Annotated in this window: 56 protein-coding genes and 1 pseudogene (2 of these 57 only partly in view); 34 read left to right on the plus strand and 23 right to left on the minus strand. The window is 60.4% G+C overall.

Annotation, left to right across the window (positions count from 1 at the left end; all coding sequences use genetic code 11):
- A protein-coding gene (locus FHT87_RS26410) for an esterase-like activity of phytase family protein (protein WP_183730524.1) crosses the window boundary here: on the plus strand, positions 1 to 447 show its final stretch. The gene continues 912 nt to the left of window position 1, outside the view; 447 of the gene's 1,359 nt are visible here — the last part of the coding sequence; its start codon lies off the left edge, out of view; it ends in the stop codon at positions 445 to 447.
- Between the two features lie 81 nt (positions 448 to 528).
- On the opposite strand, the gene ppx is transcribed toward FHT87_RS26410, so the two are convergent.
- The 4 genes from ppx to FHT87_RS26430 form a co-directional block, all read right to left on the minus strand.
- Positions 529 to 2,049: an exopolyphosphatase gene (gene ppx, locus FHT87_RS26415; RefSeq protein WP_183805737.1), complete on the minus strand. Its 1,521-nt coding sequence runs from the start codon at positions 2,047 to 2,049 to the stop codon at positions 529 to 531.
- 10 nt (positions 2,050 to 2,059) lie between these two features.
- Positions 2,060 to 4,264 carry an RNA degradosome polyphosphate kinase gene (locus FHT87_RS26420; protein ID WP_183805739.1) on the minus strand — a complete coding sequence of 735 codons (2,205 nt, stop codon included), beginning with the start codon at positions 4,262 to 4,264 and terminating at the stop codon, positions 2,060 to 2,062.
- A 65-nt stretch (positions 4,265 to 4,329) separates the two neighbouring features.
- Positions 4,330 to 5,043: a DnaA regulatory inactivator HdaA gene (gene hdaA, locus FHT87_RS26425; RefSeq protein ID WP_183805741.1), complete on the minus strand. Its 714-nt coding sequence runs from the start codon at positions 5,041 to 5,043 to the stop codon at positions 4,330 to 4,332.
- The gene (locus FHT87_RS26430) at positions 5,036 to 6,160 is read right to left on the minus strand and encodes an AI-2E family transporter (protein WP_183805743.1); all 1,125 of its coding nucleotides are present in this window, start codon (positions 6,158 to 6,160) and stop codon (positions 5,036 to 5,038) included. Before FHT87_RS26430 ends, hdaA begins: the two co-directional genes overlap by 8 nt.
- A 224-nt stretch (positions 6,161 to 6,384) precedes the next feature.
- On the opposite strand from FHT87_RS26430, the gene purM reads away from it, so the two are divergent.
- Together purM and purN are read left to right on the plus strand one after the other, a co-directional pair.
- Positions 6,385 to 7,458, plus strand: a complete 1,074-nt coding sequence (gene purM / locus FHT87_RS26435; RefSeq protein WP_183805744.1) for a phosphoribosylformylglycinamidine cyclo-ligase — start codon at positions 6,385 to 6,387, stop codon at positions 7,456 to 7,458.
- On the plus strand, positions 7,455 to 8,120 hold the full coding sequence (gene purN, locus FHT87_RS26440; RefSeq protein ID WP_183805746.1) for a phosphoribosylglycinamide formyltransferase: 666 nt from the start codon (positions 7,455 to 7,457) through the stop codon (positions 8,118 to 8,120). The genes purM and purN overlap by 4 nt, the downstream gene beginning before the upstream one ends.
- 111 nt (positions 8,121 to 8,231) lie before the next feature.
- Here the strand turns inward: purN and FHT87_RS26445 are convergent, their stop codons facing one another.
- Positions 8,232 to 9,401, minus strand: a complete 1,170-nt coding sequence (locus tag FHT87_RS26445) for an alpha-D-ribose 1-methylphosphonate 5-triphosphate diphosphatase (RefSeq protein WP_183805748.1) — start codon at positions 9,399 to 9,401, stop codon at positions 8,232 to 8,234.
- A gap of 184 nt (positions 9,402 to 9,585) precedes the next feature.
- On the opposite strand from FHT87_RS26445, the gene FHT87_RS26450 reads away from it, so the two are divergent.
- Both FHT87_RS26450 and FHT87_RS26455 read left to right on the plus strand, forming a co-directional pair.
- Positions 9,586 to 9,825 (plus strand): type II toxin-antitoxin system prevent-host-death family antitoxin, encoded by a 240-nt coding sequence (locus FHT87_RS26450; RefSeq protein ID WP_183730550.1) that lies wholly within the window; start codon positions 9,586 to 9,588, stop codon positions 9,823 to 9,825.
- Positions 9,825 to 10,229, plus strand: coding sequence for a type II toxin-antitoxin system VapC family toxin (locus FHT87_RS26455; RefSeq protein WP_183805750.1), 405 nt, complete (start codon positions 9,825 to 9,827; stop codon positions 10,227 to 10,229). The genes FHT87_RS26450 and FHT87_RS26455 overlap by 1 nt, the downstream gene beginning before the upstream one ends.
- Here FHT87_RS26455 and FHT87_RS26460 read toward each other — a convergent pair.
- Positions 10,226 to 10,816, minus strand: a complete 591-nt coding sequence (locus FHT87_RS26460) for an NUDIX domain-containing protein (protein ID WP_183805752.1) — start codon at positions 10,814 to 10,816, stop codon at positions 10,226 to 10,228. The genes FHT87_RS26455 and FHT87_RS26460 overlap by 4 nt on opposite strands.
- Positions 10,813 to 12,936 (minus strand): molybdopterin oxidoreductase family protein, encoded by a 2,124-nt coding sequence (locus tag FHT87_RS26465; RefSeq protein WP_183805754.1) that lies wholly within the window; start codon positions 12,934 to 12,936, stop codon positions 10,813 to 10,815. The genes FHT87_RS26460 and FHT87_RS26465 overlap by 4 nt, the downstream gene beginning before the upstream one ends.
- Before the next feature lie 83 nt (positions 12,937 to 13,019).
- Between FHT87_RS26465 and FHT87_RS26470 the strand changes: the two genes are divergently transcribed.
- Both FHT87_RS26470 and FHT87_RS26475 read left to right on the plus strand, forming a co-directional pair.
- Positions 13,020 to 13,889, plus strand: coding sequence for a 23S rRNA (adenine(2030)-N(6))-methyltransferase RlmJ (locus FHT87_RS26470; protein ID WP_183730561.1), 870 nt, complete (start codon positions 13,020 to 13,022; stop codon positions 13,887 to 13,889).
- Positions 13,890 to 13,946: 57 nt separating this feature from the next.
- Positions 13,947 to 14,543, plus strand: coding sequence for a glutathione S-transferase (locus tag FHT87_RS26475; protein ID WP_183730564.1), 597 nt, complete (start codon positions 13,947 to 13,949; stop codon positions 14,541 to 14,543).
- A gap of 110 nt (positions 14,544 to 14,653) precedes the next feature.
- On the opposite strand, the gene FHT87_RS26480 is transcribed toward FHT87_RS26475, so the two are convergent.
- Positions 14,654 to 15,286, minus strand: a complete 633-nt coding sequence (locus FHT87_RS26480) for an outer membrane protein (protein WP_183730567.1) — start codon at positions 15,284 to 15,286, stop codon at positions 14,654 to 14,656.
- Between the two features lie 363 nt (positions 15,287 to 15,649).
- On the opposite strand from FHT87_RS26480, the gene FHT87_RS26485 reads away from it, so the two are divergent.
- The 5 genes from FHT87_RS26485 to FHT87_RS26505 all read left to right on the plus strand — a co-directional run bounded on the left by FHT87_RS26485 (position 15,650) and on the right by FHT87_RS26505 (position 20,167).
- Positions 15,650 to 16,417: an SDR family oxidoreductase gene (locus FHT87_RS26485; RefSeq protein WP_183805756.1), complete on the plus strand. Its 768-nt coding sequence runs from the start codon at positions 15,650 to 15,652 to the stop codon at positions 16,415 to 16,417.
- Positions 16,414 to 18,456 carry an excinuclease ABC subunit UvrC gene (gene uvrC, locus FHT87_RS26490; RefSeq protein ID WP_183730573.1) on the plus strand — a complete coding sequence of 681 codons (2,043 nt, stop codon included), beginning with the start codon at positions 16,414 to 16,416 and terminating at the stop codon, positions 18,454 to 18,456. The genes FHT87_RS26485 and uvrC overlap by 4 nt, the downstream gene beginning before the upstream one ends.
- Before the next feature lie 110 nt (positions 18,457 to 18,566).
- Positions 18,567 to 19,157 carry a CDP-diacylglycerol--glycerol-3-phosphate 3-phosphatidyltransferase gene (gene pgsA, locus FHT87_RS26495; protein ID WP_183730576.1) on the plus strand — a complete coding sequence of 197 codons (591 nt, stop codon included), beginning with the start codon at positions 18,567 to 18,569 and terminating at the stop codon, positions 19,155 to 19,157.
- A complete protein-coding gene (gene moaD / locus FHT87_RS26500) occupies positions 19,154 to 19,408 on the plus strand; it encodes a molybdopterin converting factor subunit 1 (protein ID WP_113427482.1) in 255 nt (84 codons plus the stop codon). Before pgsA ends, moaD begins: the two co-directional genes overlap by 4 nt.
- A 297-nt stretch (positions 19,409 to 19,705) precedes the next feature.
- Positions 19,706 to 20,167 carry a molybdenum cofactor biosynthesis protein MoaE gene (locus tag FHT87_RS26505; RefSeq protein WP_183805889.1) on the plus strand — a complete coding sequence of 154 codons (462 nt, stop codon included), beginning with the start codon at positions 19,706 to 19,708 and terminating at the stop codon, positions 20,165 to 20,167.
- On the opposite strand, the gene FHT87_RS26510 is transcribed toward FHT87_RS26505, so the two are convergent.
- Positions 20,168 to 21,064: a branched-chain amino acid ABC transporter permease gene (locus tag FHT87_RS26510; RefSeq protein ID WP_183805758.1), complete on the minus strand. Its 897-nt coding sequence runs from the start codon at positions 21,062 to 21,064 to the stop codon at positions 20,168 to 20,170.
- Between the two features lie 67 nt (positions 21,065 to 21,131).
- Between FHT87_RS26510 and FHT87_RS26515 the strand changes: the two genes are divergently transcribed.
- Together FHT87_RS26515 and FHT87_RS26520 are read left to right on the plus strand one after the other, a co-directional pair.
- Complete coding sequence (locus FHT87_RS26515) at positions 21,132 to 21,680, plus strand: CGNR zinc finger domain-containing protein (protein WP_183805760.1); 549 nt, start codon at positions 21,132 to 21,134, stop codon at positions 21,678 to 21,680.
- A complete protein-coding gene (locus FHT87_RS26520) occupies positions 21,677 to 22,183 on the plus strand; it encodes a hypothetical protein (RefSeq protein WP_183730589.1) in 507 nt (168 codons plus the stop codon). The genes FHT87_RS26515 and FHT87_RS26520 overlap by 4 nt, the downstream gene beginning before the upstream one ends.
- A gap of 72 nt (positions 22,184 to 22,255) precedes the next feature.
- On the opposite strand, the gene ndk is transcribed toward FHT87_RS26520, so the two are convergent.
- Both ndk and FHT87_RS26530 read right to left on the minus strand, forming a co-directional pair.
- Positions 22,256 to 22,678: a nucleoside-diphosphate kinase gene (gene ndk / locus FHT87_RS26525; protein ID WP_183730591.1), complete on the minus strand. Its 423-nt coding sequence runs from the start codon at positions 22,676 to 22,678 to the stop codon at positions 22,256 to 22,258.
- An 80-nt stretch (positions 22,679 to 22,758) separates the two neighbouring features.
- Entirely contained in the window at positions 22,759 to 23,448 is a 690-nt protein-coding gene (locus FHT87_RS26530) for a glutathione S-transferase family protein (RefSeq protein ID WP_183805762.1), read from the minus strand.
- A gap of 264 nt (positions 23,449 to 23,712) precedes the next feature.
- On the opposite strand from FHT87_RS26530, the gene FHT87_RS26535 reads away from it, so the two are divergent.
- The 5 genes and pseudogenes from FHT87_RS26535 (at position 23,713) to FHT87_RS26555 (ending at position 28,590) form a co-directional block, all read left to right on the plus strand.
- Positions 23,713 to 24,765 (plus strand): GGDEF domain-containing protein, encoded by a 1,053-nt coding sequence (locus FHT87_RS26535; RefSeq protein ID WP_183805764.1) that lies wholly within the window; start codon positions 23,713 to 23,715, stop codon positions 24,763 to 24,765.
- Positions 24,766 to 24,858: 93 nt separating this feature from the next.
- Positions 24,859 to 26,745, plus strand: coding sequence for a ribosomal protection-like ABC-F family protein (gene abc-f / locus FHT87_RS26540; RefSeq protein ID WP_183805766.1), 1,887 nt, complete (start codon positions 24,859 to 24,861; stop codon positions 26,743 to 26,745).
- A 71-nt stretch (positions 26,746 to 26,816) separates the two neighbouring features.
- Positions 26,817 to 26,948 (plus strand): annotated as a pseudogene (locus tag FHT87_RS26545) (polysaccharide deacetylase family protein); the annotation flags it as partial.
- An 89-nt stretch (positions 26,949 to 27,037) separates the two neighbouring features.
- Positions 27,038 to 27,964 carry a Gfo/Idh/MocA family oxidoreductase gene (locus FHT87_RS26550; protein WP_183730602.1) on the plus strand — a complete coding sequence of 309 codons (927 nt, stop codon included), beginning with the start codon at positions 27,038 to 27,040 and terminating at the stop codon, positions 27,962 to 27,964.
- 74 nt (positions 27,965 to 28,038) lie between these two features.
- Complete coding sequence (locus FHT87_RS26555) at positions 28,039 to 28,590, plus strand: GrpB family protein (RefSeq protein ID WP_183805768.1); 552 nt, start codon at positions 28,039 to 28,041, stop codon at positions 28,588 to 28,590.
- Between the two features lie 8 nt (positions 28,591 to 28,598).
- Here the strand turns inward: FHT87_RS26555 and FHT87_RS26560 are convergent, their stop codons facing one another.
- Positions 28,599 to 29,048, minus strand: a complete 450-nt coding sequence (locus tag FHT87_RS26560) for a DNA polymerase III subunit chi (protein ID WP_183805770.1) — start codon at positions 29,046 to 29,048, stop codon at positions 28,599 to 28,601.
- Complete coding sequence (locus FHT87_RS26565) at positions 29,045 to 30,538, minus strand: leucyl aminopeptidase (protein ID WP_183730611.1); 1,494 nt, start codon at positions 30,536 to 30,538, stop codon at positions 29,045 to 29,047. The genes FHT87_RS26560 and FHT87_RS26565 overlap by 4 nt, the downstream gene beginning before the upstream one ends.
- Positions 30,539 to 30,679: 141 nt before the next feature.
- Here FHT87_RS26565 and FHT87_RS26570 point away from each other — a divergent pair, with 141 nt between their 5' ends.
- The 7 genes from FHT87_RS26570 (at position 30,680) to rsmA (ending at position 39,162) form a co-directional block, all read left to right on the plus strand.
- A complete protein-coding gene (locus FHT87_RS26570; RefSeq protein WP_183805772.1) occupies positions 30,680 to 31,453 on the plus strand; it encodes a phosphatase PAP2 family protein in 774 nt (257 codons plus the stop codon).
- A gap of 99 nt (positions 31,454 to 31,552) precedes the next feature.
- Positions 31,553 to 32,734, plus strand: a complete 1,182-nt coding sequence (locus tag FHT87_RS26575; protein ID WP_183730617.1) for an LptF/LptG family permease — start codon at positions 31,553 to 31,555, stop codon at positions 32,732 to 32,734.
- On the plus strand, positions 32,731 to 33,819 hold the full coding sequence (gene lptG, locus FHT87_RS26580; RefSeq protein WP_183805774.1) for an LPS export ABC transporter permease LptG: 1,089 nt from the start codon (positions 32,731 to 32,733) through the stop codon (positions 33,817 to 33,819). The genes FHT87_RS26575 and lptG overlap by 4 nt, the downstream gene beginning before the upstream one ends.
- Positions 33,819 to 36,170, plus strand: a complete 2,352-nt coding sequence (locus FHT87_RS26585) for an LPS-assembly protein LptD (protein ID WP_183730623.1) — start codon at positions 33,819 to 33,821, stop codon at positions 36,168 to 36,170. Before lptG ends, FHT87_RS26585 begins: the two co-directional genes overlap by 1 nt.
- A 187-nt stretch (positions 36,171 to 36,357) precedes the next feature.
- On the plus strand, positions 36,358 to 37,299 hold the full coding sequence (locus tag FHT87_RS26590) for a peptidylprolyl isomerase (protein ID WP_183805775.1): 942 nt from the start codon (positions 36,358 to 36,360) through the stop codon (positions 37,297 to 37,299).
- A 7-nt stretch (positions 37,300 to 37,306) separates the two neighbouring features.
- Positions 37,307 to 38,335 carry a 4-hydroxythreonine-4-phosphate dehydrogenase PdxA gene (gene pdxA, locus FHT87_RS26595; RefSeq protein ID WP_183805777.1) on the plus strand — a complete coding sequence of 343 codons (1,029 nt, stop codon included), beginning with the start codon at positions 37,307 to 37,309 and terminating at the stop codon, positions 38,333 to 38,335.
- Positions 38,335 to 39,162: a 16S rRNA (adenine(1518)-N(6)/adenine(1519)-N(6))-dimethyltransferase RsmA gene (gene rsmA, locus FHT87_RS26600; protein WP_183805779.1), complete on the plus strand. Its 828-nt coding sequence runs from the start codon at positions 38,335 to 38,337 to the stop codon at positions 39,160 to 39,162. Before pdxA ends, rsmA begins: the two co-directional genes overlap by 1 nt.
- Positions 39,163 to 39,451: 289 nt before the next feature.
- Here the strand turns inward: rsmA and gmk are convergent, their stop codons facing one another.
- From gmk to fabD, 7 genes are all read right to left on the minus strand, one after another.
- Complete coding sequence (gene gmk / locus FHT87_RS26605; protein WP_183730635.1) at positions 39,452 to 40,114, minus strand: guanylate kinase; 663 nt, start codon at positions 40,112 to 40,114, stop codon at positions 39,452 to 39,454.
- A gap of 3 nt (positions 40,115 to 40,117) precedes the next feature.
- Positions 40,118 to 41,005 (minus strand): YicC/YloC family endoribonuclease, encoded by an 888-nt coding sequence (locus FHT87_RS26610; RefSeq protein ID WP_183805781.1) that lies wholly within the window; start codon positions 41,003 to 41,005, stop codon positions 40,118 to 40,120.
- A 16-nt stretch (positions 41,006 to 41,021) separates the two neighbouring features.
- A complete protein-coding gene (mltG, locus tag FHT87_RS26615; RefSeq protein WP_183730641.1) occupies positions 41,022 to 42,242 on the minus strand; it encodes an endolytic transglycosylase MltG in 1,221 nt (406 codons plus the stop codon).
- Positions 42,243 to 42,360: 118 nt separating this feature from the next.
- Positions 42,361 to 43,623, minus strand: a complete 1,263-nt coding sequence (fabF, locus tag FHT87_RS26620) for a beta-ketoacyl-ACP synthase II (RefSeq protein WP_183730644.1) — start codon at positions 43,621 to 43,623, stop codon at positions 42,361 to 42,363.
- A gap of 93 nt (positions 43,624 to 43,716) precedes the next feature.
- Positions 43,717 to 43,953: an acyl carrier protein gene (locus FHT87_RS26625; protein ID WP_003547058.1), complete on the minus strand. Its 237-nt coding sequence runs from the start codon at positions 43,951 to 43,953 to the stop codon at positions 43,717 to 43,719.
- A gap of 286 nt (positions 43,954 to 44,239) precedes the next feature.
- A complete protein-coding gene (gene fabG / locus FHT87_RS26630) occupies positions 44,240 to 44,977 on the minus strand; it encodes a 3-oxoacyl-[acyl-carrier-protein] reductase (RefSeq protein ID WP_183730647.1) in 738 nt (245 codons plus the stop codon).
- Positions 44,978 to 45,006: 29 nt separating this feature from the next.
- Positions 45,007 to 45,951, minus strand: coding sequence for an ACP S-malonyltransferase (gene fabD / locus FHT87_RS26635; RefSeq protein WP_183730650.1), 945 nt, complete (start codon positions 45,949 to 45,951; stop codon positions 45,007 to 45,009).
- A gap of 206 nt (positions 45,952 to 46,157) precedes the next feature.
- On the opposite strand from fabD, the gene FHT87_RS26640 reads away from it, so the two are divergent.
- The 7 genes from FHT87_RS26640 (at position 46,158) to FHT87_RS26670 (ending at position 53,227) form a co-directional block, all read left to right on the plus strand.
- On the plus strand, positions 46,158 to 47,201 hold the full coding sequence (locus tag FHT87_RS26640; RefSeq protein ID WP_183805782.1) for an aldo/keto reductase: 1,044 nt from the start codon (positions 46,158 to 46,160) through the stop codon (positions 47,199 to 47,201).
- Positions 47,202 to 47,429: 228 nt separating this feature from the next.
- Complete coding sequence (locus tag FHT87_RS26645; protein ID WP_183730656.1) at positions 47,430 to 48,650, plus strand: hypothetical protein; 1,221 nt, start codon at positions 47,430 to 47,432, stop codon at positions 48,648 to 48,650.
- Positions 48,651 to 48,921: 271 nt separating this feature from the next.
- Complete coding sequence (gene rpsF, locus FHT87_RS26650) at positions 48,922 to 49,380, plus strand: 30S ribosomal protein S6 (protein WP_132651046.1); 459 nt, start codon at positions 48,922 to 48,924, stop codon at positions 49,378 to 49,380.
- A gap of 12 nt (positions 49,381 to 49,392) precedes the next feature.
- On the plus strand, positions 49,393 to 49,641 hold the full coding sequence (rpsR, locus tag FHT87_RS26655; protein ID WP_007531286.1) for a 30S ribosomal protein S18: 249 nt from the start codon (positions 49,393 to 49,395) through the stop codon (positions 49,639 to 49,641).
- 144 nt (positions 49,642 to 49,785) lie between these two features.
- Complete coding sequence (locus FHT87_RS26660) at positions 49,786 to 50,766, plus strand: DUF2232 domain-containing protein (RefSeq protein ID WP_183805784.1); 981 nt, start codon at positions 49,786 to 49,788, stop codon at positions 50,764 to 50,766.
- A 21-nt stretch (positions 50,767 to 50,787) separates the two neighbouring features.
- Positions 50,788 to 51,366, plus strand: a complete 579-nt coding sequence (gene rplI / locus FHT87_RS26665) for a 50S ribosomal protein L9 (RefSeq protein WP_183730661.1) — start codon at positions 50,788 to 50,790, stop codon at positions 51,364 to 51,366.
- Between the two features lie 364 nt (positions 51,367 to 51,730).
- Positions 51,731 to 53,227, plus strand: coding sequence for a replicative DNA helicase (locus FHT87_RS26670; protein ID WP_183731022.1), 1,497 nt, complete (start codon positions 51,731 to 51,733; stop codon positions 53,225 to 53,227).
- Between the two features lie 25 nt (positions 53,228 to 53,252).
- Here the strand turns inward: FHT87_RS26670 and FHT87_RS26675 are convergent, their stop codons facing one another.
- The 3 genes from FHT87_RS26675 to FHT87_RS26685 all read right to left on the minus strand — a co-directional run bounded on the left by FHT87_RS26675 (position 53,253) and on the right by FHT87_RS26685 (position 55,146).
- Positions 53,253 to 53,555, minus strand: coding sequence for an AzlD domain-containing protein (locus tag FHT87_RS26675; RefSeq protein ID WP_183730664.1), 303 nt, complete (start codon positions 53,553 to 53,555; stop codon positions 53,253 to 53,255).
- A complete protein-coding gene (locus FHT87_RS26680) occupies positions 53,552 to 54,256 on the minus strand; it encodes an AzlC family ABC transporter permease (protein ID WP_183730667.1) in 705 nt (234 codons plus the stop codon). Before FHT87_RS26680 ends, FHT87_RS26675 begins: the two co-directional genes overlap by 4 nt.
- 68 nt (positions 54,257 to 54,324) lie before the next feature.
- Entirely contained in the window at positions 54,325 to 55,146 is an 822-nt protein-coding gene (locus tag FHT87_RS26685; RefSeq protein WP_183731024.1) for an AraC family transcriptional regulator, read from the minus strand.
- A gap of 187 nt (positions 55,147 to 55,333) precedes the next feature.
- On the opposite strand from FHT87_RS26685, the gene alr reads away from it, so the two are divergent.
- Positions 55,334 to 56,181, plus strand: partial view of an alanine racemase gene (gene alr, locus FHT87_RS26690; protein ID WP_183805786.1) — the 5' portion only. 319 nt of this gene lie beyond the right edge of the window; only the first 848 of its 1,167 coding nucleotides appear in the window; it begins with the start codon at positions 55,334 to 55,336; its stop codon lies beyond the right edge, outside the window.

The raw sequence follows: 56,181 nt of genomic DNA on the forward strand, positions 1-56,181 counted from the left end.
GACAAGGGCGCCTCGATCGGCGACTTCAACATGCTCGACGAGTCCACCGCTCTCGTTATCGAACGCGACAATGGCGCCGGCACGAAGGACAAGGCCTGCGCCGATCCCAAGCAGCCGAAGCCGGATTGCTTCGAAGCTCCGGCGGAGCTGAAGCGCGTCTACAAGATCGAGTTCAATGACGCCAACGCCGGCAAGGCCGTTCGCAAGATCGGCTATATCGACCTGCTGAACATCCAGGATCCGGACAACAAGAAGAAGGCCGGAGACATCGCCGGCGTCTACAACATGCCGTTCGTGACGATCGAAAACGTCGACCGGGTCGACGCCACGCACATCATCATCGGCAACGACAACAACCTGCCCTTCTCGGCCGGCCGCGCCGTCGACAAGGCTGACAACAACGAGTTCAGCATCCTCGAAGTTGGCGAGTTCCTGAACGCGAAGTAATTCGTGTTTGAAGTGATTGAGAGGGCGGCGCGAAAGTGCCGCCCTTTTTTTTGGCCGCAAGGCAGCCCTGGTCGGATCGGCCTATTCGAACCGGAATGCCAGCCGCTTGTTCGTCAGCCGCGACAATTGCTGCAGGCGGCCATCCAACCGCTCTCCGGCGAAATCGCGATATTCGTGCGGGACCACAAACTCCAGATCGAGATCGGGGGACGCGGACTTGCGGAAGGTCAGGTCGCGTACGATGCCCGGCATGGAGGCCGAGAAGAGGTAGACGACGCGCAGCATGCCGCCGAGCAGCTTGGCGCGCTCGATGAATTGCGGGCCGGCGATAGAGGCGAGCGGCGCCGTCGAGCCGTCGTCGTGAAGACCTTCGAAGCGATAATAATTCGTCAGCGCGATAAAGGCGCGGCCGGGATGGCTGATGCCGACGAAGGACGAGTGGGCGATGACGTTCAGCGCCTGGGCACCGCGATAATCCGGGTGAGCACGCCAGCTGATATCGGCAAGCAGGCAGGCGGCCTGGCGATAACGGCTTTCCTCTTCCGTTTCCTGCACGCCGAAGAAAGGCATCATGCGACCGGTCCAATCGGCAAGCTCGCGGGCATGTTCCGGCGAACGGGCACGCAGGATGGCAAGCTCGCCGGCAGCGGCAAGCAGCGGGTCCGACCGGCGCTCGGATTCTGACAGCAGCGAGTAGAGATAACCTTCGCGCACACCCTGCGCGGAAAAGGAAATCACCGAAGGCTTCATGGCGTTCAGCACTTCCTTCATGGCGATGGCGCCGAAGGGCAGCAGCGAACGGCGATGCTTGGAAACCGCCTGAAGTGCAGGCTCCTTGGAATCCTTGGCGGTGACGACCTGATCCAGGAACTGCGTCATGCCTTCGAGGGAAACCTCGTAGCCCTGCATCATGTGCAGCGGATAGCGGGTGATCTCCATGTGCAGCTTGGCGATGTTTCGCCAGGTACCGCCGACGGCGTAGAAAGTGCGCCCCTCCCCCTTGGAGAGAAGCCTGGCGGTCTTGACCTGCTTGCGGGCAAAAGCGCGCGCTTTAGAAAGCGAGCCGCCGGCATATTCGGACAGACGCAGACCGCCGAGCGGCAGGGTAATACCGCCGCTGACATCCTTTCCCCTGATATCGATCAGTTCCAGAGAGCCGCCGCCGAGATCGCCGGCTATGCCATCGGGATTGTAAAAGCCGCTAATGATGCCGAGCGACGCAAAGCGCGCCTCTTCCTCACCTGAGAGTATACGGACGTGCCGCTGCAGGATCGTCTCTGCCTGATGGATGAAATCGGGGCCGTTGCTCGCCTCACGCGCCGCAGCCGTCGCCAGCACATACATGGTGGCGGCGCGCGCCTGATCGGAGAGGGCCTTGAAGCGATGAAGGGCCTGAAGCGCCCGTGCAACGCTTTCTTCATCCATCTTGCCGGTGAGAGCTATGCCCTTGCCGAGGCCACAAAGGACCTTTTCGTTGAAGAGGATGGTGGGCGAACGCGACAGACCTTCGTAGACGACCAGACGGATGGAGTTCGATCCGATATCGACAACGGAGACCGGGGCGATACCCGGAAGTCGCCCCTGGGCTTCAGATTCAACCATTAGGTCCAGTTTACTTGTTGTTTCGGCCTTCGAGCAGACCGGCGATCAGCTTCGGCGCACTCGATTTCAGAGCTTCACCGCGGCCGGACAGGCTGGGATTGGTCATGAAATATTGCTGCGCGTTAAACGGTTCTTCGCCCTTGCGCACTTCCATGCGCCGTGACGTACCGTCGGGCAATATCTCGTAGCTTTGTTGGTTGTCAATCACGTTGCCGAGCATAATCTGTGACAAAACCTGCTCGTGAACGGTCGGATTTGTCAGCGGAACGAGGGTTTCGACACGACGATCGAGGTTTCTCGGCATCATGTCGGCCGAGCCGATATAGACCAGAGCCTTGTCGGACGGCAGGCCGTATCCATTGCCGAAGCAGAAGATGCGGCTGTGCTCTAGGAAGCGGCCGACGATCGATTTGACGCGGATCTTATCGGAGAGGCCCGGCACCTGCGGACGCAGGCAGCAGATGCCGCGAACGACGAGATCGATCTCAACGCCGGCACGGCTCGCCGTATAGAGCGCGTCGATGATGTCAGGGTCAACAAGCGAATTCATCTTCATCCAGATGGCTGCCGGACGACCGTTGCGGGCGTGCTCGATCTCTTCGTTGATGTGGCGAAGGATGCGCGGGCGCAGCGTGTAGGGCGAAACGGCAAGCTTCATCCCTTCTTCCGGCTCACCGTAACCGGTGATGAAGTTGAAGATGTTGGCCATATCGTGGGCGATCACAGGATTGCACGTGAAGAAGGACAGGTCGGTATAGATCTTCGCGGTGATCGGATGATAGTTGCCGGTGCCGAGATGGCAGTAGGTGCGCAGCTTGCCCTCTTCGCGGCGCACGACCAGCGACATCTTGGCGTGGGTCTTGAGCTCGATGAAACCGAAGACGACCTGCACGCCGGCGCGCTCCAGGTCGCGCGCCCAGCGGATATTGGCTTCTTCGTCGAAGCGGGCCTTGAGCTCCACCAGCGCCGTCACCGACTTGCCGGCCTCGGCGGCGTCGACGAGAGCGCGCACGATCGGGCTGTCATTGGAGGTACGGTAGAGCGTCTGCTTTATCGCCAGAACGTCAGGATCGCGCGCAGCCTGGAGAAGGAACTGGACCACCACGTCGAAAGACTCGTAGGGATGATGGACCACCATGTCCTTTTCGCGGATAGCGGCAAAGCAATCACCGGCGTGTTCACGGACACGTTCTGGAAATCGCGCATTGTAGGGCGGAAAGCGCAGGTCGTCGCGCGGCGCCTTGGTGATTTCCGAGAGTGTGTTCAGCGCCAGAAGGCCGGGCAAAACGGCAACGCGGTTATCCGGAATGCTGAGTGCCTGGACCACGAACTGGCGCAGCGAAGCCGGCATCTCGGAATCCGTCTCGATACGGATGACCTTGCCGCGGCGGCGGCGCTTCAGCGCGGTCTCGAAGAAGCGGACGAGATCTTCGGCCTCTTCCTCGACCTCGATATCGCTGTCTCTGATGACGCGGAACGTACCCGAGCCCTGCACCTCGTAACCCGGATAAAGCCGGTGGATGAAGATGTTGGCGACATCTTCGAGCGTGATGTAGCGGATCGTGCTGCGGTCATCAGGCAGGCGGATGAAACGGTCGAGTGCCGGCGGCAGACGCAGCAGCGCCGTCATCGGCTCGCGGCCATTGCGGCTGACAAGCTGCAGGCCGATCGAGAAGCCGAGGTTCGGAATGAATGGGAACGGATGAGCAGGATCGATGGACAGCGGCGTCAGCACCGGGAAGATCGACTGCTCGAACTCGTTTGCCAGCCACTGACGGTCGGAATCGCTCAGCGCGCCGGGGCGTACGATCAGGATGTCTTCCTTGGCGAGATATTGCTGCAGGACGGCAAGCGAGGCCTGCTGTTCCATCTGCAGATGATCGATCTCGCTGAGGATCGAGTCCAGCTGCTCGGCGGGCGTGCGGCCATCCGGACTCTTGATCACGATGCTCTGGCGCACCTGGCCTTCGAGGCCGGCAACGCGCACCATGAAGAATTCGTCGAGGTTGGCAGCCGAGATCGACAGGAAACGCACGCGCTCAAGCAGCGGATGCTCGGTGTTCAGCGTCTCTTCGAGGACGCGGCGGTTGAACTGCAGCCAGGAGAATTCGCGGTTGATGAAGCGCTCGGGGCTGGAGAGAAGCTGGTCCAGCGGCGGCAGGTCTGTGCTGTTATCCGGGGCGAGTTCCTGATGTTCCTGGTATGCGCTGTCCATGGTCCACTCACCCCGCTTTCAATCGCTTTGGCGAATATATCAGTTTCACGACGGAACTGTGACAGTCAATCGCCCGAGCCGGAATTGCCCAATTCATTCAATACTTCGGCAGCGAGAGTGCGAGTAATTCCCGTGCCCCTGGAAAGCGCCAGCCGATCCAGCCTTTCGACAATCGTCTGGGCGGCGTTGAGCGACCGCTCCATGCGATTGACGATATAAAGGACGAGTTTGTCATCTATATAAAGCTGCCGGTCGGCAAAGAGCTTGACGATGACCTGCGACAACAATTCCTCATCGGGCTCGCCGATCTCGACGACAGTCGCAGCCTTCAGGCGCGAGCGCAGATCGGGCAACGTGACCGGCCAGGACATGGGCCAGAGGCGGCTCGTCATCAGGAGACTGGTGCCGTTTTCCCGCACGCTGTTGATGACGTGGAAGAGCGTGGCGTCATCGAAACCCGCGCGGTCGACATCCTCGAAAAGGACGGGGCCGTTTGCGGCCACGACCGCGGCATCGGAACCAGCCTGAGGATGGATGATTTCCGCCCCGCTCAATTCCTTCCAGATGCCGGCGAGATGCGATTTGCCGGAGCCGACAGGACCGGCAAGGATGACGACTGGCGATGGCCAGTTCGGCCAGGCATCGACGATCGAAACCGCGGCAGCGAGACGTTCCGACACCAGGAGGTCGTCGCGGCCGGTTGCAGCGTCATGCGAAAAGGCCAAAGGAAGCTGTTCTCCGGCCCTGCGCTTCGGATCAGCGTTCTTCACGTCATTCATCGGAAACAGATTTCGTCTTCCCGGCCTGGCCGCTTGGCAACCTGCCATAGTAGAGATCGCTTTGAAGGTAGCGCGAAAGCGCGAAGCGGACAAGGACGCCGACAGCAGCAGCGGCCGGCACCGCGATCAGCAGGCCGACGAAACCGAAGAGCGCACCGAAGGCAAAGAGCGCAAACATCAGCCAGACGGGGTGCAGGCCGACGCTGGAGCCGACGAGCTTTGGCTGCAGGATGTTACCTTCGAGAAACTGGCCGCTGAAGAAGACGGCGAGAACAGCGACGATCCAGATATAATCGGGCCAGAACTGGACGATCGCCACGCCGATTGCGAGCACAAGCCCGACCATCGAGCCGACATAGGGGATGAAGCTGATCATGCCGGCGAACAGCCCGATGAGCAGGCCGAAATTCAGGCCTACGATCGAGAGGCCAACAGCATAATAAATGCCGAGGATGAGGCAAAGCGAACCCTGCCCTCTGATAAAGCCGGCAATCGCCTGATCCATCTCCCTGGCAATCTGGCGCACGTCGTTCACGTAATCGCGCGGCACCCACTGATCGACCTTGGCGACCATACGATCCCAATCGAGCAGGATATAGAAGGCGACAACCGGCGTGATGACGAGCAGCGAGATGACGTCGACGATCGCCTTGCCGGAATTCCAGATCTGGGCAAAGAGCCCCGTCAGGAAACCCATGCCTTCCGACAGGATGGTGGAGAAATTATTCTTGATCGTGCCGAGCTGGCTTTTGATCCAGCCGGGCAGCACGGAATCCTGGTAATCGGTGATGAATTGCTGCAGCAGGGTGATATAGCCCGGCAGGCGCTGGGCGAAATCGTTGAACTGGGTGATGAGTACGGGAATGAGGATCATCAGCGCCAGCGCAAAGACGATGACGAAGGCCACCAGAATGACGATGGTCGCCATCAGGCGGCTCAAACCCAGCCGCTCCAGCCTGTCGGCCACCGGATCGAGAAAATAAGCGATCGTCATGCCGGCAATGAAGGGCAGCAGAATCGAGCTGAAGATGTAAAGGAAGGCGACGAAGACGAGCAGAACCGCCACCCAGAAGATGACCTGGCGCTTCAGTATCGTTCCGCTGACCTGTTGTGGCATCGCTTCCCCGCTGACCGCACGCCTTGCCCGTGCCCATCCAGCACATAGGATGGAGGCGCAAAGATGGTCAACCCCGTTGCACCAAATCCGGAAAGAGCACAGGGATTAGCTGGAAAATGGGGGCTTTTCCCTTGCAACGCTTGCATAAAGCGCACTCTCATGCAATTGCGACCGGCATGTGACGCGGTCTTTTATCCGCAGCTTCAAATCCTCTGGAGATCATCATGAGCCAGTCTGGAAGAAACGGTCTGACCTACAGCGATGCAGGCGTCGACATCGATGCCGGCAACCTGATGGTGGAGAAGATCAAGCCAGCCGTGCGTTCCACGCGCCGTCCAGGCGCGGATGGCGAAATCGGCGGCTTCGGCGGCCTCTTCGACCTCAAGGCTGCAGGCTTTACCGATCCGGTACTTGTTGCCGCCAATGATGGCGTCGGCACCAAGCTGAAGATCGCCATCGATGCGGATTATCACGAAACCGTCGGCATCGACCTCGTTGCCATGTGCGTCAACGATCTCGTCGTGCAGGGTGCGGAGCCGCTCTTCTTCCTCGACTATTTCGCGACCGGCAAGCTTGATCCGGATCAGGGTGCAGCCATCGTCGGCGGGATCGCTGCCGGCTGCCGCGAGGCGGGTTGTGCGCTGATCGGCGGCGAAACGGCCGAAATGCCGGGCATGTATTCCTCCGGCGATTATGATCTCGCCGGTTTTGCGGTGGGTGCCGCCGAGCGCGGCAAGCTGCTGCCGTCGGGCGATATCGCAGAAGGTGATGTTATCATCGGCCTTTCCTCCTCCGGCGTCCACTCCAACGGTTTTTCGCTGGTGCGCAAGATCGTTTCGCTTTCCGGCCTCGGCTGGGATGCGCCGGCCCCGTTTGCCGAAGGCAAGAAGCTCGGCGAAGCATTGCTGACGCCAACCCGCATTTATGTGAAGCCGCTGCTGAAAGCGATCCGCGAGACGGGTGCGCTGAAGGCGCTCGCCCACATTACCGGCGGCGGTTTCCCGGAGAATATTCCGCGCGTGCTGCCGAAGCATCTCGCTGCCGAGATTGATCTCTCCGCCGTCGAAGCTCCGCCAGTCTTCTCGTGGCTGGCCAGGACGGGCGGCGTCGAAGCCACGGAAATGCTGCGCACCTTCAACTGCGGCATCGGCATGATCGTCGTCGTCGCGCAAGAGAATGTTGCCGCGGTCTCCCGGGTGCTCGAAGCGGAAGGTGAAAAGGTGGTGGCGCTCGGCCGCATGGTCGCCCGCGCCGAAGGCGCTGCCGGCACAATCTATAAGGGCACGCTCGCCCTATGAGCTCGCCGCGCAAACGCACCGTCGTCTTCATTTCCGGCAGCGGCTCCAACATGATGGCGCTGGTGCAGGCGGCAAAGGCTGCGGATTATCCTGCCGAGATCGTCGGCGTGATCTCCGACAAGGCGGACGCGGGCGGGCTTGCCAAGGCGGCGGCGGAGGGCATTCCGACCTTCGCCTTCGTGCGCAAGGACTATGCGAGCAAGGACGAGCATGAGGCGGCAATCTTTGCCGCTCTCGATGAGCTTTCGCCTGATATCATTTGCCTTGCCGGCTATATGCGGCTCCTGTCAGCCGCCTTCATCCAGCGCCATGAGGGTCGGATCCTCAATATCCACCCTTCCCTTCTGCCGCTGTTTCCCGGGCTGCACACGCATCAGCGGGCGATCGACGCCGGCATGCGGATCGCCGGCTGCACCGTGCATTTCGTCACCGAAGGCATGGATGAAGGCCCGGCCATCGGCCAAGCCGCCGTGCCTGTACTTGCGGGCGATACGGCAGAAGCGCTGGCAGGACGCATACTGACCATCGAGCATCAGCTCTATCCGCAGGCGCTCAAGCTCTTTGCTGAAGGCAAGGTGAAGATGGAAGGCGGCAAGGCGGTCGGGGCGGCAGCTTCCACTGCCGCCACCAAACCCCAGCTTATTTCGCTGATCGGCGACTAGAGCACTTTCGTTTTTCTTCGAATCACGAAAGCGCTCTATCTGCTTGTTTTTACGCAATTCCGGACGCAAAACCGCTGCACACTTTTGCTGGAATTGTTCTAAACCCTGACCTCAGGCCGCAAGGGCCTGAAGCGGGTGCAGCGTGCCGTCGCTATAGACGAACTGGCCGCCACGGAAGGTGGCGCGGATGCGATGGACATCGCCCGGCTCGATGACAACGAGATCGGCGCGCTGGCCAACGGCGATCTCGCCGCGGTCCATCAGGCCGGCGGAACGGGCGGCATTCGCCGTCGCCATGGCGACGGCGCCGGGAAGACCACCCTCAACCATTTCCGCCAGCTTAAAGATGCCGGGCACGAAGGCAGCCGGATGGTAATCGGCAGCGATCACCGTCAGCAGGCCGGCCTTTGCGGCATCGAGCGCGCTCAGATTGCCGGACATGGATTTGCCGCGCAGTGCATTCGGTGCGCCCATCAGTGTCCAGAGGCCGCGGCGGCGGGCTTCTTCAGCGGCCGGCAGCGTGACCGGGAATTCGCTGATCGTGACGCCGAGATCGAACATTTCGATGACCTTTTCGACGCTGTCATCGTCATGCGAGGCGAGCGAGAGACCGTGCTTCTTCGCGAGCGCGACGATATCCTTCAGCTTGGCGTCGATTTCCGGGTTGTCACGCATAGCGATGCGCTTGGCGACGACCTCGGCGGCCATTTCCTCCGATATGGCGCGGCGCTCGGAAATGCTCAGGATATAGCTCTTGATGTCGTTGTACTGGCCCTGCCCCGGTGTGTGGTCGGTCAACGAGACCATGTCGATATCGCCGGCTTCCAGCAGGCGCTCCAACGCCGGTGCCGCACCGATGTTGGTGATCTCGTAGCGGGCATGGACACGGTGATCGATCAGCAGGTTATCGCGCAGCGTGTTGATGCCCTCGATGACGGCCGAGGTCGTTTCCAGCGAACGGACATGGCCGTAGACGCTTTCCGTCGCGAAGGAGACGGCGGCAAAAGCCGTCGTTACGCCGGCAGCGGCAAGCTTCTTGTCGAGTTCGTGGATACCGAAATCGATCGGCATATGGGCGTTCGGGCGCGGGGCGATCTCGCGCTCGATCATATCGCCGTGCAGATCGACGAAACCGGGCATCAGCAGGCGTCCGCCGCCGTCGATGACGGCATTGGCGACCGGCTCCGGCCTGATTTCGGCGATCACGCCGTCTTCAACACGCACGGAACCTTCGCTCACCACCTCGTCTGGGAGAACGAGGGTGAAATTGCTGAGCCACATGGGCTTTCTCCTGACCGTATCCGATGATTGTTGAAGGGCAGCGCTTAGTCCTGCTTCGTGACAATTGCATGAAGGGCTCCGAATTTCGAGCACTCGATTTTCGATCCGAGAGCCTCCACTTGGTCAACAAGTTGACCAAGTTCTTCGACTACCTTAAATTGGAGAGGTAAAAAGGGTACGCTCCATGACAATCAAGGTTAAAGTAGCAGAAGCGAAAACCCATCTTTCCGAACTCCTGACGAAGGTAGAGGCGGGCGAGGATGTGGTCATCTCACGCGGCAATCACGTGGTGGCGCGCATCGTCAAGATTGATGACCGTCGCGAGCGGCTGGAAACTATCCGCGCATTGCGAGCAGAGCGGATGGAGCGTGCGACAGCCACAGCGGCCGAAATTCAGGACTGGCGTCGCGAAGGCCAGCGCTGATGCCCTTCGTTGTCGACGCTTCGATTGCCGCCGCATGGCTGCTTCCGGACGAGGAAAACCAGATTGCCGAACAGGCGCTGTCGCTTCTCGAAACCGAAGATGCGTTGGTGCCAGACCTTTTCTGGCATGAAATGCGCAATATTCTCATCATGGCGGAACGGCGCAAACGCATCGATAGCGGCGATATACTCGCCTGTCTGATGCGGCTCAGCGGTCTTCCAATTCGCACTGTCGCCAGCGAAGATCATCTTTCGATCATTCGGCTTGCCGGCAAGTATCAACTCTCAGCTTACGACGCCGCCTATCTGTCATTGGCTGTCGCACAGCGCGTTTCTCTCGCCACCGCTGATGTCCGTCTGCAGAAAGCAGCTCACAACGAGAATGTTGCCGGGCTTACGGGTTAGGTCAGGCTGGCCTTGTTCGCCACCACCCATTGCAGCAGCATGATCGTCTTGAGATCTATGATCTCACCCTTTTCGATCATCGCGACGGCGTGCGGCAGCTGGATTTCCAGCACTTCGATATCTTCGTGCTCGTGCTCCAGACCGCCGCCATCGGATGTGCGGTCTGCGGTATCGATTGCCGCTGCAAAGAAATGCACGATCTCTGTGATGGAGCCAGGTGCCGTGTAGGATCTGAACAGGAAGCGGACATCGCGAATCGTATAACCGGTCTCCTCCATTGCCTCACGGCGTATGGCGGCTTCAGGTTCGTCACCGTCGAGCAGGCCGGCGGGAACTTCGATCATCCAGGCGGGGTCAGCGTTCAGATAGGCCGGCAGCCGGAACTGCTTCACCAGCACGACCACATCGCGCTTGGGATCGTAAAGCAGGATGCAGGCGGCCGGCGTGCGGTGATAGACCTCGCGGGGCAGGCGGTGAGTTTCGCCCTTCCGGTCTGTATAATCGAGCTCATAGCCGACCAGCTTCGTCCAGCCTTCGGACAGGATTTCCTTGCCGACGATTTCCACTTTTGCCTTAGATTGCGTCATATGACGTCCTTGCGAAGCCAGACCTTGTTGTCATGGACGGCAGCGCCGCCATAGGGCGCCACGGGATCGGCGCCGGTGAGAACGTTGATCCCTTCGCCATCGACATGCGCCTTGTTGGGCCAAAGGCCCTCTGCAATCAAAACGCCTGGCTTGACCTCGGTCGTCACGCGGGCGTGGAGGCGCAGGTCGCCGCGCATATTGCCAATGCGGACGAGGTCGCCATTGCCGACACCGTTCGCCTCCGCATCGACGGGGTTGATCATCACTTCCGGGCGACCTTCCTTCTGGCGCGACGTCTTGGTTTCCGAGAAGCTCGAATTCAGGAAGTTGCGCGCCGGCGAGGTCGCCAGGCGGAAGGGATGCTTGGGATCGGCGAGTTCGATGACATCGACCTGATCCGGGAACGGCGGCAACTCTGCATAGGGGCCGAGCGTACCGACGGAAGCCGGCGGCTTGTTCGGCGCGGGATCGTTCACCCAGTCCGGCCGGAAATGGAACTTGCCGTCGGGATGGGCAAAACCATCGAGATAATGTGCTTCCTCGAAGGCGGGCTGGCGGTCGAACCATTTGTGTTCGAGGAAATAGTCGTAGTCCGGCAGATTGCTCGTGGCCAGCACGCGGTCGACCAACTCGCGCGCCGTGAAGCCGAAGCCGGGGCGATCGGCGACGCCGAGGCGTTTTGCCAGTTCCTCGATGACGAAGAGGTTGCTGCGCACCGTCGGCGGCGGTTCGACGAGCTTCGGGCCGAGCAGGATGTGGTTCTGGCCGCCGGCGCGGTAGATGTCGTCATGCTCGACGAACATCGTGGCGGGAATGACGATATCGGCCATGTCGGCCGTCTCGGTCATGAACTGCTCGTGCACGGCGACGAAGAGGTCGTCGCGGGCAAAGCCGCGCTTCACCAGTCGCTGTTCCGGGGCGATGTTCACCGGATTTGTATTCTGGATCAGCATGGCCGTGACAGGACCGCGATGGCGGAGCGCCACGGCATCGCCGGTCAGCGCACGGCCGATCTGCGACTGGTCGATCATGCGGATATCGGCATCCTTCATCGACTTGCCGGTCAGTTCCGCATTGTTCATGCGGAAGATATCGCTGTTCGAATGGAAGGCGCCGCCGCCCTCATATTGCCAGGAGCCGAGCACGGTGGCGACCGAGGCGGCGGCATGCATCGCGACCGCGCCATTGCGCTGGCGGGTAAAGCCGTAGCCGAGACGGAAGAAAGTCTTTTTGGTCGTGCCGACAAGTTTGGCGAAGGCTTCGATCTCCTCGACCGACAGACCGGTGACGGCCGCCGCCCATTCCGGCGTCTTCGCCTTCAGATGCGCTTCGAGACCCGAGGGATCGTCGGCATATCTAGCCATGTAGTCGCGGTCGGCATAACCGTCGCGGAAGGCGATGTGCATGACGGCGCAGGCAAGTGCTGCATCGGTGCCGGGCTTGACGATGAGGGCCATGTCGGCCTGCTTCATCGTCGGATTGTCGTAGATGTCGATGACGACGATCTTCGCGCCCCGCTCCTTGCGCGACCTGATCGCGTGGGTCATCACATTGACCTGCGTGGCAACCGCATTGGTGCCCCAGATGACGACGCAGTCGGTGCGCGCCATCTCGCGCGGATCCGGGCCGCGCAGCATGCCGGTCGCCATGGTGAAGCCGGTCCAGGCGGGGTTGGTGCAGATCGAGGAAAAGAAGCCGGAATAGCGCTTGGCGTGGCGCAGGCGCTCGATCGAGTCGCGCTGCACCCAGCCCATGGTGCCGGCGTAGAAATAAGGCCAGATGGCTTCGCTGCCGTCCTTCGCCTCGGCCTTCACGAAGGCTTCGGCAATCTCGTCCAGCGCGTCATCCCAGGAAATCTGCTGCCATTGCCCCGCCCCCTTAGCGCCGGCGCGGCGCAGCGGATGCATGAGACGATCCGGATGATAGAGGCGCTCGGCATAACGGGCGACTTTGGCGCAGATGACGCCTGACGTATAGGAATGGTCGTTCGCGCCGCGGACGCGACCGATACGGCCGTCTTCCGTAATATCCACCTCCAGCGCGCAGGTGGAGGGACAGTCATGCGGACAGGCCGTATGACCGATCCGGGATTTGGCGTGGATGGGGGTCGCAATGTTCATGCGATTTCTATATGCCAAGGCTCAAGCGGCCAAAAGGCACAAAAACTCCCTGTCATCCGAATTCATAGCAGGCATCAGCGAAAATGAACTATCGCCACATCTATCATGCAGGCAATTTCGCCGATGTCCTGAAGCACGCGGTGCTGGCGCGTCTGATCCGCTACATGCAGAAGAAGGACGCCGGCTTTCGGGTGCTCGACACGCATGCCGGCATCGGCCTCTACGATCTCTCCTCCGAGGAAGCGCAGAAGACCGGCGAGTGGCAAGGCGGTATCGGCAAGCTCCTGGAGACCGATCTCGGGCCGCAGGTTTCCGAGCTTCTGGAACCCTATCTCTCCGCGATCCGCGAACTGAACCCGCAGGGCGGCCTGCGCTTCTATCCCGGCTCCCCAAAGCTCGCGCGCATGCTGTTTCGCCCGCAGGACCGGCTTTCGGCGATGGAGCTCCACCCGGAGGATTTCGCACGGCTGCACCGCGTCTTCGAAGGCGATCACCATGCGCGCATCACCGAGCTCGACGGCTGGCTGGCGCTCGGCGCGCATCTGCCGCCGAAGGAAAAACGCGGCATCGTGCTCGTCGATCCGCCTTTCGAGGAGGACGGCGAATATGAGCGGCTGGTGGATGGCCTCGCCAAGGCTTACCGGCGCTTTCCCGGCGGTACCTATTGCCTCTGGTATCCGCTGAAGAAAGGCGCACCGATCAAGGACTTCCACGAGGCGCTGCAGGCACTGGACATTCCGAAGATGCTCTGCGCCGAACTTGCGGTGCGCAGCGACCGCGAGACGACGGGGCTGACCGGCTCGGGACTCATCGTCGTCAACCCACCCTTCACGCTGAAGGATGAGCTGCACCAGTTGCTGCCGGCCCTGAAGGACCATCTGGCGCAGGACCGTTTCGCCTCGCAGCGCGCCTTCTGGCTGCGCGGCGAGACGAAGCCTGCCAAGGCCGATTGACCGAATCTACGACGCGGGGGAATAGTCCCGTGCCATCCGCATTTCAAAAGGTGCCCCATGAAGCTTCTCTGCTCCCCGACCTCCCCTTTCTCCAGCAAGGTGGGCATGGCCGCCCGCCATCTCGGTCTCGAGATTGCGCAAATCCGGGTCGATACGAATGCGGGACCAGCGATCCTCGTGGACAACAATCCGCTCGGCAAGATCCCGACGCTGCTGACGGATGACGGCGTTTCCATCTTCGACAGCATCGCCATCATGCATTATTTCGACCGGATGACGAAGGGCGCGCTCTATCCTTCGAAGAAGCGCAAGCGCACGGACGCCGAAGTGCTGGAAGCGCTCTGCGACGGTGTCTGCGACTGCCTGCTGGCGATCGTCTACGAACGCCGCTTCCGCGACGAAGAAAAGGTGCATCAGCCCTGGATCGACCGGCAATGGAAGAAGGTCGAGACCGCACTGAACTATTTGGCCGCCAATACGCCGAAGCTCGGCAAGAAGCTGCATGGCGGGCATTTCGCGCTGGCCGCGACGCTTGGCTATCTCGACCTACGCTTCAAGGGCCAGTGGGAAGAAGACCATGCCGAGCTGATCGACTGGCTGCGGGAATTCGAAAAGAAATTCGACGGCTATGAGCAGCTGAAGCCGCAGACCTGAGAGACCTGCAGGACCTGTGAGGCCCCGGGACTAGTGAAACCTGGGATCGATGCAGACAACAAAAAAGCCGGGCTCGAAGCCCGGCTTTTTTGTATTCGATACAGTCAGGATCAGAACTTGACGCCGATACCGACCTTGACGCTGTTTTCGTCGAAGCCGCGCGAAACGCTGCCGGAGTCGAGGTTGTAGTCCTTGTCCTGGTAGTCGGTGTAGCGGTATTCGAGACGCGTCGTGATGTTGTTGGTCACGAAGGCTTCGACACCGGCGCCGACCGTGTAGCCGTAGGCGGTCTTGCTGTCGGAAGACGTGCCGTCGGAAACCTTGGTGTTGGCGAGCGCCAGACCTGCCGTACCATAGAGCAGGAAGGGGTTCAGATCGTAACCGACGCGGCCACGGACGGAGCCGTTCCAGCCGGTCTTGTTCTTGATGCCGTCCTGAGTGACGTCCGCATCGCCGTAGCCGAGATCGGCTTCAGCGCCGTAAACGATCTGGCCCTGCTGGAAGTTGTAACCGGTGAAGAGCTGGCCGCCCCAATCATAGGTGTCACGGTCGGAACCGAAGCTGCCCATATTGTAGGTCGCTGCGCCACCGAGGTAGAAGCCCTGCCAGTTGTTGACCGGAGCCGGGGTTTCCTCAGCGACCGGCGCCTGCGGGACCTGGTCCACGGCATCAGCTGCGTGAGCTACCGAGAAACCGCCAACGGCAAGAGCGGAAGCCATGAGGCCAGCAAAGAGTATACGCATACTTTTCTCCTTTCAGTCCCGCGCGCTCGTCAATTAAACTTCGGCGAAGCATTCACGGGGGATTACTAAATGTCCCTTCCGGATCGAGAGTGAAATTGGAATGCAAATGCGGATTTGAAAGAGCCAAATTGTGATATCATTGTGGCTCCGCGACGGCAGAAATTCGATGTTGCTTGGTTGCAACATACCGTTTATTAAGGATAATAAACAGTTAAACTTACACTACCTATTTTAATAAATCGCGATTGCAAATAATACATAGAATATCCGGACCTCACAGGCAATGCTTTCGGCCTATTTATATAATCAGGACCTGCACTTATATAGTCAGCAACCAGACTTTCCGGACCAAAAGGCAGGATCTTGACCCAGAAAAGACTTCGCGCGGCGCTCGTGACGGGTGCCGCCAAGAGAATAGGCCGGGCAATCGCCGAAGACCTTGTTGCTGATGGATTTTCGATTGCCATCCACGCCAACACCTCGCTCGCCGAGGCCGAAGATTTTGTGGCGGAATTGCGGCAGAAAGGGCACCGGGCGGTTGCGATCAAGGCCGATCTCGCCAAAATCGATGAGACCGAAGGCCTTGTCGGGAAAGCGTGCGAGGCGCTCGGCCCGATCGATCTTCTCGTCAACAACGCGTCGATTTTTCTCGAGGATTCGCTCCGCAAATTCGATGCGCAGGTGTGGGACGAGCATTTCGCCGTCCATGTCCGCGCGCCTTCGATACTCGCCGCCAAATTCGCCGAACAGTTGCCGGAAACGGCCGAGGGGCTGATCGTCAATATTATCGACCAGCGTGTCTGGGCACTGCGGCCGAGCTTCTATTCCTATACCCTGTCGAAATCGGCGCTGTGGACGGCGACGCAGACGATGGCGCAAGCGCTCGCGCCGCGCATCCGCGTCAACGCAATCGGTCCCGGCCCGTCGATTCCGAGCGAGCGGCAATTGCAAGAAGACTTCCAAGCGCAGGTTTCAGCCCTTATCTTGAAACGAGGACCTGAGCTCAAGGAATTCGGCCGAACGATTCGTTTTCTGTTCGAGACCCCTTCGATCACGGGTCAGATGATTGCACTCGACGGCGGCCAGCATCTCGCATGGCAGACGCCTGACGTGCTGGAGATCAAGGAATGAATGCCAAGAAGCTGCCGGATGGCGGTGTTCTTTACGACGAGACTGATGAAAACGACGACGATATCATCGAGGTGGAAGGCGATGCCTCCGCCTCGCCGATTTCGGCGTCGATCGACTGGAATGCCGGCAGCATCAACGAAACCGGCCTTGTCGGTGCCGATCTGATCGCCGAATTCGTCAAGCGTCTGCCGAACAGCCCCGGCGTCTACCGCATGTTCAACGAGGCGGGCGACGTGCTCTATGTCGGCAAGGCCCGCAGCCTGAAGAAGCGCGTCGGCAATTACGCGGTTGGTCGTGTGCATTCCAACCGCATCGCCCAGATGGTGCGCCAGACCGCCAATATGGAATTCGTCACGACGCGGACGGAAACCGAGGCGCTGCTCTTAGAAGCGAATCTGATCAAGCGCCTGCGGCCGCGCTTTAACGTGCTGCTGCGCGACGACAAGTCGTTTCCTTATATCCTGATAACAGGTGATCACCGCGCGCCTGCCATTTTCAAGCATCGCGGCGCCCGCGCGCGCAAGGGCGACTATTTCGGCCCCTTCGCGTCTGCCGGTGCGGTCGGCCGCACGATCAACTCGCTGCAGCGCGCCTTCCTGATCCGCACCTGCACCGACAGCGTTTTCGAGACGCGCACCCGGCCCTGCCTGCTCTATCAGATCAAGCGCTGTTCCGGGCCGTGCACGCATGAAGTCAGCGATGAGGGCTATGCGGAACTGGTTCGCGAAGCCAAGGATTTTCTGTCGGGCAAGAGCCAGAATGTGAAAGAGCATATGGCGGAAGCGATGAATGCTGCCGCCGAGGACCTCGATTTCGAGCGGGCGGCCATTTATCGCGACCGCCTCGCCGCACTTTCGCATGTGCAGAGCCATCAGGGCATCAATCCGGCCGGCGTCGAGGAGGCGGATGTCTTCGCCATCCATCACGAAGGCGGGATCTCCTGTATCCAGGTCTTCTTCTTCCGCACCGGGCAGAACTGGGGCAACCGCGCCTATTTCCCGAAGGCCGATCCGCAACTGTCAGGCGCCGAAGTGCTGAATGCCTTCCTGGCGCAATTCTATGACGACAAGCCGGTGCCGCGGCAGATCATGCTGTCGGAAACGGTGGAGGAACTGGAGCTGCTCGCCGCAGCGCTCAGCGAAAAGGCCGGGCACAAGGTTTCGATCCTCGTTCCGCAGCGTGGCGAAAAGCGCGATCTTGTCGAGCATGTCATCGCCAATGCCCGCGAGGCGCATGGCCGCAAGCTTGCCGAGACGGCATCGCAATCGCGGTTGCTGGAAGGCTTCAAGGACACGTTCGGCCTGCCCTACGTGCCGCAGCGTGTCGAGATCTACGACAACTCGCATATCATGGGCACGAATGCGGTCGGCGGCATGGTGGTCGCAGGGCCGGAAGGCTTCGTGAAGAACCAGTATCGCAAGTTCAACATCAAATCGACCGAGATCACGCCGGGCGACGACTTCGGCATGATGCGCGAGGTGATGACGCGACGTTTCTCCCGCCTGCTCAAGGAAGAAGGCATTCCGGATCGCAGCGCGCAGGTCTCTGCCACAGATGCGGCCGACATGCCCTTCCCCGCCTGGCCGGACGTGATCCTCATCGACGGCGGCCAGGGGCAGATGACGGCGGTGCGCGCGATCCTCGAAGAGCTCGGCATTACCGACAGCGTGATCGCCATCGGCGTTGCCAAGGGTGTGGACCGCGAGGCCGGGCGTGAGCGTTTCTTTGCGCCGGGCAAAGGAGGCTTCACGCTGCCGCCGCGCGATCCGGTTCTCTATTTCATCCAGCGCATGCGCGACGAGGCGCACCGTTTTGCGATCGGCTCCCACCGCGCGCGGCGCAAGAAGGAGATGGTCAAGAACCCGCTCGACGAGATCGGCGGCATCGGCCCATCCCGAAAGCGGGCGCTGCTGCAGCATTTCGGCACGGCAAAGGCGGTGTCGCGCGCGGCCCTTTCCGATCTCATGGCCGTGGAAGGGATTTCCGAGACCGTCGCCAAGCAGGTCTACAATCATTTTCACGACGACGCCGCGAAATAAGTGGGGCCGGTCGCAAATTCCACGCAAAGGCAGCGAAAAAGCAGAAAGAATGTTGACGGTCGAGGTCCAAAGCCGTCATCTACCGCCGCATCATCACAGAGAACCACTCCATGGCATCGCGTGCGTATAACATCCCCAATCTCCTGACCTACGGCCGCATCCTGGCTGTGCCGCTGATCGTTCTCTGCTTCTTCATCGAGGGCAAGCTGTCGATCAGCAACACCGCGCGTTGGGTGGCGCTGTGGATCTTCGTCATCGCCTCGATCACGGATTTCCTCGACGGCTATCTCGCGCGCATCTGGAACCAGACGTCAAATATCGGCCGCATGCTCGACCCGATCGCCGACAAGCTGCTGGTCGCCTCGATCCTTCTCCTGGTCGCAGCCGACCAGACCATCGCCGGCTGGTCGATCTGGGCGGCGATCACCATTCTCTGCCGCGAGATCCTGGTTTCGGGCCTGCGGGAATATCTGGCGGCGCTGAAGGTCAGTGTGCCGGTGACGCGTATCGCCAAGTGGAAGACGACACTGCAGCTTGTCGCCATTGCCTTCCTGTTGGCCGGCCCCGCCGGCGACGAGATTTTCCCTTATACGACGCAGACAGGCATCGCGCTTCTGTGGATCGCAGCGCTGCTGACGATCTATACGGGCTACGACTATTTCCGTGCCGGGCTGAAACATATCGTGGATGACGAAGAATGACACGGCTTGTCTATTTCGCCTGGGTGCGCGAACGCATCGGCAAGGGAGAAGAGGAAATCGAGCTCCCCGCCTCCGTCGTCAGCGTTGCCGATCTTCTGAATCATTTGAAGGGCCTGGGCGAAGAATATGAGATGGCTCTTCAATATCCCGATGTGATCCGCGTGGCGATCGATCAGGAGCATGTGGAGCATGACGAGCCGATAACAGGCGCGAAAGAGATCGGCATTTTTCCGCCGATGACGGGTGGCTGAAGCCAACGGCAGCCTGGCCGAGAGCCGTACAAATGATGGGATGATGGTCGTGCCACATCGCTACCCCCCTCTGCCCTGCCGGGCATCTCCCCCACAAGGAGGGAGATTGGCTGGGGGCGCCGGCTTCCCCAAACAAGAAATGTCGCGGCCCGGCAAAACGGTAGATAGGCCCGAGGGTCAAGCCGCTTGTGATCTCTCCCCTTGTGGGGGAGATGCCCGGCAGGGCAGAGGGGGGTGGGCACGGCACTCCATCACCGCATTCCTCGCGACGACATCAAGGCAGCAAAGGATTTTGCAGTGACGACTTCGCTCACCATCCGCGTCCAGCGCGAAGATTTCGACCTGCAGGCGGAAGTCGATAGGCTGTCCAACGGCAAGCCCGGCATCGGCGCGATCGTCACCTTTTCCGGCCTCTGCCGCGATGAGGGCGGCACGCTCTCGGCGCTCGAGCTCGAACATTATCCCGGCATGGCGGAAGCGGAGATGACCCGCATCGGCGAACTCGCGATCGCGCGTTTCGGGCTCGACGGCCTGACGGCCATCCACCGCTTCGGCAAGATTGCAGCCGGCGAGAACATCGTGCTGGTCGTCGCGGCGGCACCGCACCGGCAGGCGGCCTTCGACGGCGCAAACTTCGTCATGGATTTCCTGAAAACCTCGGCTCCCTTCTGGAAGAAAGAGCATGGCAAGGATGGACATACGGGCGACTGGATCTCGGCAAAAGACGCAGACGACACGGCACGCGACCGCTGGAAATGATCAGAGCGTGACGCGCTCGCGGCGGCTCATCACCAGCAGAAGGACCAGGAGCGAGAAGATGGCGAGATCGCGCCAGATAAAGGAACCGTAGGCGCCCCAGAGCGTCTCGACAAGCGCCAGGCCGGCGGCACCGCCTGCCGAGCGCAGCGGATCGGAATAGCCGCCGACGGCCGCAATCATCAGCACCTTGAGGCCGAACATCAGTCCCGCGCCGAAATCCATCGATCCATAGTAGAAGGTCGCAAGGATGCCGCAGCAGGTGGCGACGAGGGCCGCCGCTGCATAGGATACCAGGAAGACGCGGCTGGCGCTGGTGCCGCAGAGTTCGGCGGCAAGCGGATCGTCGATGACGGCGCGCCACAGGCGGCCCCATACCGTGCGCTTCAGGATCAACGCACCGATCGCAATGATCGCACACATCAGGACCGTATCCAGAAGCTGGATATAAGTGAGCGTTACCCGGAAGCTGCCGTCGCTCCAGAAGGTGACGGTGTCGTTCAGCAGCGGTGGCAGCCAGATGGCGCGGGTATTGGCGGCAAGACGTGCCGTTTCCATCAGCACGATCATCATGCCGAGTGCTGCGACCATGACCGTATTCGGCGATTTGCTGGCGAGCGGCTGCATGATGGAACGGCCGATCCAGACCCCTGCCCCCACCGAATAGATCAGCGAAGCGCAGACGCCGATCGCTATCGCCGCAGGCAGCACCAGCCATAACCGGTTATAGGCCATGTCCGTGAAGAGCAGAAGCATCTGGCCGGCAAAGGCGATGATCGCCCCATAGGTGATGTCGGCTCGCTTGGTGACGCCGAAGGCAATCGAATAGCCGAAGGCAAGTGTAGCGTAGAGTGCTGCGAGCGGCACCGCATTCGCCAGTTGCTGCAGAAGATAGGCCATTCCCGAAACTCCGGATCGGCTTGAAATAATAACTGGCAAAACGTGTTTTACCAGTTATATTTTTCCCATGAGCTTTTCCTGGACCCTTCATCGCTTTTCCGGCGGCGCGCTGGCTCTTGATGTCGCCAACAGCGTCATCCTTCGCCACGACACGGCGCGCCGTATCGACCGTTTCGAGGCTGAAGGGCAAATGGAGCGTTTTCCCGAGGCGGCGAAGGAATTCTGCGCCGAACGGGCACTTTTTGGCGACATAGCGCCGGTTGGAGCGCAGAATAGAGTGAACTTCATCGAGTTGCGCGAGGCGACGGACCGGTACTTCCGGCAGCGCGTGCTCGAGGGGAACGACGACCGGCTGCTCGCCGATCTGCTGGAGGCGCTGGCGAGGACGCTGCGCGGCGCCACCGACAAGGGCCTTGATACGGCAACAGCCCATTCGGTTTTGCGGCTGCTCGCCATGCCGGAACCGGAGCGGATGAAGATCTGCGGCAATTGCGGCTGGCTTTTCATCGACCGCAGCAAGAACAAAAGCCGAGCCTGGTGCGACATGGCCGTCTGCGGCAACCGCGCCAAGGCAAGCAGGCACTACCAGAGGAAAAAGAAGGAGGAGACGCCATGAAACGGCGTTCGATCATCACGGCCCTTGCGGCAGCGGGGCTCATGCTTTCCGCCTGCCAGCGTCAGGCCGAAACCATGCTGGAAGTGACAGGCCATCTCTTCGTCTTCAACTATCGAAACGCCAGCGCTACCTACCTTCTGACGATGAAGAAGACGGCGCCTATTCCCGACGGATCCACCATCGTCGCGGAGTTCGATAACCCGCAGGGCGGCGCGCCGCTGGTTTTGAATCAGAAGGTTTTTCCGATGGATGACAAGATTTCCGTCCAGAGCGAAAACCTGCACTGCGTGGTTAAGGACCGGCCCTATTCCGTTACGATCAAGCTTGTCGACAAGGATGGCAAGCTGTTGCAGGAACTGAAGGCGCAGTTCAAATCCGATCTCGACCAGACCGTGCTCCCGAGCAAGCCGCTGGTGCTCGGCGCGGGATACGAGAAGAACCCCGAGGTTTTCAAGCCGGATGGGACGACGGATTTTTCGAATACGGACAAGTGTCCAGCTTAACAAAAAAGCCGGGACGAACCCGGCTTTCATGAGTCAATTCAATGCATTCCCAGGGAATGCTCCGGCGCTGAATCAGCCGACGATTTCGGTGTCGGAGAACCAGTACTTGATTTCCTGGGCAGCCGTTTCCGGAGCGTCAGAACCGTGAACCGAGTTTTCGCCGATCGAGAGAGCATGAACCTTGCGGATCGTGCCTTCAGCAGCGTTTGCCGGGTTGGTTGCGCCCATGATTTCGCGGTTCTTCAGGATGGCGCCTTCGCCTTCCAGAACCTGAACGACGGTCGGGCCGGAGGTCATGCCTTCGACGAGTTCGCCGAAAAACGGACGTTCCTTGTGAACGGCGTAGAAGCCTTCGGCTTCGCGCTTGCTCATCCAGACGCGCTTGGAGGCGACGACGCGCAGGCCGGCATCTTCGAGCATCTTGGTGATAGCGCCCGTCAGGTTGCGCTTCGTTGCGTCCGGCTTGATCATCGAGAAGGTGCGTTCAATCGCCATAATTCGGGTCCTCATACTCAGGGAAAAGTGGGCGGTCTTTACCCGCCTCACCGCCCGAAAACAAGGGGGCTCCGGCAATTTCACGCCGCTGTCACAGTCCGGCCCCGGCTTTCATGAAGATCGAGGCAGCGTTCGAACCAGGCCATGACGGGGTCATCCGGAGCCAGCATGGCGAGGCCGGCGGCGATGCGCAGCCACTGCAGCGCGCCGAAGACGATATAGTCGGCAAAGAGCGGGCTCTCACCGCCGATGAAAGGCTGAAACTTCAACATATGGCGCATCGGCTCAAGCTTGGCGGCAAAAGCCTCCCGCTCCGCCTCGCGGCCGGCGGCGAATTCCTCCAGAGGCTTGCCAAGGCGGCTTTCACGGCTGACCCGGAAATAGGCCTTGTCGCCCTCATCGAGGATCGAATGAATATCGAGAAGCGCGATCCGCATGATCGCCGGATGGACCACCATCTGCGAATAGCCCTCGACCATGCGCGACAGGGCCTTGCCGCCTTCGCCGCCGAAAAGCGACGGGCGGTCGGGATAAGCCTCTTCCAGGTAAAGGGCGATATCGAAACTGTCTGATATCAGCCGGCCGTTGTCATCCAGAACCGGCACGGTCTTGGAAAAGCCGCCGCCGATATCGGCAATGCGGCCATAGGTCGTCGGAACCTCTTCGAAATCGAGACCCTTATGGGCGAGCGCCATCACCGCCTTCCAGCAGTGCGGCGAGAAGAAGTGACGCTCGTCGGCACCGCACAGGGAATAGAGAGCTCTGGTCATATCAGTCCTTTCGCAATCGCAATTGGTTCATTCCACGCCCAAAAGCCGGTGCGATCAAATCAGGAATTTTCATGGCGCCATCACGGCTGCTGCTGAAACGGATACGGCCATTCCTGATCGGGACGCAGCAAGGGTGTATTAACCGGTTTTGCGGCTTCCCGCCGGAGAAGGTTTGAAAATTCAATGTCTCTTAAAAGCTTGCCTGCATAGCGGAAGCAGAAGAGCCGATGACCCAAGAGAACCAATGGCAATGAGGGGATCGTCATGCCGACTGCCGTTGCAAATGCGTTGAATGCACGCGAGACCGCCCGACCGGCGTTGGCGAGCGATATCCAGACGGTCGCTCAGCACATGATGCGGCTCAATGTGGCAGGCCTGCCGCGCAATTATGAACTGCTCTACGAAGCGCTGATCGGCCTGAACGCCGGGCTGGCACAGGATATCGCGGCCCTTGGCCCGCATCCGCAGCAGGAGGCTCTGGACGAACTCGGCCTGCGTTACCGGCTCGTCGGCCACTACGGGCTGGCGGGCGACCACTCGCGGATCGAGGCGAGCCGCATACTCAAAGAAACGGCGGAGCGGCTCGCTGAAGGGCGCCTGCATCACCGGGCCTTCACGCGGGCCTGCGAAACCATCATCAAATCCGTCTCGGGCCAGCAGGACCACCAGAGCCTTGCCGATTTCATGGCAGAGGTCGAATATCTCGCCTCCTCACTTTCGGCCGTCCTTGCTGCAGAGCAGACGATCGGCACCAGGCTGGAAGAGGATATCGAACGGCTGACGACGCTGGAGCGCGGCATTTCGGCGGTGCAGACTGCTGCTGTCACCGACAAGATCACCGGCCTGCCGAACCGTATCGGGTTCAACCGCGCGCTCGACGACCTCTATGGTCAGGAGGACGGTGCGGCCGGCAGCGCGCTGATTATGATCGATATCGATGATTTCAAGGGACTTACCGCGCGCTACGGCATGCAGACCGGCAACAGGCTTCTGAAGAAGCTTGCCGGCCTCTTCCGCAAGACGGTGAAGAAGAATGATTTCGTTGCGCGCCTGGAGGCCGACGAATTCGCCCTCCTCTTTGCCAATGTCGGCATGCAGGATGCGCTGGCGATCGCCGAGCGGCTGCGCGGCTCCGTCGAGGATAACCTCGTTTTTGCGGCATCCGACACGTCGGAGGCGAGCGGCCTGACGATATCGGTCGGCGTGGCGCTGAGCGGCGATGCGGCAACATCAGGCCAGCTTCAGGCCAATGCCCGCGTGGCGCTGCTTGCCGCCCAGTCCAATCCGCGCCTGCCAGTGCAAGCCTTCGGCCGGTAAGGCGTTCGGCTATGAGCTATTGACGGCAAACAGTGGCAAACACGCCGCTGATCCATCTTGCCTTGGCGGCGGCTTTCGGCCAAAACCGCGCGCATGATCACGATTTCAGACATTTCCGCCCGCATCGCCGGCCGCCTGCTTCTAGACCATGCCAGCGTCTCGCTGCCGTCAGGCACGAAGGCCGGGCTCGTCGGGCGCAACGGTGCCGGCAAATCCACCCTCTTCCGCGTCATAACAGGTGATCTGGGAGCGGAAAGCGGGACGATATCGATCCCCAAGAATGCGCGCATGGGCCAGGTGAAGCAGGAAGCGCCGGGCACCGAGGATTCACTGATCACGATCGTGCTTTCTGCCGACAAGGAGCGCGCGGCGCTGCTGGCCGAGGCGGAAACCGCAACCGATCCGCATCGTATCGCCGAAATCCAGATGCGCCTCGTCGATATCGACGCCCATTCGGCGGAAGCGCGCGCCGCCAGCATCCTCTCGGGCCTCGGTTTCGATCAGGAAGCGCAGGCAAGGCCCGCCTCCTCCTTCTCGGGCGGCTGGCGCATGCGCGTGGCGCTCGCCTCCGTGCTCTTTACGGAGCCGGACCTGCTGCTGCTCGACGAGCCGACCAACTATCTCGACCTCGAAGGCACGATGTGGCTGGAGGATTATATCCGCCGTTATCCTCACACGGTCATCATCATCAGCCACGACCGCGATCTGCTCAACAACGCGGTCAATTCCATCGTCCATCTCGACCAGAAGAAGCTCACCTTCTACCGCGGCAACTACGACCAGTTCGAGCGGCAGAAGGCGGAAGCCGACGAACTGCAGATGAAGGCCAAGGCCAAGAACGATGCGGCGCGCAAGCACCTACAGAGCTTCATCGACCGCTTCAAGGCCAAGGCCTCCAAGGCAAAACAGGCCCAATCGCGCGTCAAGGCGCTTGAACGTATGGGCACGGTCGCGGCCGTGATCGAGGATCACGTCCAGCCGATCACCTTCCCCGAGCCCGAGAAGCAGCCGGCCTCCCCGATTGTCGCGATCAGCGGCGGAGCTGTCGGCTATGAGCCCGGCAAGCCGATCCTTAGAGGGCTCAACCTTCGCATCGACAATGACGATCGCATTGCGTTGCTGGGCTCGAACGGCAACGGCAAATCGACCTTTGCCAAATTCATCTCCGGCCGCCTGGCGCCGGAGAGCGGCGAAATGCGTCTCGCGCCGAGCCTGAAGATCGGCTTCTTCGCGCAGCATCAGCTCGACGACCTCGTGCCGAACGAGACGCCCGTCGAGCATGTGCGGCGGTTGATGCCGACCGAACCGGAGGCCAAGGTGCGCGCCCGCGTGGCGCAGATGGGCCTTGCGACCGAGAAGATGGCGACGGCGGCGAAAGATCTTTCAGGCGGTGAAAAGGCACGCCTGCTGATGGGGCTTGCCGCCTTTCATGCGCCGAACCTCCTGATCCTCGACGAGCCGACGAACCATCTCGACATCGACAGCCGCCGCGCGCTGATCGAGGCGCTGAACGACTATGACGGCGCGGTCATCCTGATCTCGCACGACCGCCACTTGATCGAAGCGACCGTCGACCGCCTCTGGCTGGTCAACAACGGCACGGTGACGAGTTTCGAAGGCGATATGGAAGAGTATCGCGACCTGATCGTCGCTTCCGGCAAAAAAAAAGACGACGAAAAGCAGAGACAGCCTGAAGAACAGTCCTCGAAAGCCGACCAGCGCAAGCTGAATGCCGACAAGCGCGCCTCGCTTGCCCCTCTCAAGAAAAAGATCAATGAAATCGAATCCTTGACGGGCAAGCTGGAGAAATTGATTCAGGCTCTTGATGCGGAGCTTGCAGACCCGGCGCTCTACGAAAAGGCGCCCGCCAAAGCAGCCGAAAAGGCCAAGCAGCGCGGTGAAGCCGCCGCCAAGCTCGCTGCCGCCGAAGAGCAATGGCTGGAACTGTCCGCCGAATATGAGGAAGCGATGGCGAGTTGAGGCGCCATCGACCGTGCTTTCGGACAGCCGGGCCTTTCGCAGGCCCGGCTTTTTCATGCCTGAGAGACCGGATGCACGACATCCATAAACGCACCGCAACGATGTTGCCGACACTGCTTTCGAAACTCGAGGCGGAGGGTTACAAGGTAGTGACGCTGAAATTCAAAAAGAGCTCCGCACCGGTGGAAATGGCTTCGCTCTGACAAGGGCGGCTTGCCCGCGGATCGCTTTCTGATAAAACGGCGCACAATAAGTCATACTTTTAGCGAAACACCGAACGCGAGCAAACACCATGTCAGCCATCAATCTCGCCATCGTCGGCGTCGGCAAGATCGTCCGCGACCAGCATCTCCCCTCCATCGCCGCCAATGCCGATTTCAAGCTGGTAGCGACGGCAAGCCGCCATGGCACGGTCGACGGCGTCATCGCCTATACCTCGATCGACGACATGCTGGCAGCCGAACCATCGATCGACGCCGTTTCGCTCTGCATGCCGCCGCAGTACCGCTATGAAGCCGCCTACAAGTCGCTGGTCGCCGGCAAGCATGTCTTCCTCGAAAAGCCGCCGGGTGCGACGCTGAGCGAAGTGGCCGACCTCGAAGACCTCGCGAACAAGCAGGGCGCGACGCTGTTTGCGAGCTGGCATTCGCGCTACGCAGCCGCTGTCGAAGCCGCAAAATCCTTCCTTGCCTCGACCGAGATCAAGAGCGTGCACGTGATCTGGAAGGAAGACGTGCGCCACTGGCATCCGAACCAGGAATGGATCTGGCAGGCAGGCGGCCTCGGCGTTTTCGATCCTGGCATCAATGCGCTCTCGATCGTCACGCATATCCTGCCCAAGGCAATGTTCCTCAGCGCCGGCACGCTGGAATTCCCGGAGAACCGTGACTCGCCGATTGCTGCCGACCTGCATTTCCGCAATGTCGACTATGTTCCCGTCCATGCCGAATTCGATTGGCGCCAGACGGGCAAGCAGAGCTGGGACATCATCGCGGAAACGGCTGCCGGTCAGATGGTTCTGTCGGAAGGCGGTTCGAAGCTTTCGGTCGATGGCGAGCTGAAGTTCTCCGCCCCGGAAGCCGAATATCCGGCGCTCTATCGCCGTTTTGCCGAGCTCATCAAGGCCGGCAAGTCGGATGTCGATCTGGCACCGCTGCGTCACGTCGCCGATGCCTTCATGCTTGGCAAGCGGAAATTCGTCGAGGCATTTCACGACTGATCGGCCTTCGCCGGCAGATGCCATCGCGCCGGCAACATGCTAGGATAGCGGCGCCGATATCAAGGGGCGTTTCCATGCAGCAGGAGCAGGATGAATCATTTGGTTTGGGCGTCCGGCATCTGGCGGTCAGGCTTGCCGACGCCAATGCCAAATGGAGGGAGGCCTATCTGCTGGAAGAGGCCAGGATTCGCGATGCGCTCGGCCCTCTGGCGATCGACATCCAGCATTTCGGAAGCACCGCCATCCCCGGCATCAAGGCGAAGCCGATCATCGACATCCTGATCGGCGTCCGCCGCCTCGAAGACGGGCTTGCCTGCATCGAACCGATGGCAAAGATCGGCTATGATTACGCCGGCGCAGACATCGTACCTGACGACCATCTCTTCGGCCGCGGCATTGCGGGCGAGACGCGCACGCATCTTGCCCATGTCGTCGAATATCAGGGCTTCAACTGGCGGCGGAACATTTTCTTCCGTGACCGGCTACAAAACGATCCGGCACTCGCGGTGGCCTATGAGGAGCTGAAGATCGGCCTCGCGCAGAAATATGCCGAGAGCCGCGCCGCCTATACCGGAGCGAAGAAGGATTTCATCGACAAGGTTCTGGCGGAAGCGGGCCTCGCCTGACGGTCGCGTCAGGCCTTCTTCTCCCACCGCCCTTCCGGCGTCTGCTGCCAATAGGTGAGGTTATGCCCCTCGCCTTTCAGCTTCTTCCATTGGGCGCGTGCGCCTTCAAGCTGCTCCTGATCGTAACCGTCGAACATGAAGACGATCCGCTCATAATCGGCGGCGGGCGGCGGCTCGGCGCCGTCGACGATGAAGCGGACGGTGGCAGCATTCGAATTGTCAGACGAAATGGTCAGGAGAACGGGCTGATTCCCGGCGAAATCGGCCCCGTCCGTGCCATGCGGCAGGAAGCTGTCTTCCCGGTAGGTCCACAGATGCGTATCCAACGCATCGCGCCGCTCAGCTTCCTTCATCTGGACGGCGACACGCCAGCCGCGCCCGACACTCTTGTCGAGCAACGGCGGAAGCGCGTCTTCCAGCTTCGATTCCGTCAGATGGTAGAAGAGGATTTCCGTCATCGTGTTTCGTAATTCACACGGACCAGTTCGTCGAGCAGGCGCACGCCGTAGCCGGAGCCCCAGGACTGATTGATCTCATCCTGCACCGAGCCCATCGCCGTGCCGGCAATATCGATATGCGCCCAGGGCGTATCCTGCACGAATCGCTTCAGGAAATGCGCAGCCGTGATGGAGCCGGCAAGGCGGCCGCCGGTATTCTTCATGTCGGCAAACTTGCTGTCGATCATCTTGTCATATTCCTTGCCGAGCGGCATGCGCCACAGCTTCTCGTTGGTCACGAGACCGGCCGCGGTCAGCTGCGCCGACAGCGGATCGTCGTTCGAGAAGAGCCCCGCATGGCTGTTGCCGAGCGCGACCATGATAGCACCTGTCAGCGTTGCAAGATTGATCATGAACTGCGGCTTGAAGCGGTCGTTGCAATACCAAAGCGCATCGCAGAGCACGAGGCGGCCTTCGGCATCGGTGTTGATGATCTCGATCGTCTGGCCGGACATGGAGGTGACGATGTCGCCCGGACGCTGGGCATTGCCGTCAGGCATGTTTTCCACAAGGCCGATGATGCCCACGACATTGACCGGCGCCTTGCGGGCGGCGAGCGTGTGCATGAGGCCGGTGACGGCAGCCGCACCGCCCATGTCGCCCTTCATGTCTTCCATATTGGCGGCCGGCTTGATCGAGATGCCGCCGGTATCGAAGACCACGCCCTTGCCGATGAAGGCGATCGGCCGGTCCTTGCTCTTGCCGCCCTTCCACTGCATGACCGCAAGGCGCGGCGGACGCACGGAACCCTGGGCAACGCCGAGCAGCGCACCCATGCCGAGACGGCGCATTTCGCGCTCGGTGAGGATTTCCACCTCGACGCCGAGCTTTTCCAACTCCTTGGCCCTGGCGGCAAATTCGACCGGGCCGAGAACATTCGGCGGCTCGTTGACGAGGTCGCGGGCGAGGTTGACGCCGGCGGCAATCGCTTCCGCATCGGCAAAGGCCTTCTTGGCCGCAGCAGCGTCCGCCGTGACGATCGTCACCTTGATCGACTTCGCCTGCTTGTCCTCATCGTCATTTTTCTTCGTCTTATAGGTATCGAAGCTGTAGGCGCGCATCAGCATGCCGAGGGCGAAATCCACCGCAGACTTGGCATTGACCTCCACACTCGGCGAATCGATGAAGATCGTCGCCTTCTCGGTGTTCTTGATCCGCGAAGCGGCGCTGCCGCCGGCCTTCAGCCAGTCATGGACGGTAAGGTCTGCGGCCTTGCCGAGGCCGATGACGATGATCCGCTCGACGGGCGCGCCTTCCGGTGCCACCAGATCAAGAGCAGCCAACGACTTTGCAGAGAAGCGTGCAATTTTCGACGCCTTGGCGATCACCCCCGCCGGATCGGCAATATCGGCCCCAGCCGCCATGTCAGCCTCTGAAGCCTTCAGAAGGATTGCGAGACCACCGCTGAGCTTTGCCGATTTTGAGAATGAAATTTCGAATTTTGCAGACATGTCTTCTCCGATGGGATTCATTAAATCCGTTCCAGGGGGATAATTTCGCGTTTGGCGGGTCTGTCAATGGCCGGCGACAGTTGTTATGTTCCGCGCGGCCGCCCGGCCAAAAGGTTTTCGTCAGTTTCGTAGATGTTTGCGTTGACAGTTTTTTCGAAAAATCGATGGCGGGGTCCGGCAATTCGCCTGCCGCAAACGGCATTCGGCGTCTTTGTCCTGCTCTTCTGGGTGTGGTGGCTGCTGCTAGGCCTCTTTCGGGCCTTTCCCGAGATAGATATTTATTTTTCCCAGCTTTTTTTCGTCCAGGAGGCATGTGGCGCATCGGCACCCGCAACGCAGGTCTGCGGCTCCTTTCCCTATCGGAGCGAGGCAATCCTCGGCCTGCTGCGCACCCTCTTCTTTTACGTTCCCTATGTCGTCACCGCCGTGATGCTGTGGAAGCTAGCCGAATGCTATCAACAACATGGCGCGACATTCAACGCCCCACGCGCCCGCGATCTGAAGGTCGCGCTCGGCACGCTGCTCATCGGCCCCGTTCTTCTCGTCAATGTGATCCTCAAGGAACATTGGGGCCGGCCGCGTCCGGTGCAGACGGATTTCTTCGGCGGTACGCTTCACTTTGCCGAAGCCGGTTCGCTCGCGGGCAAATGCATCTCGAACTGTTCCTTCATATCAGGCGAAGCGGCGAGCGCGGGCTGGCTGTTCTGCCTGCTGATCTTCGTTCCGAAGTCGGTGCGCTATGCGCTTGTGGCACCCGTTGCCGCCGTTTCCATCCTGACGCCGGCGATGCGGCTTTCCTTCGGCGCACATTATTTATCCGATGTGGTGCTGGCGTGGCTCTCCTCGGTTGTCATATTCGCAGCGCTGATGGCACTCACTGAGTCGCCACAGCGACAAAAAAATTCTGAAATTTGAATGAATTTTTGACACGGCCTTGTCGCAAAACCGCGACAAACAGCGTAGAGGGAATCTCCTGTCGGCCATATCGGCCTGCGGGTGCTTTCAAGGGCGAGCATGAAACTACTTGAGACATATATATTGCGGCGTGTCGGCCAGATGTTTCTCGTGGCCCTGCTCCCGGTGCTTGCGATCATCTGGACCACCCAGGTTCTGCAGCGCATCAACCTGGTGACCGACAGCGGCCAGTCGATCGGCTCCTTCGCCACGCTTGCGACGCTGATCCTGCCGTCGATCATTCCCATCGTGCTGCCTTTCGCTCTCGTCATCGGCATTACCCAGACGCTGACGACGATGAACAACGATTCGGAGCTGACCGTGATCGATGCCGCCGGCGCCCGCCGCACCATCCTGGCGCGGCCGATCCTGCTCCTGGCGGTCCTCATCAGCGTCTTCTCGTTTTTCGTCGACAATGTCGTCGAGCCGCGCGCGAAGACGGTCGTGCGGCAGATGATCGCCGCAACCTATGCCGATCTTCTTTCGTCGGTGATCGAGGAAAAGACCTTCCGCAAGATCGATGAAGGCCTCTATGTGCAGATCTCGCAGCGGCTCGCCGGCCGCATGCTGAAGGGCCTTTTCGTCGCCGACGAGCGCGAGCCGAATAACGAGCTCATCTATTATGCGCGCGAAGGCGCCGTGGATGATATCGGCACGTCGCTGATCATGCATGACGGCGAAGTCCATCGCAAAACGCCCGATGGAAACGTCTCCGTCATCAAGTTCGATTCCTATTCCTTCGACCTTTCGGATATGACGGAGAATAACGGACAGGCGACGCTTCGCGCCAGCGACCGCGATCTCGCTTTCCTGCTCAATCCCGATCCGAAAGATCCTGACTATATCGCCAAGCCCGGCAGCTATACCGCCGAACTGCATCGCCGCCTGACCGACTGGATGCTTCCCTTCGTTTTTGCGCTTTTCTCGCTTGCCATAGCCGGGGATGCGCGATCGCACCGCGAGGCGCGCATGCATCCGATGGTCGGTGCGCTGGGCCTCGCATTCATACTGCGCTGGGCGGCGTTTTACGTTGCCAACCAGATCGACAAGAACACGATCTATATCCCGATCCTCTATGCGATCCCGATCGTGACCGGCCTGGTTTCGATTATTTTCCTGAACATGCATAAGCGGCTTGCCATGCCGCTCGCCGTCAGAAATCGCACCTCGACACTCTGGAAGCGCGCGCAGAAGCGGGTACTTGCCACGACGGGTCGGACCGGCGGAGGCGCTGCGCGATGATTTTCGGGACGTTGTCGCGGTATTTCTTCCGCCGGTATGTCGTGACCACGATGTGGTTCCTGGTCGGCATGAGCGCCATCACCTTTCTGCTCGACTTCAGCGAGACGGCGAGCCGCATCTCCAGCTTTCCCGGCTACACGCTGGGTGGTGCTGTGCTGCTCACTGCCGCTCGACTGCCGTTGATCCTGCAGCAGACCATCCCCTTCGTGGCGCTGTTCGTCGGCATTACCGTGCTGATCGGGCTCAACCGGAAATATGAACTCGTCGTCACCCGTGCGGCCGGCATCTCGGTTTGGCAGTTCATGCTGCCTTTTATCGCCGGCTCCCTGATTCTCGGCGTGCTGACGGTGGTGGCGCTCAATCCGCTCGCCGCCTGGGGCCAACGGCAGGCAACACAATTCGAAACGGCGTGGCGCGGTCAGGACAATGCCATGATCAGGGCGCTGCAGGTTCCGTGGCTGCGCCAGATCAGCGGCCGGGACGATGTCATCATCGGCGCCAAGACCGTACTGGAGAGCGGCACGCTGCTCATGGACGCGGTCCTTATCCACTTTGACAGCAGCGGTCAGGTCATTCTGAGGCAGGATGCCTCATCCGCTAAGTTGGAAGATGGTTACTGGCAGCTTAACAACGTCATGGAACGCAAGCCTGGGGAAATCCCGGTGCGTAAGGTTTCGGAACAGCTTCGTACGAACCTGAAGCAGGACTTCATCAAGGAGCGGCTCACAGCGCCGGAAACAATTGGTTTCTTTGATCTTTCCAACCGTATCGCTGCTGCCAAATCCTTCGGAATCTCCACGAAGGCGCTTGAGACTCAATTCAACTCACTGCTGTCGCAGCCGCTGCTCCTGGTGGCCATGACTCTCATTGCTGCAACAGTGTCTCTAAAATTTAGCCGGTTCAACCAGTCACGCTCTGTGATTCTGGGTGGAATCCTTTCAGGCTTCATGCTTTATGTCGTCACCGTGCTTGTAAAGGCATTTGGAAGCAGCGGTGTCGTGCCGCCGTTTGTGGCGACTTGGATACCAGTGATCGTGGCGCTCGCTTTAGGCGCGACGATCCTGCTTCATCAGGAGGATGGCTAGTGGCGGTAGGCGACCGCAAGGTGTTTAGTAAACAGTTGGTTGCCCTGCTCTTGGGCGCAGCTCTGTGTTCCTATTTTGAAAATGCTCCGCTGGCCTACGGCCAGGAGAACAGTACAGGCATGCCTGCAATCGGCCAGAATATCTCGCCGGATGCGAAGCTGATGCTGTCAGCGAACGAGCTTGTCTATAATAAGGACCAGGAGCTCGTCTCTGTGATCGGCGGCGTGCAGATCAACTACGGCGGCTACAGGCTGGTTGCCCAGAAGGTCGACTATAACCAGAAGACCGGCCGCATGATGGCGACCGGCAACATCGAGATGGTGACGCCCGACGGCAACCGAATCTATGCCGACCACCTCGATGTGACCGACAATTTCGCAGACGGCTTCATGAATGCGCTGCGAATTGAGACAAGCGACAATACCCGCCTCGTTGCCGAAACCGGCCAGCGAGTCGGCGGTACGCAGATGATTCTCAATAAAGGTGTCTACACCGCCTGCTTGCCCTGCGCCGAAAAGCCCGAACGCGCGCCCTTCTGGCAGGTCAAGGCGCAGCGTGTCATCCAGGACAACCAGAAGCACACGATCCGGCTCGAGCACGCCCGCTTTCAGCTGCTTGGCCGTTCGATCGCCTACGTTCCGTGGATCACGGTCCCCGATAATACCGTGAAGCGCAAGTCGGGCTTCCTGTTCCCGACGATGAGCGTTTCGCAGAATATCGGCTATGGTCTGCACGTTCCCTATTATTACGTCATCTCCCCGAGTTCGGATTTCACCGTCACGGGCACCGGCTACACCTCGCAGGGCTTCATGCTCGAGGGCGAATATCGCCGCCGCTTCGAAAACGGCACGGTGACGATGCATATTGCCGGCATTGATCAGATGAGCCCCGGTAATTTCAGTGCCGGTACCAGCGACGCCGAAGCCAAACAGCGCGGCATGATCGGGTCGGCGGGGCGTTTCATGATCAATCCCCGCTGGAGCTTCGGCTGGGATGTCATGGTGCAGAGCGACAACAACTTCTCGCGCACCTATAAGATCAGAGGTTACGACGGTTCGCCGCAGATCAATACCGCCTATCTGACGGGTCTCGGCAAGCGGAATTACTTCGACCTGCGCGCCTTCTATTTCGACGTACAGGACGCCGATTCTGGCAACACCGCGGAAGAGCAGCAGCCGATCGTCTATCCGACACTTGACTATCACTATGTCGCGCCGCAGCCGCTCGCAGGCGGTGAGCTTTCCGCCGATGTGAATCTGACCAATCTTTCGCGCTCTCAAGAAAACTTTACCACTGTCGACGGTTTCAATCGCTTCCCCGGCCTGGAAGGTCAGACCACTCGTTTGAGCACGGAAATACAGTGGAAGCGCACCTACGTAACGCCTACCGGGCTGGTTATCACGCCGTTGCTCGCAGCACGCGGCGATGCCTTGGCGCTCAACATGGAAAGTCCGGTCGAGAACGGCGTTCCCTATGCCGGCAATTATCTGGACGATAATGCGGCAACGCGCGGAATGGTGACGGCCGGGCTGGAAATGCGCTACCCGATCCTGTTCACGACCAGCAACAGCACGCATGTTCTTGAGCCGATCGCCCAGATCTATGCGCGACCGGATGAACCGCTCGCCGGCCGGTTGCCGAACGAAGACGCGCAGAGCTTCGTCTTCGACGCGACCAATCTGTTCGACCGCGACAGGTTCTCCGGCTATGACCGTATAGAAGGCGGCACACGCGCCAATGTCGGTTTCCAGTATACCGGCACGTTCGACAGCGGTTACAAGCTGCACGGCATCTTCGGACAGTCCTATCAACTCGCCGGTCTGAATTCGTTTGCGACCGACGACCTCGTGAATGCCGGCGCCGATTCCGGCCTTGAGAACGACGTTTCGGACTATGTGGGGCTGGGCGGCATCGAAATGCCCTTCGGCCTCTCCCTGGCGGCATCCTACCGGCTGGACCAGAAGGATTTCTCCCTCAATCGCGGCGACCTGACGACGGCCTATCAGAACGATACCTTCTCGGGCCAGGTGACCTATACGCATGTGGGCGCCCAGCCGGCATACGGCTTCGCTGATGACCAGGATGAGGTTCAGGTGAGCAGCCGGGTCAAGTTCAAGGACTACTGGTCGATCTTCGGAGGCATCGCCTGGGATTTGAACAGCGACGTCGTTACGAGACAGACGCTCGGCATTTCCTATGAGGACGAATGCACCATCTTCACCATCGCCTGGATGGATAGGAACGATTCGACGGATCAGTCGGCAAGCGACTGGACGATCGCGGCACGCCTGACCTTCCGCACGCTTGGCGATATCCGACTGGGCACGGGTGACGCTGCAAATAGCCTCTGACGACAGATGGCCGGCCGGAAATCTCCGGCCGGGCCATTCTTTCGCCGTAAGCCTGTGCAGGACATTGCGACCAATCGTTATGTGAGGCATAGGGTGTCGCGGAGCCAGAGATGCGATTTCCGCTCGTCTCAGTCTATGGTAAGAACGCCGCGCGCCGGGTCGTGCGGCGCTATCGGGAGGTCAACAGATGATTGACGCGAAGAAAACCGTAACAACGCTCATTGCAGGCGCAGCCTTCATGCTTGCTGCCTTCAGCACCCCTGTCTTCGCGGCCAGCGAGGTCAAGGCGGTGGTAAACGGTACTGCGATTACCAGCGGCGATGTCGCCAAGCGGCAGGCCTTCATGCGACTGCAGCGCCAGAAACCCGATGCCAAAGCCGCAGAAGAACAGTTGGTCGACGAGACGCTGAAGCGGCAGGAAATCGCTCGCGTGCGCATGTCCGTCTCGCAGGACGATGTCAACGCCTCCTTTGCCCGTTTCGCCGCCAGCAACAAGCTTTCCGTCGAGCAGATGTCACAGATCCTCGACCGCGCCGGCGTGGGTGTCGATCATTTCAAGAACTTCATTGCCGTGCAGATGAGCTGGCCGCGTCTCGTCAATGCGCGTTACGGCTCCAGCGCGCGCATCTCGAATTACGATCTGGTCAACCGCATGATGCAGAACAACAAGCAGAAGCCGGTGACGACGGAGTATATTCTGCAGCAGATCATTTTCGTGGTCCCGCCGGCCAAGCGCAACGCGATCACGGCCAAGCGCAAGAGCGAGGCTGAGGCATCGCGCTCCAAATATCCGGGATGCGATCAGGCAAAGACCTTCGCCGCCACGATGCGGGATGTTTCTGTGCGCGATCTCGGCCGCATGCTGGCTCCGGAAATCCCGGCGGAATGGAAAGACCTCGTGGCTCAGATCAAGGGTAATACGACGGCAACGCGCGTAACCGAAAAGGGCGTGGAATATCTGGCAATCTGCAGCCAGCGCCAGGTTTCGGACGACCAGGCAGCCGAAATGGTGTTCCGTCAGGAGGACCTCGACAAGTCCAAGTCGGACAAGACCGCAGCGCCGGAAAACGAAAACAGCACCAAATATCTGGATGAACTGCGCAAGCACGCGCAGATCATCTATCGCTGATTTTTCCATGGCAACACCGTTTTCGCGACCGCTTGCGTTGACGCAGGGCGACCCGGCCGGCGTTGGGCCTGATATCGCCCTCATGGCCTGGCTTCGCAGACGCGAGCTTGGACTGCCGCCCTTCTTCCTGATCGGCGACCCCGATGTGCTTGCGGTACGGGCACGAAAGCTCGGCCTTGATGCCCCCCTGCGCAGCATCGACAATGCAGCCGAAAGCCTCGGTGTATTTGCGGACGCGCTGCCTGTCCTGGCGATACCCGCAGGCGTCGATGTTGCGGCAGGAGAGCCGCATTTCGCGACGGCAAAGGGTACGATCGCCTCGATCGAGGCGGCGGTAGCACTCGTCATGCAGAGCGAGGCGCTTGCGGTCGTCACCAATCCGATCGCCAAGTCGGTGCTCTACGAGGCAGGGTTCAAATTTCCTGGTCATACCGAATTCCTTGCCGATCTTGCCATGCATGCGACCGGTCAATCGGTCAGGCCCGTCATGATGCTTGCGGGGCCGAAACTGCGCGCTATTCCCGTCACCATCCACATTCCGCTGAAAGATGTGCCACAGGCGTTGACGCTCGGCCTGATCGTCGAGACCTGCCGGATAGCAGACAGGGATCTGAAGCAGCGGTTTGGCATCGCGGCTCCGCGGCTCGCGATCGCAGGGCTCAATCCGCATGCCGGTGAAGGCGGTGCCATCGGCAAGGAGGATGAGACCATCATTCATCCGGCGGTACAGATCCTTCGTGACGAGGGCATCGATGCGATCGGCCCCCTGCCCGCCGACACGATGTTCCACGACGAAGCGCGCACGCGTTACGACGTCGCCGTCTGCATGTATCATGATCAGGCGCTGATCCCGGCCAAGGCACTCGGCTTCGATGATTCGGTGAATGTAACGCTCGGCCTTCCCTTCGTGCGCACATCGCCCGACCACGGCACTGCCTTCGGCATTGCCGGCAAGGGCCTTGCACGCGAGACGAGCCTCGTTGCTGCGCTCAAGCTCGGCGCTCAGCTTGGCCGTACCGCGGAAAGCCAGCGTTGATGGCTGCACTCGACGGTCTGCCGCCGCTTCGCGAGATTATCCAGCGTCATGGACTCGATGCGCGCAAGGCGCTCGGGCAGAACTTCCTTCTCGATCTCAACCTGACGCAGAAGGTTGCCCGTACAGCCGGTGCGCTGGACGATGCGACGGTCTTTGAAGTCGGCCCCGGCCCTGGCGGGTTGACGCGGGCCATCCTGGCGCTCGGAGCAAAGAAGGTCATCGCGGTCGAGCGCGATGCACGCTGCCTGCCGGCCTTGGCCGAAATCGCCGATCATTATCCCGGCCGGCTTGATGTCATCGAGGGCGATGCGCTGAAGATCGATTTCGAGGCGATAGCGCCGGAAGGCCCTGTCAAGATCATCGCCAACCTGCCCTACAATGTCGGAACCCAGCTATTGGTGAACTGGCTGCTGCCGAAGGCATGGCCGCCCTTCTGGCAATCTCTGACGCTGATGTTCCAGAAGGAGGTCGGCGAGCGCATCGTCGCCTCGGAGGATGACGATCACTATGGCCGTCTCGGCGTGCTCACGGGATGGCGCACCCATGCCCGCATGGCATTCGATATTCCGCCACAGGCTTTCACGCCGCCGCCGAAAGTCATCTCGACGGTGGTGCATCTGACGCCGAACGAAAATCCCATCCCCTGTTCGGTCGCCAATCTGGAAAGGGTCACGCAGGCCGCCTTCGGCCAGCGCCGCAAGATGCTGCGCCAGAGCCTGAAGCCGATCGGCGGGGAAAGCCTGCTCGTCAAAGCAGGCATAGATCCTGCTAGACGCGCGGAGACACTGTCGGTGGAGGAATTCTGCCGGCTGGCGAACAGCCTTTAGAGCCTTTCCTGGTTAGATTGCAGCATTCTGTTGGCTCAAACGGAGTCGAATGGTCGACCGGCCGGCGCGCGTCGTAGCCCAGATCTACGGCCAAGCCGGCCGGTCGATCAGGCGGCCCGTTTCAGCCAACCCCGGTGGTTTGCTCGCAAACCAGCTAGGGCCGGGCATCTTTCCGCCAGGATCAAAGGCGATCGGCTCGGACGTACCTGGGGGTATGCCCGTCGCCAATCGCCTTTGCCCTGACACAAACCTGCTCCGGCAGAATGCTGCAATCTAACCAGGAAAGGCTCTAGAGTATTGGCGTTTCCTCAAGCAATTCCCGGACGAAATCGAACATGCCGTGGCGGCGGTCGCGACGCAGACGTTCTGCCTTGACGATCGACTGGACAGCATCGAGGGCGGCGTTCAGGTCGTCATTGACGATGACGTAGTCATATTCGCGCCAGTGGGCGATTTCGGCACGGGAGTTTGCGAGGCGCGTCTGGATGACCTCCTCGGAATCCTCGGCGCGGCGGTGCAGGCGGGACTGGAGCTCGGTCATGGTCGGCGGCAGCACGAAGATCGAGACCACATCAGCCTGCATCTTCTGCTGCAATTGCTGGGCGCCCTGCCAGTCGATATCGAACAGCATGTCACGGCCTTCGGACATAGCCTGCTCAACGGGCTCACGGGGCGTACCGTAGAAATTTCCGTGAACCTCGGCCCATTCCAGTAGAGAATCGGAATCACGCAGCCGCTCGAATTCCCGCACGCTCTTGAAATGATAGTGCACGCCTTCCACTTCGCTCGGCCGCCGCTGGCGGGTCGTGACGCTGACGGAAAGACCGATCTGCTTGTCCGTTTCCAAGAGCGTACGCGCGATGGTGGATTTACCGGCGCCCGAGGGCGACGAGATGACCAGCATCAGACCGCGACGGGCGATCTGGATGGGCGAGATTTTCGCCGGGCTCATGTCCTACTCCAAATTCTGGACCTGCTCGCGGAACTGATCGATCACCACCTTCAGCTCGATCCCGGCTGCGGTGACGGCCGAAGCGTTCGACTTCGAGCAGATCGTATTCGATTCGCGGTTAAATTCCTGTGCAAGGAAATCGAGCTTTCGTCCAACGGGACCGCCCTTGACCAGGAGATCGCGAGAGGCAGTCACATGGGCCTTCAGCCGGTCGATCTCTTCGCGCAGATCCGCCTTGGTGGCGAGCAATGCTGCTTCGGCATGCAGCCGGTCGCGATCGAGCGCGCCGGCTCCTTCCATGAGGAGCGCGACTTGTGCCGAAAGCCTTGCCGCGATCTCCTGCGGCGAGCGCGAGGGATCGGCCTCGATCGTGTTCGTCAAGCCTTCGATCGTCGCGATCTGTCCGAGAAGCACGCGGGTAAGCGCTGCTCCCTCTTGCTCGCGCATGGTCCTGAGATCGGAAAGAGCAGCCATCAGTCCCGACAGGATATCGGCATCGCGCGCGGCAATTGTCTCTTCGCTGTCCTGCGTCTCGCGAAAATCGACGAGGCCGCGGATGGAAAGTAGGGTATCGAGCCGCAGCGGTGCCGGATCGATCAGGCCCTCCAGCTTGTCGCGCATGGCGAGAACGGCAGCGAAGGCATCCTGATTGAGCACGGCCTCAAGTTGGCTTTCACCCGTCGTCAGGGACAGCGTGGCCTGCAGGTTGCCGCGGCTGAAATTCTCGCCGGCGATACGGCGAACATCCGTCTCGAGGCGCTCCAGGCCAGGCGGCAGGCGAAGTCTGACATCGAGCCCCTTGCCGTTGACCGAACGCAGTTCCCATGCCCAGCGCCAGCGGCCGGCCGTTCCCTCGCGCCGCGCAAAACCGGTCATGGACTGCAATGCCATCGAAGGCCTCCGGATATCAGTTGATCTTCTTTTTCTTCGACGGAACCGCGGATGTGTTGTCCGCAGGCTGGTCTTCCGGCTGTCCGTCGACGACAATTTCGGGATCGGCGCCCTTGTCGGCTTCCAGCTTGCGCCAGCGCTTGACGTTGGCATTGTGGTCTTCGAGCGTCGCCGCGAAGACATGGCCGCCGGTTCCGTCAGCGACGAAATAGAGATCCTGCGTCTTCCAGGGATTGGCGACGGCTTCCAGCGCGTCCTTGCCGGGATTGGCGATCGGTGTCGGCGGCAGGCCCTTGATGACGTAGGTGTTGTACGGCGTCTCTTTCTTCAGATCCGACTGGTAGATTGGCCGGTCGGAGGGTTTGCCCCCGCCACCGAAGAGACCATAGATGATGGTCGGATCAGACTGCAGACGCATACCCTTGCCGAGACGGTTCAGGAAGACGGAGGCGACATGAGCGCGCTCATCCGGCACGCCGGTTTCCTTTTCGACGATCGAGGCGAGCGTTACGAATTCTTGCTTGCTCTTCAAAGGCAGCGAAGGATCGCGCCGTTCCCAGATCTGGTCGACCAGCTTCTGCTGGGCGGCAGCCATCTGGTCGATGATCTCGGACCGCTTGGTGCCGCGCGAGAACTTGTAAGTATCGGGCCGCAGGCTGCCTTCCGAAGGAAGGGCCGCCGGCAGGTCGCCTTCGAGAACCGGATCGTCCAGCATGCGATCGAACATCTGCCGCACCGTCAGCCCCTCGGGAAAGGAGACGGAATAGAGGATCGACTTGCCGGATTTCAGGAGCTCCATGATCTCGTTCATGGACGCATGCGCCTTGATCTCGTATTCACCGGCCTTGAGGCTTTCGCCGGCGTTGAGATGAGTCGCCGTCAGATAACGAAAGACGCGGGCATCAGAGATGATGAGATTGCGCTCGAGATTCGAAGCGATTTCCGAAAGGCCTGCGCCATTGCGGATGATGAAGTTGGTGTTCGTCTGCAGCGGACCGGGGCTCTGATAAGCGGTGATGGCGTAATAGAAGCCGATGAGACCGGCGATGCAGACGACCACCGCCATGGTCATTACGAAATTCAAGAAGAGGATGACCTGGCTGCGGGCATTCCTGGAGCGCTTCGGAGGCTCGGGAACGCGTTCCGGGCGCAGGGCTTCGCTCGGCGACTTCGGGATGATCGGTCCCTTCTGCGCCGGCTGGCCGTTCTCGCTGCTCTGGTTGGTCGTATCGCTCACCGGCAATCCTCTAAAACTTGGCCCCCGCTTCGCTATTTCGCGAAGTAATGCGGCAAAAACAGGTTCTGCCGCGCTTCATGACGCCGTTTGACGTTCGCCCGTGCTCGTGAACCGCCTGTTACGCGACGTAGCGGCGCAGCACGAGCGATGCATTCGTGCCGCCGAATCCGAACGAGTTGGATAGCGCCACATTGATTTCTCGCTCACGAGCCTTGTGCGGAACAAGATCGATCGCGGTTTCTCGCTCAGGATTGTCGAGATTGAGCGTCGGAGGGGCGATGTTATCCCGAATTGCGAGGGTCGTGAAGATCGCCTCGATGGCGCCGGCGGCACCCAGCAGATGGCCGGTCGCGGATTTGGTCGATGACATGGAGATCTTCGATGCCGCATTGCCGACGAGGCGCTCGACGGCGCCGAGTTCGATCGTATCAGCCATAGTCGAGGTACCGTGGGCATTGATATAGTCGATATCGGCAGGCGTCAGGCCGGCGCGCTTCAGCGCCATGGTCATGCAGCGGAACGCGCCTTCGCCGTCTTCCGACGGCGCAGTGATGTGGAAGGCATCGCCGGAAAGGCCATAGCCGACCACTTCGGCATAGATCTTGGCGCCGCGCGCAATCGCATGGTCCAGCTCTTCGAGAACCACGATACCGGCGCCCTCGCCCATGACGAAACCGTCACGGTCCTTATCGTAGGGACGTGAAGCCTTCTGCGGGTCGTCATTGTGCTGCGTCGAGAGCGCCTTGCAGGCTGCAAAACCGGCGAGCGAGATGCGGCTGACCGGGGATTCCGTGCCGCCGGCAACCATCACATCGGCATCGCCGAGCGCGATAAGACGGGCGGCATCGCCGATGGCATGCGCGCCGGTGGAGCAGGCGGTGACGACCGAATGGTTCGGGCCGCGCAGCTTGTGACGAATGGAAACCTGGCCGGAGACGAGGTTGATCAGACGGCCGGGAATGAAGAAGGGGGAGATGCGGCGCGGGCCTTTGTCGCGCAGCGTATAGCCAGCTTCGACAATGCCTTCGATGCCGCCGATGCCGGAGCCGATCAGCACGCCTGTGGCGATCTGGTCCTCATCGGTCTCGGGATGCCAGTCGGCATCCTTGAGCGCCATGTCGGCGGCAGCCATGCCGTAAATGATGAAGGGGTCTACCTTGCGCTGTTCTTTCGGCTCCATCCAGTCGTCGGCATTGAAGGTACCGTCCGAACCGTCACCGACGGGAATGCGGCAGGCAATCTTGGCGGGAAGGTCTTCGACCTCGAATTCGGTCACGAGGCGGGCACCGTTTGCTCCCGCGAGCAGGCGGGACCAGGTAACGTCCGTTCCGCATCCCAAGGGCGATACCATGCCGGTACCTGTTATGACGACCCTTCTCATCGACTGCTTTCCCCCGTCTGTTATGTTTTATGGAGAAACATGCTCAAAAGAAAAGGGCGGACTCTTGGCCCGCCCTTTCTCGAATGCACAGTATCAGGCCTGAGCCTTCTCAATAAATTTCACGGCATCGCCGACCGTCAGGATCGAGTCAGCGGCATCGTCGGGAATTTCAACGCCGAATTCTTCTTCGAAGGCCATGACCAGTTCGACCGTGTCGAGCGAGTCAGCGCCCAGATCGTCGATAAAGCTGGCGCTCTCGACGACCTTGTCGGCATCGACGCCAAGATGATCAATAACAATTTTCTTTACGCGTTCTGCGATATCGCTCATGTCGGTTTCCTCGACCTTATGTCCTGATCGGAATGTCCTTCTGACATCCCTACCCTGTTTCAGCCTGCGATGCGTTCAGACATCCTCGGCAAACTCGTTTACCCGGCTTTAGAGAAGTCCCAGGCTTGCGAAAAGCCCGCCGGTCCGTCTGCTTTTTTCGGGACGACTGTTGACAGTCATGGCCCGCTTAACATGCTTTAAGTCTGCCGCAAAGCCAGAAAATCAACCGTTCGTGATTGCTCAACACGCTATTGGCTGAAATCGGCGGCTGCGGCAGCTAATCGTTTCAGATCATGGCCATGCCGCCGTTTACGTGCAGGGTCTGACCCGTCATATAGGCCGCTTCCGAAGAGGCGAGATAGAGGACGGCAGACGCCACTTCGGCGCCGGTGCCCATGCGCTTCATGGGGATCGCCCCCATGATCGTTTCCTTCTGCTTGTCGTTCAGCTTGCCGGTCATGGCGCTTTCGATGAAGCCTGGAGCAACGCAGTTGACGGTCACGTTGCGGGTGGCGATTTCCTGCGCCAAAGACTTCGAGAAGCCGATCATGCCTGCCTTGGAGGCGCAGTAGTTCGCCTGCCCCGGATTGCCGGTGACGCCGACGATCGAGGTGATGTTGATGATGCGGCCATAGCGGCGGCGCATCATCGGGTGCGTAAGCTCGCGCGTCAGGCGGAAGGTCGCCGTCAGGTTCACTTCGAGAACGGCATCCCAATCCTCGTCACTCATGCGCACGAAGAGACCATCCTTGGTGATGCCGGCATTGTTGACGAGAATATCGACGCCTTCGAGATCGGCTTCCGCCTTCTGGCCGAGAGCCTTGACCTCATCGCGATCCGACAGGTTCGCCGGGAAGATCTTGACGCGCTCACCGAGCTCGTTTGCCAGGGCTTCCAGCTTTTCGACGCGGGTACCGTGCAGGCCGACAATGGCGCCCTGCTTATGGAGAAGGCGGGCGATTTCCTCGCCGATGCCGCCCGATGCGCCGGTGACGAGAGCCTTGCGGCCGGAAAGATCGAACATGGGAACGTTCCTTATATGAAATGGGGCAATCAGGCGGTGAGAGCGGCAATGGCAGCGTCGATATCGGCAGGGCCGTTGACCGAGATACCATTGATAGTCTTGTCGATGCGGCGTGCAAGGCCGGTCAGCACCTTGCCGGCGCCGAGTTCATAAAGCGTGGTGACGCCGTTTGCGGCAAACCATTCCACCGTCTCGCGCCAGCGGACCTGTCCGGTAACCTGCTCGACGAGAAGATTGGCGATCTCCTCGGCATCAGTGACGGGCGCGGCGCGGACATTGGCGATGACAGGCACGACCGGGTTGGCCTTCTTCACGCCGGCGAGTGCCTCGCGCATGGCATCCGCTGCCGGGGCCATCAACTTGGAGTGGAAGGGAGCGGAAACCGGCAACAGGATGGCACGCTTGGCGCCCTTGTCCGTCGCAAGGCCGGCGGCCTTTTCGACGGCCGACTTCTCGCCTGATATAACGAGTTGGCCGCCGCCATTGTCATTGGCGATCTGACAGGAGCCGATCGCTGCAGCCTCCTCGCAGACGGCCTGCACGTCGGCATGCTCCAGGCCAATGATGGCGGCCATGGCGCCGACGCCGACAGGCACGGCTGCCTGCATGGCATTGCCGCGGATGCGCAAAAGTCGCGCCGTATCGGCAATCGAGAAGGTGCCGGCAGCGCAGAGGGCGGAATATTCGCCGAGCGAATGGCCGGCGACATAGGCAACCTTCGCCTTCAGGTCGAACCCCTTGGCTTCGAGAACACGGATGACGGCCATGGAAACAGCCATCAGCGCCGGCTGGGCGTTTGCCGTCAGCGTCAGCTTGTCTTCGGGACCGTTGAACATGACATCGGACAGCTTCTCACCGAGCGCTTCATCGACCTCTTCGAAAACGGCGCGGGCTTCTGCAAAATTCTCGGCGAGATCCTTGCCCATGCCGACGGCCTGGCTGCCCTGGCCGGGAAAAGTGAAAGCAATGGTCATCTTTAGTCCCTCGATAGCGCCCATTGGGCCATTTCGCCTCCAATTGACATTCTTTCTTTCAGAGTCAAGTGGCGGCGGATTCTCTCCAAAGCCTTTCGCCCCAGCGGGAAAGGCCGGTTTTTTCTCTTGCGCTTCAGCAAATCCAGCCTAGATTTGCGCGGCTCTTCCCAAGCCCTTCCTTTCTTAGCTGACGTCCAAGGTCCCCGATGAAATACAATAAATTAGGCCGCACAGATATTTCCGTTTCCGAGATTTGCCTTGGCACTATGACCTGGGGCACGCAGAACAGCGAGGCGGAAGCCCACGAGCAGATGGATTACGCCGTCCAGGAAGGTATCAATTTCTTCGATACTGCCGAGCTTTACCCGACCACGCCGGTTTCGGCCGAAACGCAGGGCCGCACGGAAGAGTACATCGGCAGCTGGTTCGAAAAGACCGGCAGGCGCAAGGATATCGTCCTCGCTACCAAGGTTTCCGGCACCGGCCGCTCCTATATCCGCAACGGCGAAGGCGCCGATGCCAAGAATATCCGCATTGCGCTCGAGGCCAGCCTGAAGCGGCTGAAGACCGATTATGTCGACCTCTACCAGATCCATTGGCCGAACCGCGGCCATTTCCATTTCCGCCAAAGCTGGCACTATGATCCCTTCAAGCAGGATCGCGCCAAGGCCGTCGCCAACATGACCGACATTCTGGAGACGGTGGGCGAACTGGTAAAGGAGGGCAAGATCCGCGCCTTCGGCCTGTCGAATGAGACGACCTGGGGCACGCAGAAATATGTGACGCTTTCCGAGCAGATGAACCTGCCGCGCGTCGCCAGCGTCCAGAACGAATACAATCTTCTCTACCGCCATTTCGATCTCGACATGGCGGAGCTCTCCCACCATGAAGATGTCGGGCTGCTGGCCTATTCGCCGCTTGCCGCCGGAATCTTAAGCGGCAAGTACATTAACGGCGAGAAGCCCGAGGGCACGCGCGCCTCGATCAACGGCGACCTCGGCGGCCGCCTGCAGCCGCTGCAGGAAGCGCCGACGAAGGCCTATCTCGACATCGCCGCACGGCACGGCCTCGACCCCGCCCAGATGGCGCTTGCCTTCTGCCTGACCCGCCACTTCATGACGTCAGTCATCATCGGTGCGACCGCGATGGCGCAGTTGAAGACGGATATCGGCTCAGCGAACGTGCAGCTCAGCAGCGATGTGCTTGATGAAATCGAGAAGGTTCACCGGCAGTATCCGATGCCGCTCTAAGGGCATCCGGATGCCGATATTTTGAGGGCGCGAGCAATCGCGCCCTTTTTCATTTTCGGCAGGCGGCGACCACCGTTTGTGGTTGTATTTCGCGCTTCGCCGTTAAGTGGCATTTAACTAATCAAAGGCACTATACCCTCAGTTTCAGCAATTGATTTTTCCCGCCATGATAGCGGCTATCGATCTTCGGCTTCATGAGAAGGCAAGGAAGACGGGAGGAGCTTTGCAGTGATCAGCATTTCGACGACATTTCATGCCCGTTTCCGCGATGAGTATGCGCTTCAATTGCTGCAGAGCGCGTCGATCAACAATGGCGGCAGCAAACACGAACCCGGCGTCTTCGCCCAGGTCGCCGTCACAGCGGCCGGCGCCAATGGCGGCGCAATCGACAGCATCATGCGGATCATCATGGATGCGAAGGGCAATGCCGGCGTGCTGATCAACTCTCCCGATGGCTCTGCCTCGGTGAAGACGGGCTCGGGAAACGACATCGTCGATATCACGGCCAACGAGGTCAGCAAGCTATCGACCGGAGGCGGCGACGATGTCATCAACATTCGCGCCGGGGGAAAAAACCAGGAGCAGACCTCCAATCCCTCCGTACAACACATCAAGTCGGGCGCAGGCGACGACACGATCTCTATCGTCAGTGGCGGAAATGTCAGCTGGGTTGATGCCGGCCGAGGTGACGATCATATTTCAATCGAAACGACCGCTCCCGTCAGCGGTCCGCTCGGAACTATTGAAAATCTAGTCCAGGGCATCGGCTCCACCTACGGAGGCAAAGGCGACGACACGATTTTGCTTCAGAGCACCACCAGCGTGAGGAGTGCCTACGGCGACGAGGGCAATGATATCATCAACATCAGTTCGGCCGCCTTTGCGTCTGCTGTAGACGGCGGCAAAGGCGACGACGCGATAACCGTCCGCTCGCGGAATGTATTCAGCGTGGATGGCGGCAGCGGAGATGACGTTATCGACGTGACGGCCGTCAATGCAAGCAGCATCGATGGCGGCGATGGCAACGACATCATCTCCGTCAATGCGACGGCAGCGGCGTACAATATTTCCGGCGGCAAGGGCGACGACTATGTCGCCATCAACAGCACATCCACCGTGCAATCATCCTATCATTTTGCCGAGGGCGATGGTCACGACATCATCGAGACGAATAATCCCCTGGAGATCATGCGCTTCAGCTCTGATGGAACCGACCGGGGCGACATGGCGGATGCAATCATAGAACGGCAGGGCAACACGCTGCAGATCAGTTTTGCCGACAGCGCGGATACGATCACGATCAACCTCACCGGCCGCATGGCGGAGGCAGAGACTTTGAATTTCGCCTATAAGAGCGGAACACAGTCGCTACTGATTGCCGACGACCAGTTCTTCGTCGACAATCCGCCAGGGCAGACCGTTTTCCTCCGGCCCGAAGTGACAAAATAAGGTTTCTTGCCTCCTTCCCTTGCCTTTCGCTCAAAAATCCGTATAAGCGCGCCTGTTCGTTAACCCGGTCTTCTGGCTGGTGGCTGAACGGAGGGCCGGTTTGCTTCTTGCGAGCCGTTCGGAACGGAAGCGTTCCAGCCTCCCGTGTCTCCGCTCTCGACCGTCTCGGAAACGCTTTTCTTGCTTGGCGCTTATCGCCTCTCAGGAGCAGTCGTTGAGGCTTAGCCGCCGAATGCCGGGTTCTGATCAACGCAAGAAAGGCAAAGCTGTCATGGCTCTTTATGAACATGTATTCCTTGCCCGACAGGATATTTCCACGCAGCAGGTCGATGCCCTCGTAGAACAGTACAAGGGCGTGATCGAAGCTAACGGTGGTAAGGTCGGGCGCATCGAAAACTGGGGCCTCAAGTCCCTCACCTACCGCATCAAGAAGAACCGCAAGGCTCACTACGCCCTGATGGACATTGATGCACCGGCAGCTGCGATCCAGGAAATGGAACGCCAGATGCGCATCAGCGAAGATGTTCTTCGCTACATGACCATCGCTGTTGAAAAGCACGAAGACGGCCCGTCTGCCATGATGCAGAAGCGCGACCGTGACGACCGCGGCCCGCGTGAAGGCGGCGATCGTGGCCCGCGCCGCGAATTCGGCGACCGTCCGCCGCGCCGTGACGGCGATTTCCAGCGCGCCCCGCGTCCGGATCGCGCTCCCCGCGAAGACCGTGCATAAGGAGAAATAAGAATGTCTGAATCTTCCTCCGCTCCGGTCCGTCGTCCGTTCCATCGTCGTCGCAAGACCTGCCCGTTCTCCGGCGCAAACGCTCCGCGCATCGACTACAAGGATGTCCGTCTCCTGCAGCGCTACATTTCCGAGCGCGGCAAGATCGTTCCGTCCCGCATTACGGCCGTTTCCCAGAAGAAGCAGCGCGAACTCGCCCAGGCGATCAAGCGCGCCCGCTTCCTTGGCCTGCTGCCGTACGTCGTCGCCTAATTGACTATTGGAGCCCCGGATTTCGATCCGGGGCTTCCTCCCTTCCGCGATGGGCGCGGATCGGAACCTGAAAACCCATGTTGAGGCATCTCCCGAATTTGATCAGGGAAATCCTCTAACTGCTTGATGAAGCAGGACAGCGAAGTGACACGACCGAACCTGAAAACGCTTGCGACCGGCGCACTCGCCGGATTGACCGCCGCCTTGCTGGTGCTTGGCGCGAGCATGCAGCCGTCGTTCAGCGCCGTGCTCTATGCCGCTTCCGCGCTTCCGATCCTGCTCGTCGGCCTCGGCTGGGGCAATGCAGCCGCCATTTCGGCCGTCGTCACCGCCGCGGTGCTCGGCGCCATCGCCATTTCCCCGTCCTTCGCGCTCGTCATGACGCTGGTGACGCTGCTGCCCGCTGGTTGGCTGAGCCACCTTGCGAACCTCGCGCGCCCGGCTTCCGAACTCGGCGGCCCCGACCATCTGCTCGCCTGGTATCCGCTGTCCGATATCCTGCTGCATCTGTGCGGTCTCGTCACCTTCGCCGTCATCGTCACCGGCATCATGATCGGTTACGGGCCTGAGATTACCGACCAGATGGTCGATGTGCTGATGGCGTCGCTGCAGGAACAGCAGCCGACATTCATTCCCGATCCGGCCGCGACCGCGCAGACGAAGTCGCTCGTCGTGCTCATGCTGCCGGCGCTGCAGGGCGGCATCTGGGTGATGATGCTGTTTGCCGCCTATTACATCGCGACCCGCATCGTGAATGCTTCCGGCAAGGGCCTGCGTCCGCGCGAAGACATTCCCTCCTCGCTGCGCATGAACCGCAATTCGATCTTCATCTTCCTCGCCGGCCTTGCCGCCACGTTCATGGGCGGCGTTCCGGCGATGATCGGCGCCACGGTTGTCGGAGCCTTCGGCGCCGGCTTCCTGATGTCCGGCTTCGCCGCGCTGCATTTCCGCACCCGCGGCAAGGACTGGCGCCTGCCGGCCCTCATCATCAGCTACCTGGCATGCACGATGATGCTGCCAGCGCTTTTCATCCTCGTGCTTGGTCTCGCCGATACCCGCAAGGCGATCGCCCTGACCCCGACCAAGGATGCTGATGCCCCCAAACAAAGCGATACCGAAATCTGAGAACAAGAAAGGAAAAACACCATGGACGTCATTCTTCTCGAACGCATCTCCAAGCTCGGCCAAATGGGCGAAACCGTAAAGGTTCGCGACGGCTTCGCACGCAACTACCTCCTGCCGCTTGGCAAGGCACTGCGCGCCAACGCTGCCAACAAGGCCCGCTTCGAATCCGAGCGCGCAACGCTCGAAGCCCGTAACCTCGAGCGCAAGTCCGAAGCCCAGAAGGTCGCCGACGTTCTCGACGGCAAGTCCTTCATCGTCGTCCGCTCTGCCGGCGAAACCGGCCAGCTCTACGGCTCCGTCGCTGCCCGTGACGTCGTCGACGTTCTGGCCGCAGAAGGCTTCAACATTGCCCGCAACCAGGTTCACCTCAACACGCCGATCAAGGCGATCGGCCTGCACAAGGTCGAACTGCAGCTCCATGCCGAAGTTGAAATCAACATCGAGCTGAACGTTGCCCGCTCCACCGAAGAAGCCGAGCGTCAGTCCAAGGGCGAAGAGCTCACCTCGGTCGACGCCATCTACGGCGTTGACGAAGATGCCCTGCGTCCGGAAGATTTCTTCGATCCGGAAGCCGACGGCGTTGCCGAAGACGAAGCATAATTCCCGTCTTCAGACGGAACGGAAAGCCCGGCTCACGCCGGGCTTTTTTGTTGGTCGGAACGTCTGCTGGACATGGGGCCTGCTAAGCTTGGGGAATGACGGGCTTTTTTGCTGCGCCATCGAATCAAGGGCGCTACACTGACCACATGCTGGAATGACAAAGTGAGTCGCCGCGGGCGGCGTGTCCCGCAAGCGACAGTCAGGATATTTCTCCTCAGCGGATCCACCGACTGTGGAGAAGTCGAAGAATGTGCAAAGCGCTGCCGATTTGACCATCGCCTGAAAGCTGTTGCTGCGCGACACTTGATTTTATGCGGCCCGCCCTGCAAATCCGGGTTTTGGATAAAAGACAGTACGGATGACGATGAACGAAGCTGCACGAAAGATTGCCGCCGTTGCTCCTGCAGAGCAGCACTATCGCGAAGCGCCGAACAACATCGAGGCCGAACAGGCGCTGCTCGGCGCCATCCTGATGAACAACGATGCCTATTACCGGGTGTCGGACTTCCTCAAGCCCACACATCTTTACGAGCCACTGCACCGGAAGATCTTCGAGGTCGCCGGCGACATCATTCGCATGGGCAAGATCGCCAACCCGGTCACGGTCAAGACCTTCCTCCCGGCCGACGAAAAAGTCGGCGACATCACCGTTTCGCAATATCTCGCCAGCCTCGTCACCGGCGCGGTGACGATCATCAATGCCGAGGACTATGGAAGGGCGATCTACGATCTGGCGATCCGCCGCGCGCTGATCACCATCGGCGAGGATGTCGTCAATATCGCCTATGACGCGCCGCTCGACATGCCGCCGCAGGCGCAGATCGAAGATACCGAGCGCCGGCTTTTCGAGCTTGCCGAAAACGGCCGCTACGATGGCGGCTTCCAGGCTTTCAACGATGCGGTGGCGCTTGCCATCGACATGGCGGCCGTTGCCAAGGAACGCGACGGCGGCCTCTCGGGCATTTCCACCGGCATCCATTCGCTCGATTCCAAGATGGGCGGGCTGCAGCGTTCGGACTTGATCGTTCTCGCCGGTCGCCCGGGTATGGGCAAGACCTCGCTTGCGACCAACATCGCCTATAACATTGCCGCCGCCTACGAAGGCGAAGTGCAGTCCGACGGCAGCATGAAGGCGAAGAACGGCGGCGTCGTCGGCTTCTATTCGCTCGAAATGTCGTCCGAACAGCTCGCCACGCGTATCATCTCCGAGCAGACGGAAGTCTCTTCCTCGAAGATCCGCCGCGGCGATATCAACGATGCCGATTTCGAAAAGCTCGTCGCCTGCTCGATGATGATGCAGAAAGTGCCGCTTTATATCGACCAGACCGGTGGTATCTCGATCGCCCAGCTTTCAGCGCGCGCGCGTCGTCTCAAGCGCCAGCGCGGGCTCGACGTGCTCGTCGTCGACTACGTGCAGCTGATGACAGGCTCCGGCAAATCCAACGAAAACCGCGTTCAGGAAATCACCCAGATCACCACCGGCCTCAAGGCGCTCGGCAAGGAACTGAACGTGCCGATCATCGCGCTCTCCCAGCTCTCGCGCGCCGTCGAAAGCCGCGAGGACAAGCGCCCGCAGCTTTCCGACCTTCGCGAATCCGGCTCGATCGAGCAGGACGCCGACGTCGTGCTCTTCGTGTTCCGCGAGGAATATTACGTCAAGAATATGGAACCGCGCGATATCCACGATCCGAAATATCCGGAATGGGAAGCGCTTTTCGACAAGGTGAAGGGCACGGCCGACGTCATCATCGCCAAGCAGCGTCACGGACCGACCGGCACGGTGAAGCTCGCCTTCCAGTCGGAATTCACGCGCTTTGCCGATCTCGCCGATCCGTCCTTCACGCAGTATGAGGAGCATTGACGCGGGTTTACCGCGTCAATTTCTTTCAAAACCCCGCCGCCCGCAGCAAGGCTACCGTCGCGACGCCGAGGACGACGCTTGCCAGCATTGGCAGGCGGCTGGCGGCAATCGCCGTTACCGCGCAAGCCAATGTCTCAGCCCAGCCGGTCGCAAAGGCAGTCGGGGCGATCACGGCCATCAACACAGCCGGCGGGATGGCTTCGATTGCCATTCTCCTGTTCTCATCGATCTCCACGTAGCGGATCAGCACAAGGCCACTGACGCGGGTAAGGATCGTTGCGGCGGCCATCGCAAGGATGGCAAGCAGAGTGTTCAGATCGAGCGTCATACCGCCTGCTCCTTCGCCCTGCCCTGCCAGAGAGCGGTCACGAGCCCGGCCAATGCACCGGCCGCGATATACCAGACCCCTGGCACGAAATGGTGGACGGCCACGGATGCGACTGCGCTTGCGGCGAGCACGGCACCGGTTTCCGGCCCCTTCCAGAAGCCCATGACCAGCACGACGAAGACTGCCGGAAAGGCAAAGTCGAGACCGATAACAGCGGGATCGCCGAGGAAGGCACCGAGCAGAGCGCCCGCCAGCGACGAGCCGACCCAGGTCAGGTAGAAAGGCATGACGATGCCGGCATACCAGGCGGGTGTGAGCCGTGTGCTGCCGGCGCGGAATTCCGCCATGGCCCAGAGCTCATCAGCCAGGAAGAGCATGGCGATATAGCGTTTGACGCTGGAGAAGGACTGCATCTTCGTGCCGATAGAGGCGCTCATGAGCACGTGACGGATATTGACGAGCAGTGCCGCGAAGCCGACGCCGATCCAGCTCGCCGGATGGGTCCAGATATCCATCGCCACGAATTGCGAGCCGCCGGCGAAGACGAACGCGCTCATCAATGTCGTTTCCAGTGGGGAAAGTCCTTTGGTCGCCGCGACCGCACCGAAGACGAGGCCGATCGGCAAGACGGCGACGATCAGCGGGAAAATGGTACGCATTCCGGCTATAAATTCGCCGGCCGGCCGGCTTTGCTGCAACATGGCAAGCTCCTTATCAAGACGGCGGAGACATAGCCGGGCCTGACAAGGGCTGTATTGAACGAAAGTGATTACCCGGCGCGGAACTGGCCGGGCGTGACGCCGGTTCGCGATTTGAAGTGGCGGGTGAAATGCGCCTGGTCGGCGAAACCGCATTCTGCGGCGACATCGGCCGACATGCGGCCCTCCCGCAGCAGCTGGCGGGCGACAAGAACGCGCCGGTCCGTCAGGAAGGCGTGTGGGGTAATGTGATATTCTCTGCGAAAGGCGCGGATCAGGTGCGCGCGGCTTAGCCCCGCCACGCCGGCCAGTTCCTCGAGGTTCACATCGCTGTCGAAATTCTCGATGAGATAATCGCGAGCGCGGGCAACGGCGCTGCGCTCCTTCGTATCGACTGGTACGACGATGGTGCTGCCGTAACGGGCGAAGATCGCTGCCAGCACCGAAAACATGCTTTCGTCGGATTCCAGTGCGCCGGCCCCGCTTTCGAGCGTGCGGTGGGCGGCATGGAAGGCCTTGGCAAGCTGCGGATCGCGAGGCAGCCCGCCGGCAAAGGAGGGCGTCGCATTGAAGGCCTTGCCGGTGACATCCTCCAGAATATCGATGAAGAGTTTCGTATCCGGATAGATCATCCGGTAGCGGTAACCCTCGCCGCCGGGAGCGCCATCGTGGACAACGCCGGGATCGATCAGATAGAGGTCGCCGGGTCCGGTTTCTTCCCGCCTGCCGCGGAGCGTGGCGATCTGGCTGCCGCTTTCGATCGCGCCGATGCTGAACGTGTCATGCGCATGCGGCGCATATTCATGCGTCAGGAAGCTGGCGCTCAGGCACTCCATATCGCGGAAGCGGCTGTCCCGCCAGAAGCGGGCCGATTCCACCTTGGCGAGCGGCATGGCGTCTGCCGCCTCTTTCTGCGAAACGTTCTGCATCTCATCAGATTAACGCGCCGGCTCATACACGTCTTGAACAAAAGTGATCGCATGTGGGGAAAGGCTGGCATGTCGCCGCTCATGCTTTCTCTTTGCCACAATGCTCTCTAAAGTATTTTGAACAATTCCTTTCCCTTTCATCGCGGCGATCATGACAGATTTCTCTATCCCCTTCGAAGACGACGACCTTTTCGCCTCCGCCGGCCTACGGCTGACCGTCGACCTGACGGCGCTGACCGACAATTGGCGGGATATGGCTCGCCGCTCCGGAAAGGCGCGCACGGCGGCCGTCGTCAAGGCGGATGCCTATGGGATGGGGATCGAGGATGCCGGCGAAGCGCTCTACCTTGCCGGGGCGCGGGATTTCTTCGTGGCAACCGTCGATGAGGGCGTGACGCTGCGCATGTTTGCGCCTGAGGCGCGCATCTTCGTGCTGGCCGGCATCTGGCCCGGCACCGAGAGGCGCTTCTTCGAAAACGATCTGGTGCCGATCATCTCTTCGGAAGAACAGCTTGCCTTCTGGATGGCGGTGCTGGCGGAATATGGCGATTATCCTTACGCGCTGCATGTCGATACCGGCTTCAACCGGCTCGGTCTGACGGTTGATGAAGCCATCGCGCTCGCCAACGACGTGTCGCGGCCGGCGAGTTTTGCGCCCGTGCTCGTCATGAGCCATCTCGCCTGCGGCGACGATCAATCCTCAGACATGAACAGGCAGCAGCTTGAATCATTCCGCATGGTTAGCGCTGCCTATGAAGGTATCGATTCAAGCCTTGCTGCGTCAGGCGGCATCTTCCTCGGGGATGACTATCACTTCGATCTCACCCGGCCGGGCATCGCGCTCTATGGCGGGCAGGCCGTCAATGGGATGGCGAACCCGATGCGACCGGTGGCGACGGCCGAAGCCCGCATCATCCAGATCCGCACGGTCAGGGCCGGTGAAACCGTCAGCTACGGGCGAGCACTGCAGCTGACGCGCGACAGCCGGCTGGCGATTGT

The sequence above is a fragment of the Rhizobium sp. BK316 genome (assembly GCF_014193695.1).
Taxonomy (GTDB): Bacteria; Pseudomonadota; Alphaproteobacteria; order Rhizobiales; family Rhizobiaceae; genus Rhizobium.

Coding starts and splice junctions, on each gene's coding strand:
- ppx (WP_183805737.1), bottom strand. CDS start 2,049: ATGGTTGAATCTGAAGCCCAGGGGCGACTTCCGGGTATCGCCCCGGTC.
- FHT87_RS26420 (WP_183805739.1), bottom strand. CDS start 4,264: ATGGACAGCGCATACCAGGAACATCAGGAACTCGCCCCGGATAACAGC.
- hdaA (WP_183805741.1), bottom strand. CDS start 5,043: ATGAATGACGTGAAGAACGCTGATCCGAAGCGCAGGGCCGGAGAACAG.
- FHT87_RS26430 (WP_183805743.1), bottom strand. CDS start 6,160: ATGCCACAACAGGTCAGCGGAACGATACTGAAGCGCCAGGTCATCTTC.
- purM (WP_183805744.1), top strand. CDS start 6,385: ATGAGCCAGTCTGGAAGAAACGGTCTGACCTACAGCGATGCAGGCGTC.
- purN (WP_183805746.1), top strand. CDS start 7,455: ATGAGCTCGCCGCGCAAACGCACCGTCGTCTTCATTTCCGGCAGCGGC.
- FHT87_RS26445 (WP_183805748.1), bottom strand. CDS start 9,401: ATGTGGCTCAGCAATTTCACCCTCGTTCTCCCAGACGAGGTGGTGAGC.
- FHT87_RS26450 (WP_183730550.1), top strand. CDS start 9,586: ATGACAATCAAGGTTAAAGTAGCAGAAGCGAAAACCCATCTTTCCGAA.
- FHT87_RS26455 (WP_183805750.1), top strand. CDS start 9,825: ATGCCCTTCGTTGTCGACGCTTCGATTGCCGCCGCATGGCTGCTTCCG.
- FHT87_RS26460 (WP_183805752.1), bottom strand. CDS start 10,816: ATGACGCAATCTAAGGCAAAAGTGGAAATCGTCGGCAAGGAAATCCTG.
- FHT87_RS26465 (WP_183805754.1), bottom strand. CDS start 12,936: ATGAACATTGCGACCCCCATCCACGCCAAATCCCGGATCGGTCATACG.
- FHT87_RS26470 (WP_183730561.1), top strand. CDS start 13,020: ATGAACTATCGCCACATCTATCATGCAGGCAATTTCGCCGATGTCCTG.
- FHT87_RS26475 (WP_183730564.1), top strand. CDS start 13,947: ATGAAGCTTCTCTGCTCCCCGACCTCCCCTTTCTCCAGCAAGGTGGGC.
- FHT87_RS26480 (WP_183730567.1), bottom strand. CDS start 15,286: ATGCGTATACTCTTTGCTGGCCTCATGGCTTCCGCTCTTGCCGTTGGC.
- uvrC (WP_183730573.1), top strand. CDS start 16,414: ATGAATGCCAAGAAGCTGCCGGATGGCGGTGTTCTTTACGACGAGACT.
- pgsA (WP_183730576.1), top strand. CDS start 18,567: ATGGCATCGCGTGCGTATAACATCCCCAATCTCCTGACCTACGGCCGC.
- moaD (WP_113427482.1), top strand. CDS start 19,154: ATGACACGGCTTGTCTATTTCGCCTGGGTGCGCGAACGCATCGGCAAG.
- FHT87_RS26510 (WP_183805758.1), bottom strand. CDS start 21,064: ATGGCCTATCTTCTGCAGCAACTGGCGAATGCGGTGCCGCTCGCAGCA.
- FHT87_RS26515 (WP_183805760.1), top strand. CDS start 21,132: ATGAGCTTTTCCTGGACCCTTCATCGCTTTTCCGGCGGCGCGCTGGCT.
- FHT87_RS26520 (WP_183730589.1), top strand. CDS start 21,677: ATGAAACGGCGTTCGATCATCACGGCCCTTGCGGCAGCGGGGCTCATG.
- ndk (WP_183730591.1), bottom strand. CDS start 22,678: ATGGCGATTGAACGCACCTTCTCGATGATCAAGCCGGACGCAACGAAG.
- FHT87_RS26530 (WP_183805762.1), bottom strand. CDS start 23,448: ATGACCAGAGCTCTCTATTCCCTGTGCGGTGCCGACGAGCGTCACTTC.
- FHT87_RS26535 (WP_183805764.1), top strand. CDS start 23,713: ATGCCGACTGCCGTTGCAAATGCGTTGAATGCACGCGAGACCGCCCGA.
- abc-f (WP_183805766.1), top strand. CDS start 24,859: ATGATCACGATTTCAGACATTTCCGCCCGCATCGCCGGCCGCCTGCTT.
- FHT87_RS26550 (WP_183730602.1), top strand. CDS start 27,038: ATGTCAGCCATCAATCTCGCCATCGTCGGCGTCGGCAAGATCGTCCGC.
- FHT87_RS26555 (WP_183805768.1), top strand. CDS start 28,039: ATGCAGCAGGAGCAGGATGAATCATTTGGTTTGGGCGTCCGGCATCTG.
- FHT87_RS26560 (WP_183805770.1), bottom strand. CDS start 29,048: ATGACGGAAATCCTCTTCTACCATCTGACGGAATCGAAGCTGGAAGAC.
- FHT87_RS26565 (WP_183730611.1), bottom strand. CDS start 30,538: ATGTCTGCAAAATTCGAAATTTCATTCTCAAAATCGGCAAAGCTCAGC.
- FHT87_RS26575 (WP_183730617.1), top strand. CDS start 31,553: ATGAAACTACTTGAGACATATATATTGCGGCGTGTCGGCCAGATGTTT.
- lptG (WP_183805774.1), top strand. CDS start 32,731: ATGATTTTCGGGACGTTGTCGCGGTATTTCTTCCGCCGGTATGTCGTG.
- FHT87_RS26590 (WP_183805775.1), top strand. CDS start 36,358: ATGATTGACGCGAAGAAAACCGTAACAACGCTCATTGCAGGCGCAGCC.
- pdxA (WP_183805777.1), top strand. CDS start 37,307: ATGGCAACACCGTTTTCGCGACCGCTTGCGTTGACGCAGGGCGACCCG.
- rsmA (WP_183805779.1), top strand. CDS start 38,335: ATGGCTGCACTCGACGGTCTGCCGCCGCTTCGCGAGATTATCCAGCGT.
- gmk (WP_183730635.1), bottom strand. CDS start 40,114: ATGAGCCCGGCGAAAATCTCGCCCATCCAGATCGCCCGTCGCGGTCTG.
- FHT87_RS26610 (WP_183805781.1), bottom strand. CDS start 41,005: ATGGCATTGCAGTCCATGACCGGTTTTGCGCGGCGCGAGGGAACGGCC.
- fabF (WP_183730644.1), bottom strand. CDS start 43,623: ATGAGAAGGGTCGTCATAACAGGTACCGGCATGGTATCGCCCTTGGGA.
- FHT87_RS26625 (WP_003547058.1), bottom strand. CDS start 43,953: ATGAGCGATATCGCAGAACGCGTAAAGAAAATTGTTATTGATCATCTT.
- fabG (WP_183730647.1), bottom strand. CDS start 44,977: ATGTTCGATCTTTCCGGCCGCAAGGCTCTCGTCACCGGCGCATCGGGC.
- fabD (WP_183730650.1), bottom strand. CDS start 45,951: ATGACCATTGCTTTCACTTTTCCCGGCCAGGGCAGCCAGGCCGTCGGC.
- FHT87_RS26640 (WP_183805782.1), top strand. CDS start 46,158: ATGAAATACAATAAATTAGGCCGCACAGATATTTCCGTTTCCGAGATT.
- rpsF (WP_132651046.1), top strand. CDS start 48,922: ATGGCTCTTTATGAACATGTATTCCTTGCCCGACAGGATATTTCCACG.
- rpsR (WP_007531286.1), top strand. CDS start 49,393: ATGTCTGAATCTTCCTCCGCTCCGGTCCGTCGTCCGTTCCATCGTCGT.
- rplI (WP_183730661.1), top strand. CDS start 50,788: ATGGACGTCATTCTTCTCGAACGCATCTCCAAGCTCGGCCAAATGGGC.
- FHT87_RS26670 (WP_183731022.1), top strand. CDS start 51,731: ATGAACGAAGCTGCACGAAAGATTGCCGCCGTTGCTCCTGCAGAGCAG.
- FHT87_RS26675 (WP_183730664.1), bottom strand. CDS start 53,555: ATGACGCTCGATCTGAACACTCTGCTTGCCATCCTTGCGATGGCCGCC.
- FHT87_RS26680 (WP_183730667.1), bottom strand. CDS start 54,256: ATGTTGCAGCAAAGCCGGCCGGCCGGCGAATTTATAGCCGGAATGCGT.
- FHT87_RS26685 (WP_183731024.1), bottom strand. CDS start 55,146: ATGCCGCTCGCCAAGGTGGAATCGGCCCGCTTCTGGCGGGACAGCCGC.